Genomic DNA, 57,671 nt, shown 5'->3' with positions numbered 1-57,671 from the left:
CGAGCTGGGCGGCGGCCCCAACGGCGCCGCGCTCGGTCCCGACGGCCGGGTCTACGTCGCCAACAACGGCGGCCTGAACGGTTTCGACGTGGGCGGGTTCACCTTCGCCGGCGGCACCCCCGCCGGCTACGTCACCGGCAGCATCCAGGCGGTCGACCTCGCCGACGGGTCGGTGGAGACGCTCTGCACCGAGGCCGGCGGGCAGCCGTTGCGCGGTCCGGACGACCTGGTCTTCGACGCCCACGGCGGCTTCTACTTCACCGACTACGGCAAGACCGGCGCGACCGCCGTCGACCGGGGTCGGCTGTTCTACGCCACCGCCGACGGCACCTCGATCCGGAAGGTGGCCGACGGGATGGACGGCCCCAACGGCATCGGGCTCTCCCCGGACGGCAAGCGGCTGTACGTCAGCGAGACGTACACCGCGCGGGTCTGGTGGTGGGAGGTCACGGCCCCCGGAGTGATCAAGGGCGGTCTCTCCCTGGGCGGTTCGGGCGGCGGCAACTTCCTGTACACCGCGCCCGACTACACGAACTTCGACTCGCTCGCCGTCGAGGCCGGAGGGAACGTCTGCGTGGCGTCGATGATCCACGCGGGCATCTCGGTGGTGAGCCCGAAGGGCCACCTCGTGGAGTTCGTCGACATCGACGTCGGCGGAGACCCGGGCATATCCAACATCTGCTTTGGAGGAAAACACCTGACCACCGCGTACATCACCGCCTCCAGCACCGGAAAGCTGCTGAAGGTGGAGTGGCCGCGGCGGGGCCTGGCACTGAACTGAAGGCCCGTCGGAACAAACGTAAAAAAGTCAGCTGCAAAGAACATCCCGGGAAGGGAAAGCAAATGAATGTCACCACTCTTGCCACCGGACTGAAGTTCCCCGAGGGGCCGGTCGCGCTCCCGAACGGTGACGTGCTCGTCGTCGAGGTCCTGGGCGGGAAGCTGACCCGGGTCACCCCGGACGGCACCGTGTCGGTGGTGGCCGAGCTGGGCGGCGGCCCGAACGGCGCGGCCCTCGGTCCCGACGGCCGGGTCTACGTCACCAACAACGGCGGCATGATGGGCGTCGAGTTCGGCGGCTTCACCTGGGCCGTCGGCATCGCGCCCGACTACGTCACCGGCAGCGTCCAGGCGGTCGACCTCACGGACGGTTCCGTGGAGACGCTCTACACCGAGTGCGACGGACAGCCGCTGCGCAGCGCCAGCGACCTGGTCTTCGACGCCCACGGCGGGATGTACTTCACCGACTACGGCAAGAGCGACGGGGTCACCGGCGACAAGGGCCGGCTCTTCTACGCGACCGCCGACGGCACCTCGATCAAGCTGCTCACCGGCGGGATGGACGGCCCCAACGGCATCGGCCTCTCGCCCGACGGAACGCGGCTGTACGTCAACGAGACCTTCACCGCGCGCGTGTGGTGGTGGGAGATCACCGCGCCGGGCGAGATCAAGGGCGGGCTGTCCATGGGCGGCTCCGGCGGCGGCAACTTCCTGTACACGGCGCCCGACTACACCAACTTCGACGGGCTCGGCATCGAAGCCGACGGCAACCTCTGCGTGGCGTCGATGGTCCACACCGGCATCTCCGTGGTCAGCCCGGAGGGCGAACTGGTGGAGTTCGTCGACATCGACGTCGACAACGACCCGGGCCTGACCAACATCTGCTGGGGCGGCGAGGGCCTGCGGACCGCCTACATGACCATGGCCAGCACCGGACAGCTCATCAAGGTGGACTGGCCGCGCCCCGGTCTGGCCCTCAACTACGGCCCCACCGGCGCACCGGAGGGGGAGCAGGCATGAGCGCGGGCGTCTCCGCGCTCGCCGACCGGTTCTTCGCCGCGGTCTCCCGTGGGGACCTCGCGGAACTGGAGGCGCTGTACAGCCCGGACGTGACCGTCTGGCACAACTACGACGACGTCGACCAGACGCGCGCGGAAAGCCTGCGGCTGCTCTCCTGGCTCGCCGCGAAGGCCGGCCCGCTGCACTATGTGGACGTGCGGCGGACGGTCCTGGACGACGGCTTCGTACAGCAGCACGTCGTCGAGCTCGGTGGGCGCTGCGAAGGAATTCGCATGCCCGCCATGCTCCGGGTCTTCTGCGACGACCGGCACATCCGCCGGATCGAGGAATACGTCGACCCGAGCCCGCTGAACGTACGGCTGGCGGCGACGGCAGCACCTTGATGAGAACGCCGGCCGTGTGTGCCGTACAGCACGGTCGGCGGTGACAGCCCACGATTGACGGGAACACCTGGCCAGATTACTGTACCGATCAGTCGGTACGGAGATTCGGTGCCGGGGCGCCGGATGCCAGAACATCCGGCGCCCCGGACGAAGACGGGAGCGGTAAGTGGAGTCATTCACCCACCTGCGGAAAGGCACGACGCCCCGCAGGATCCACGCGGACCTCGAAGGTCTCAAGGACGACGAGCTCGGCCGTGGCGGGTTCGAGGGCCGCACGGCGCACCTCTACCGTCGTCACGACCCCACCCAGTACCGCAGCGAGGGTCCGCTGACCGGCGTCGACATCGCCGCGAGCGCGCTGACCCCCACGGACAAGGACGACCCGAGCGGCGCGCCGCTGCTGATGTTCAGCAACGCCGACTGCCGGATCTCGCTGAGCATGCGCAACGCCCCCGCGCCGTTCTACGTACGCAATGTCGACGGCGACGAGCTGCACTTCGTGCACCAGGGCACCGGAAGCTTCGTCACCGAGTTCGGCTCGCTGGCCTACCGACCCGGTGACTACGTCTACCTCCCCAAGGCGACGACCTACCGCCAGGTCCCCGACGAGGGCGGCAGCTGCGTCCTGGTCGTCGAGGCGGTGGACGAGTTCCGCGTCCCGCCGGCGGGCGTCCTCGGCCGGCACTTCCCGTTCGACAGCGCGCTCGTCGTGGTCCCCGAGGCCGCCGTGGTCGAGGACGACGGCCGCGACGAGTACGAGGTCCGGCTGTACCACTCCGGTCGGCAGACCTCGATCTTCTACCCGCACGACCCGTGCGACGCCGAAGGCTGGCGGGGCGACAACTTCCCCTTCACCTTCAACATCGACGACTACAACGTGATCACCTCCGAGAGCGTGCACCTGCCGCCCACCGTGCACCTGTTCATGCAGGCCACCGGCGTGTACGTGATGAACTTCCTGCCCAGGGTCGCCGAGGGCGTGCCGGGGACCGAGCGCTACCCGTGGTACCACCGCAACGTCGACTTCGACGAGATCGCCTTCTTCCACGGAGGCAACGTCTTCGGGATCGACCTGCCGCCCGGCCTCATCTCGCACGCCCCCCAGGGCACGCACCACGGAGCCCCGGAAAAGGCCCGCGAGCGCTCCCGGCGCCGCTTCGACCGGGACACCCGGGTCGAATGGAAGATCATCGCCGTCGACACCCGACGGCGGCTGGTGCCCAGCGAGGCGGTCCTCACCGCGGCGGCCGAAGCCGGTGCCGCAGACCCGGAGATCCAGATATGAGCACGGAAGCCAAGAAGCACGCCTACGACCGCATCCCCTACCTGGTGATGTTCGAGGACACCTCGGCCTACCGGGACACCTACGGCGGGCCGAGCGCGATGGTCGCGCTGGAGAGCTACCTCCTGAAGCCCAGGGAGGTGGAGTCCGACACCGTCATCGTGTTCATGCACCCGATCGGCGGAGGCGCCTACCTGCCGATGATGAACGCCCTGGCCAGGGCCGGCCACCACGTCATCTACTGCGGCAGCCGCTACCGGGGCGTCGACAACGCCCTGATCATGGAGAAGGTCGTCCAGGACCTCGGCGCCTGTGTGCGCGACGCCCGCGACCGGCTCGGCTACGCCAAGGTCGTGCTGGCCGGCTGGAGCGGTGGCGGCTCGCTGTCGCTGTACTACCAGCAGCAGGCGCAGAACCCGACGGTCACCGCCACCCCGGCCGGCGACGCCCCGGACCTCACCCGCTGCGACCTGCCCCCCGCCGACGGCATCATGCTGCTCGCCGCGCACGTCAGCCGGCACGGCACGATGACCGAGTGGCTGGACGCCTCGATCCTGGACGAGTCCGACCCCGACGTCCGCGACCGTGAACTCGACCTGTACGACCCGAAGAACCCGAACCAGCCGCCGTACACCGCGGAGTTCATCGAGCGCTACCGGGCCGCGCAGATCGCCCGCAACCGCAGGATCACCGCCTGGGTCAAGACGCAGCTCGCCGAACTGCGCGAGTCCGGACGCGAGTTGGAGGAGCGCGGCTTCGTGGTGCACGGCACGATGGCCGACCCGCGCTGGCTCGACCCCGCCGTCGACCCCAGCGACCGTGCGCCGGGCTGCTACCTGGGCGACCCCAAGGTCGTCAACAACGGCCCGGTCGGCCTGGCCCGGTTCAACACCCTGCGCGGCTGGCTCTCCCAGTGGAGCTACGACGACGCCAACGGCGACGGCGTGAAGTGCGCCGCCGACCTGCAGGTCCCCGCTCTCGTGATCGGCAACAGCGCCGACGACGCGTGCACCCCGAGCCACACCCAGCGTCTCTTCGACGCGGTCGGCCACCCGGACAAGACCCTGCACGTGGTCAAGGGCGCCACGCACTACTACGCGGGACCCGACCAGCGTCCCCAGCTGGCCGAGGCCATCGGCGTCATCACCGGCTGGATGGCCGAGCGCGGCTTCGCCCCGTCCGCCTGACGCCCGCAGCCTTCAGCCCCGTACACCACCGGCCGCACACCCCCCGTGTTCCGGTCGTCCCCGAAAAGGTTTCCCATGCCCGAAGCAGTAATCGTCGAAGCGGTCCGCACCGCCTCCGGCAAGCGTCACGGCTCCCTGTCCGGCTGGCACCCCGCGGAGCTCGCGGCCCAGACGCTGATCGCGCTCCAGGAGCGCTCCGGCATCGACCCCGCCATCATCGATGACGTGATCATGGGCTGCGTGACCCAGAACGGTCCCCAGAGCACCAACGTCGGCCGGACGGCCGTCCTGGCCGCGGGCTGGCCCGAGACCGTGCCCGCCACGACCATCGACCGGCAGTGCGGCTCCTCCCAGCAGGCCGTCCACTTCGCCGCACAGGCGATCATGGCCGGCACCTGCGACGTCGTCGTCGCGGCCGGCCTGGAGTGCATGTCCACCGTGCCGATGTTCTCCAACGCCCCCGGCGGCGACATCCGCGCCGTCTACGGCGAGGCGGCGCACCAGCGCTACGCCGACCGCGAGGCGTACGGAGCCAGCGGTCTCGTCCCGCAGGGCATCTCCGCGGAGCTCGTCGTCGACCGCTGGAAACTGACCCGCGAGGAGCTCGACGCCTACGGTCTGCAGAGCCACCGGCGCGCCGCCGCCGCCCGCGACGAGGGGCGCTTCGACCGCGAGATCGTCCCCGTGCCCCGCAAGGTGCGCGACCGCGAGACCGGCGAGGTCACCGAGCCCGGCGACACCCTGCTCGCCGACGAGTGCATCCGCGACACGTCCCCCGAGGCGCTGGCCGGGCTCAAGCCCTCCTTCATCCCCGAGGGGCGCGTGACCGCCGGCAACTCCTCGCAGATCGTCGACGGCGCCGCCGCCGTCCTGATCATGAGTGCGGAGAAAGCCCGCGAGCTGGGCCTGCGCCCGCGCGCGGTCATCCGCCACATGGCCGTCACCGGCTCGGACCCGGTCGAGATGCTGACCGGCCCGATCCCGGCGACCCAGCGGGTCCTCGCGCGGTCCGGCATGAGCCTCGACGACATCGACCTCTTCGAGGTCAACGAGGCGTTCGCCTCGGTCGTCCTCGCCTGGCAGCGCGAACTGGGCGCCGACCCGGCCAAGGTCAACGTCAACGGCGGCGGCATCTCGCTGGGACACCCGCTCGGTGCCTCCGGCGCCAAGCTGATGGTCACCATGCTGCACGAACTGGAGCGCACCGGCGGCCGGTTCGGCCTCCAGACCATGTGCGAGGGCGGCGGCATGGCCAACGCCACGGTCATCGAGAGGCTGTCGTGACCCAGGGGGCGCACGTCATCGACCTGAGCGGCAAGGTCGCGGTGGTGACCGGGGCCTCCAGCGGACTGGGGCGCAGGTTCGCCCTGACGCTGGCCGCGGCCGGTGCCACCGTGGTCGCGGCCGCCCGCCGCACCGACCTCCTGGAGTCACTGGCCGCGGAGCACGACGGCATCGTGGCCCACCGGTGCGACATCACCGACGAGGACGACTGCGCGGCCCTGATCGCCCGCGCCGAACAGCTCGGTGGCGTGAACATCCTGGTCAACAACGCCGGCTGGGCCGACGCGCTGCCGGCATTCGATCAGCCGCTCGCCTCGTTCCGCAAGACCCTCGACATCGACGTGACCGCGCTCTTCCAGCTCAGCGTGCTCGCCGCGAAGTCCATGACGGAGCGCGGCGGCGGGACGATCGTCAACATCGCCTCCGTCCTCGGGCTCGTCGCATCCGCCCCGATCCCCCAGTCGGCCTACGGCGCCGCGAAGGGCGCCGTCGTCAGTCTCACCCGGCATCTGGCCGCCGAATGGGCCCCCTCCGGGGTCCGGGTCAACGCCATCGCGCCGGGCTGGTTCCCCAGCGAACTGACCGCCGAGATGCTGGCCGACGAGTCCGCGAGCCGCTGGATCGCACGCAACACCCCCATGGGCCGGCCCGGCCGGCCCGAAGAACTCGACGGAGCCCTGCTGCTGCTGGCCGGACCGGGCGGCAGCTTCATCACCGGACAGACCCTCGCGGTCGACGGCGGATGGACCGCACGATGAGAGAGGAGGCACGCGATGGCTGTGCACCGTGATCTGTTCGACGAGACCCACGACGACTTCCGCAGCAGTTTCCGGGCCTTCGTCAAGGCCGAGATCGTCCCGAACCACGAGAAGTGGGAGGCGGCGGGTCGGGTCGACAAGTCCATGTTCCTGGCCGCCGGAGCCCAGGGCTTCCTGGGCATGGCCGTCCCGGAGGAGTACGGCGGCCTCGGCGTCGACGACTTCCGCTACAACGTGATCATCTCGGAGGAGCTGCAGCGGGCCAACGTCATCGGCTCGGGCATGTGCATCACGCTCCACAACGACATCGTGCTGCCGTACCTGCTCGGCGCGACCAACGAGGAGCAGCGGGCCCGCTGGCTGCCGGGCTTCGTCACCGGCGAGATCATGGGCGCGATCTCCATGACCGAGCCCGGCACCGGATCGGACCTGGCCTCCGTCCGTACGACCGCGATCCGCGACGGCGACCACTACGTCGTCAACGGCTCCAAGACGTTCGTCACCAACGGCCTCAACTGCGACCTGGTCATCGTGGCCGCCAAGACGAACCCCGAGGAACGCCACCGCGGCCTCAGCCTGATCGTCGTGGAGGACGGCACCCCCGGCTTCACCCGCGGACGCCACCTGCGCAAGATCGGACTGAAGAGCCAGGACACCGCGGAGCTGTTCTTCGACGACGCCCGGGTGCCGGCCGAGAACCTGCTCGGCGAGCCGGGTTCGGGCTTCCCCACCCTGATGGCGAACCTGGCCCAGGAGCGCATGGCGCTGTCGGTCTCGGCGATCACCGGCGCCCGTGCCGTCCTGGACTGGACGATGGACTACTGCCGGGAGCGCGAGGCCTTCGGACAGCGGCTGTCCTCCTTCCAGAACACCAAGTTCGAGCTGGCCGAGATGCTCACCGCCACCGAGGTCGCCCAGGTCTACGTGGACTACCTCGTCCGCCGTCACCTGGCCGGGGAACTGGACGCCGAGGACGCGGCCAAGGCCAAGTGGTGGACGACCGAACTCCAGCAGGACGTGGTCAACCGCTGCCTCCAACTGCACGGCGGCTACGGCTTCATGGAGGAGTACCCGGTCGCCAGGGCCTTCCTGGACGCACGGGTGCAGACCATCTACGCCGGGACCAACGAGATCATGAAGGAGATCATCGGCCGGTCCATCGACGCTCCCGACAAGCAGGCCCGCCGATGAGCGTCGACTGCGAGACGCGGGACGGCGTGGCCACGATCACCCTGAACCGGCCGGGCAAGCTCAACGCCATGACCGACACGATGTGGAGCGCGCTGGAGGCCCTGCTCGCCGAGCTGACGGCCGACCCCGGCACCCGCGCCGTGGTGGTCACCGGAGCCGACGGGGCGTTCTGCGGCGGCTCGGACGTCGAGGGACTGCTCGACGACCTCGACGCGCTGCCCGACCGGATCAGGGTCTCCAACCGCTGTGTCCTCGCCCTGCACGAGGCACCGTTCCCGACGATCGCGATGGTCGACGGGGTCGCCGCGGGCGCGGGCGTCAACCTCGCGCTGGCCTGCGACTTCGTGGTGGCCAGCGACCGGTCCTGCTTCCTTCAGCTCTTCATCCGGCGCGGACTGTCCCTGGACAGCGGCGGAAGCTGGCTGCTGCCCCGTCTGGTGGGGGAGCGCAGAGCACGCCAACTGGCGTTCCTCGGCGACTCCTTGGACGCCGCCACCGCGTTGGACTGGGGAATGATCACCTCTGTGGCGCCGCCGGAGGAACTGGCCGCGCAGGTCGACGCCCTCACCGACCGCCTTCGCAAGCTGTCGGCCGCCGCCCTGGCCGGCACGAAGTCACTGCTCAACGAAGCCTGGCGGACCACTCTCGCCGAGGCGCTCGAAGCCGAGATCGACAACCAGGTCGCGGTGATCGCCTCTCCCGAGGCACAGGCGGCCATCGCCGCGTTCGTCCGCAAACCCTGACCGGACACCGGCCGGGCACGAGCCCGCCCGCACCCCGCACCCCGCACCGCACACGAACCAAGGAGTCAACGATGGAACTGGCAGGCAGCTCGGCGATCGTCACCGGCGGAGGCTCCGGTCTCGGAGAGGCCGCCAGCCGCCTTCTCGCGGCCAAGGGCCTCAAGGTCACCGTCCTCGACCTCGACGAGGTCGGCGGCAAGCGGGTCGCCAAGGAGATCGGCGGCCGCTTCATCGCCGCGAACGTCACCGACCCCGACCAGGTCATCGCCGCCGTCGACGCCGCCGTGTCCGACGCCCCGCTGCGCGTCGTCGTCAACTGCGCGGGCATCCCGAGCCTCGCCCGCACCGTCGGCAAGGACGGCTCGTACGGCTCGGCCCACGACCTCGACGCGTTCCGCAAGGTCGTCGAGGTCAACCTGATCGGCACCTTCAACGTGGTCCGCCTCGCCGCGACCGCGATGTCCCACAACGAGCCCGACGCCGACGGCGCGCGCGGCGCGATCGTCAACACGACCTCGGTCGCCGCGTTCGACGGCCAGATCGGCCAGGTCGCCTACAGCGCCTCCAAGGGCGGCGTCGTCGGACTCACCCTGCCGCTGGCCCGTGACCTCGGTGTCGTCGGCGTCCGGGTGAACACCATCGCGCCCGGCCTGATCGAGACGCCGATCTACGAGACCGTCCCGAACCCGGCCGAGTTCAAGGCCAAGCTCGCCAAGGACGTCGTCTTCCCGCGCCGGCTCGGCCAGGCCGAGGAGTTCGCCAGCCTCGCGTGGGAGCTGCTGTCCAACAGCTATATGAACGGTGAGGTGATCCGGATCGACGGGGGCGTCCGCCTTCCCCCCAAGTAATCGACGCACCGCCCTGCCCGTCCGCTGCTGTCAGGAATGAAGCCCATGAGTATGTCAGGATCACAACTCCACGCCGCCATGCGGGAGTTCGTCGACGGTGAGGTCATCCCCGCCGAACGAGCCCTGGACGCCGGTGGCGACAGTGCCGCCGTCGCGCTGGGTCGCCTGCAGGCGAGCGCCAAGGAAAAGGGCCTGTGGGCGCTGGGCCACCCCGCCGAGATCGGCGGCGGCGGTCTGCCGTTCTACGAGTTCGCGCTGGTCAACGAGATCATCGGCCGCTCCAAGTACGGACAGCTCGCGGCGGGCACGCTGTCGATGCAGGACGCGATCATGCTCCACCGCTTCGCAAGTGAAGAGCAGAAGCAGCGCTGGCTGCTTCCGCTGGTGGCCGGTGACATCACGCCGAGCACCGGAATGACCGAGCCGGAGGTCGCCGGATCGGACCCGACGCTCATCCAGGCCACCGCCCGGCTCGACGGCGACGAATGGGTCATCGACGCCCACAAGTGGTTCACCACCGGCGGCTCCAACGCGGCGTTCACCACGGTCTACGCCCGCACCGAGCCCGACGACGTCAAGGCCCACCAGGCCCTGTCCGCGATCGTCGTGCCCGCCAGCACCCCCGGCTTCGAGGTCGTCCGCGTCCTCAAGACCATGGGCTCCACCGGCGGAGACCACTGCGAGATCCGCCTCACCGGAGTCCGCGTCCCCTACGAGAACCTCCTCGGTGAGCGGGGCGGCGGATTCGCCGTCGGCCAGATCCGCCTCGGCCCCGGCCGGATCTTCCACGCCATGCGCTGGCTCGGCCAGGCCCAGCGCGCTTTCGAGCTGATGGTCGACCGCGCCAACACGCGCTACGCCCATGGCTCGCTGCTCTCGCAGAAGGGCGAGATCCAGCGCTACGTGGCGGAGTCCGCGGCCGAGATCCACGCGGCGCGGCTGATGGTCCTGGACGCGGCGAAGCAGTTCGACCAGGACGGACAGGCCCGCATCCAGATCAGCATCGTCAAGTTCTGGGCCGCTCAGATGCTCCACAACGTCATCGACCGCGCGATCCAGGTCCACGGCGCCCTCGGCGTCACCGACGACACGCCCCTCGAAGGCATGTACCGCGAGGCGCGCTTCGCCCGCATCTACGACGGCCCGGACGAGGTCCACCGGATGGTCGTCGCGCGACGCCTGCTGGCCGACCCCTCCCGCGCCCCTTGGCTGCAGGACGGTCTCGATGACTGACCAGGAGGAGATCGAGACGCGCCTGACCGCCGCCTGGGGCGCCCCGGTGACGGCCACCGTCCCCAGCGCCCTGCCCGGCGGAGCCAGCCGGCAGACCATGCGCTTCACCGCCGAGGCCGAGGGCCGCTCCCGCGACCTGGTCCTCAGGCGCGACCTCTCGGGCCCGGCCGGTGCCGAGACCATGGACCTGGAGGCCAAGGTCATGGCCGCCGCCGCCGCGGCCGGAGTACCGGTCCCGGAGCTGGTCGACAGCGGGGCGTCCCTCGGCGGCAACCCCTACATCGTGATGAGCCATGTGGAGGGCGAGGTGATCCCCCGCCGCCTGCTGCGCGACGACGCCTACGCCACGGCACGGGAGACCCTCGCGGCGCAGTTCGGTGCCATCGCCGCGCGCATCCACACGATGTCCCCCGACACCCTCGACGGGCTCGGCCGGCAGGACCCGATCGCCGCGCTGCGCGCCCTCGCGGAACGCTGGGACTCGCCCCGGCCGTCGGTCGAACTCGGCATCCGCTGGCTGGAGGACCACCCCGTGCCCGCCGTCGCCGACACCGTCGTCCACGGAGACCTGCGCAACGGCAACGCCATCGTCGGCCCCGAGGGGATCCGGGCGGTCCTGGACTGGGAACTGGTCCACCGCGGAGACCCCGTCGAGGATCTCGGCTGGCTCTGCGTGAAGGCGTGGCGCTTCGGTTCGGCGCTGCCGGTCGGCGGGTTCGGCACCCGCGCACAACTCCTCGACGGATACGAGCAGGTGGCGGGCTGGCGCCCGACCGACGCGCAACTGCACTGGTGGGAGGTCTACAGCACGCTGCGCTGGGTGCTGATCTGCCGTCAGCAGGCCGCCGTGCACCTGGAGGGCGAAGAGGACTCGCTCGAACACGCGGTGATCGGCCGCCGGGTGTGCGAGGCGGAATTCGACCTGCTGCTCGCGCTCGGACTGACGCGGCCGGAGAAGATCGAGGACACGCTGGCCGTCGTAGACGCCGCGGAGTCCGAAACGGTCGGCACGGGCGCCGCACCCCACGACGCACCGGACGCCGACCATCTGCTCGCCGTGGTCGAGCGCACCCTCGCCCGCGGTGAGCTCGGTCCGCAGGGCGGCGGCGGCTACCTCGCCAGGGTCGCGGCCAATGCCCTGCGGATCGTACGACGCGAGCTCCTGCTGTCCGCCGAGGTCACGGAGCGGCACCGCGGACGGCTGGAGGGCCTCGGGTTCGCGACGGAGCGGGACCTCGCCGAAGCCCTGCGCTCCGGCGCCGTGACACCTGTGAACCCCCGCGTCGTGGAAGCCGTCGTCGGGACGGTCCGGGACAAGCTGCTCGTGGCCAACCCGGCGTATCTCGGCCGGCCCGACGCTCCGGAAGAAGGCTGACAGCGAGGGCACCGGCGCCCGCGAGCCGGGCGCCACGACCCTCGGTAGTCTCTACCTCCCCCGGCAATCTTCTCGAGAATGGCAGGTCAATGGCCCCCAAGTCACCTCAGAAAGCTCGGATTCTGCGTGCCGCGGCGGAGTTGTTCGCCGAGCACGGCTACCACGGCACCGGGATGGCCCAACTCGAGGCGGCTGTAGGGCTTCAGAGAGGCGCGCTGTACCACCACATCGGGAACAAGGAAGCCCTGCTCTTCGAGATCAGCGCCTCCCAGCTCCGCGTGATGGTCGAGGTCGCCCTCGATATCGAGAAGCGGGTGGAGGATCCCGAGGAACGGTTCAGGGAGCTGGCCCGGACCTTGATGGAGAACATCGCCGACCACGTTCTCGAATGGACCGTCCACTACCGGGACTTCACCGCGCTCACGGGTCCGCTCATGGAATCGGTGCTCGATCTGCGCAAGCAGTACGAGCAGGTGTGGCGGCGCACCCTCAACGCGGGAATCGACGCCGGGGACTTCAAACCACTGCCCGAGGCAGTGGCGTTGAAGGGAATCCTCGGAATGTTCAACTATTCGTACGTGTGGTTGAAGAAGGACGCCGGACTCCCGCCGCGCGAGATCGCGGACGTCTTCTGCGACACCTTCCTCGCCGGAATCCTGCGATCCGTGCCTTCGAACGGCTGAACGGCTGAACGGCTGAAGAACACGTCGTCCGAGCACCTGAGCCGGAACGACCGCACCACAAGGAGAACGACACATGTCGGACGAAGTCCTGGTCGAGCGCCGCGACGGCGTGCAGATCATCACCATCAACCGGCCGCAGGCGAAGAACGCCCTGAACCTGGCCGTCGCCCGCGGTATCGCGGAGGCCGTCGACGAGCTGGACGCGTCCGACGATCTGCGGGTCGGCGTGCTGACCGGCGCCGGTGGAACGTTCTCCGCCGGGATGGACCTCAAGGCGTTCCTCAGGGGCGAGAGCCCCGCTATCGAGGGCCGCGGCCTGGCGGGCATCACGATCACTCCGCCGAAGAAGCCGCTGATCGGCGCGGCCGAGGGCTGGGCGCTGGCCGGAGGGTTCGAGCTGCTGCTCGCCTGCGACCTGGTGGTCGCGGCCGACACGGCCAGGTTCGGCGTCCCGGAGGTGACCCGCTCCCTGGTGGCCGCCGCCGGTGGCGCGCTGCTGCTGCCGCGCCGTATCCCGTACGCGATCGCCATGGAGATGCTCCTCACCGGCGATCCGATCACCGCGCAGCGCGGCGCCGAGGTGGGCCTGGTCAACCGGCTGGTACCGGAGGGCAAGGCGCTGGAGGGCGCGCTGGAACTGGCCGCCCGCGTGGCGTCGGCCGGCCCGCTCGCGGTGGCCGCGACCAAGCGGATCGCACGCTCCAGCGCGGACTGGACGCTCGCCGAGGGCTGGGAGGAGCAGGAGCGGATCATCGCGCCGGTCTTCGTCTCCGAGGACGCGCGTGAGGGCGCGGCCGCCTTCGCGGAGAAGCGCAGCCCGGTGTGGAGCGGCCGGTAGGTCGGCCGGGAGGACGGGCGGTGACGGTCCGTCGGGTGTGCACCCCTGGACCGTCTCCCAGCCCGTGGATCCGCCCGTCAGGCGATACGTCCGACGTACGCCAGCGCCTGCCTCAGCAGAACCCCGTGACCGCCCGGCATGTCGTCCGTGACCACGGGGGACGAGGCCTCCTCCGGACTGAACCAGACCAGGTCGAGGGCGTCCTGCCGGGGGCGGCAGTCGCCGGTCACCGGCACGATGTACGCCAGGGACACGGCGTGCTGACGCGGGTCGTGGAACGGCGTCACGCCCAGCGTCGGGAAGTACTCGGCGACGGTGAAGGGGTGCAGGGAGGCCGGGATCCGGGGCAGTGCCACCGGGCCGAGGTCCTTCTCCAGATGGCGCAGCAGCGCGTCGCGGACCTTCTCGTGGTGCAGCACCCGGCCGGAGACGAGGGAACGGCTGACCGTCCCGTCCGGACCGATACGGAGCAGGAGCCCGATGTGGGTGACTTCGCCGTTGTCGTCGACGCGCACCGGTACGGCCTCGACGTACAGGATCGGCATACGGGCGCGGGCCGATTCCAGTTCGTCACGGGACAGCCAGCCGGGCGTGGTTTCGGTCAAGTCAGACATTGCTTGATCATACTTTCCGTGCGTCCGGTGCGGGCGTAATGCTCCAGGTCAACGATGCCTCACGGAAAGGGGCATCGCGCGTCCTTCGGCGTCGATCACACTGTTTCGGCCGAGCGGGCCGGACGCGGTGAAGAGGTTCGTGAGCGGTGAACGGCGCGCCCGGCGGCCTCGTAGCCTGGTGTCCGCCCGGCAGGACGACCGGCGGGACCACGGGAGCGGCATGGCCAAGGAACGCACCACGGACATCACCGAAGCTGTCGTCGACAGCTTCGCGGGCACGCCCGACCCGAGACTGCGCGAGCTGCTCGGCTCGCTCACCCGCCATCTGCACGCCTTCGTCCGCGAGGCAAGGCCGACGACGGGGGAGTGGGAGAGCGCCATAGGTTTCCTGACGGAGACCGGGCGGATGTGCACGGACACCCGCCAGGAGTTCATCCTCCTGTCCGACGTGCTCGGCGTGTCCATGCTGGTGGAGAACCTGAACGGCCACCGCGACCCGGGCGCGACGGAGTCGACGGTCCTCGGCCCGTTCCACATGACGGAGTCGCCCGTTCGGGACCTCGGCGCGACCATCGACCTGGTGGGCACCGGCGAGCCGTGCGTGGTCAGCGGCCGGGTGCTGTCCCGGGACGGCACTCCGCTGCCCGGCGCGGTCCTCGACGTGTGGCAGGCGGACGGCGAGGGCTTCTACGACGTCCAGCGGCCGGACGTCCAGCCGCCCGGCAACGGACGCGGACTCTTCACGGTGGACGCCGAGGGCCGCTTCCGGTTCCGCACCTGTGTGCCGAGCCCGTACCCGATCCCCACCGACGGCCCGGTCGGCGCCCTGCTCGGGGCCACCGGCCGCCACCCCTGGCGCCCCGCCCACATCCACTTCATCGCCTCGGCCGAGGGCCACGTCCCCGTCACCACGCACATCTTCGTGGCGGGCAGCCCCTATCTGGACTCCGACGCCGTCTTCGCGGTGAAGGAGAGCCTCGTCCAGGACTTCGCAGAGACCGACGATCCTTCGCTGGCACGGGAGTTCGGCGTCACGAACCCCTTCCGGCACGCCCGCTTCGAACTCGTCCTGGAGCACGAATGACCACCCCGCCGAGCACCCCGCTCGACTTCTCCTACGAGACCCGGCCCGCCCGGGTCGTCTTCCGGGCCGGCGCCTCGGTGTCCGCGACACCGGGGGAGGCCGCGCGTCTCGGGCTGCACCGGGTGCTCGTGGTGTGCGGCAGCCGGGGCGCGGAGGTCGCCCGGTCGGTGGCGGACGCGCTCGGCGACAACTGCGTGGGGGTGCACTCCGGAGCCCGGATGCACGTACCCGTGGAGGTCGCCGACGAGGCGGTCGAGGTGGCGCGCGCGGCGGGCGCCGACGGCTGCGTCGCCGTCGGGGGCGGCTCCGCGATCGGCCTCGGCAAGGCGATCGCGCTGCGCACCGGCCTGCCGCTGATCGCCGTGCCCTCCACGTACTCGGGCTCCGAGATGACGTCCGTGTGGGGTCTGACGGAACACGGGGTCAAACGCACCGGACGCGACTCCTCCGTACTGCCGCGCTGCGTCGTCTACGACCCCGAACTCACCCTCGGCCTCCCGGTCCCGCTCTCGGTGACCAGCGGCGTCAACGCCCTCGCGCACGCGGTCGAGGCGCTGTACGCCCCCGATGCCTCCCCGCTGGTCTCCCTCATGGCCGAGGAGGGAGTACGGGCGATGACGGGCGCCCTTCCGGACGTGGCGGCGGCCCCCGGCGATCCCGGGGCGCGCTCCCGGGCGCTGTACGGCGCCTGGCTCTGCGGCGCCTGCCTCGGCGCCACGACCATGGGTCTGCACCACAAGCTCTGCCATGTCCTCGGCGGCACCTTCGGCCTGCCGCACGCCGAGACCCACACCGTGGTCCTCCCGTACGCCCTCGCCTACAACGCGCCCGCCGCGCCGCAGGCGATCGCCGTCCTGGCGCGGGCCATGGACACCGACGACGTCCCCCGCGCCCTGCGGGAGCTCGCGGGCGGCCTCGGCGCTCCCCGCTCGCTCGCCGAACTCGGCCTGAAGGAGGCCGACTTGGCCCGGGCGGCGGCCCAAGTCGCGGCGGAGTCCTACCCCAACCCGCGTGAGGTCACCGCGCACGGCGTGCTGGGGCTGCTGACGGCCGCGTACGAGGGATGGGAGCCGCGGAGCGAGGACTCCTAGGGTCTCCCTGCCTGCCGGCAACCGGCCCGGAGGCAACTGGCCTGACAGCAACTCGGCTGTCAGGCAGTGGAGTTGTGCTCCGGACAGGTCCGGCGACTCCCAACAGGCCGCCCCACCCTCCCCATTGGCACATCTGTCATCGCTCTGACACCCGCGACCTCTGGTGTTTTTCGCGCCCGCCCGGAAGGCTGATCTGGGCATGCCAAGACGACCGCCTGGTCTGCCCTGCCCCCACGCCGCGGTCGATCCGGAGGAAGCAGTGACAAGAAGCTCGCGGGCCCGCAAGGTCTCGCTCATCCTGGGCAGCGCCGTCGCACTGGTCGTCGCCTTCCCGGGCAACGCCCTCGCCGACCCGCCCACGGCCTTGCCCGGGAACGCGGACGCACTGGAGTCGACGTTCCAGCCGGCCTTCGACTACGACACCGACGGCTGTTACCCGACGCCCGCCATCGGCCCCGACGGCACCATCAACCCCGGTCTCAATCCCTCCGGGGCCCTGAACGGCCACTGCCACGACTCCTGGGACCTCGACAACACCAACGGGTACTCCCGCGAGAAGTGCAACAACGGCTGGTGCGCCATCATCTACGGCCTCTACATGGAGAAGGACCAGGCCGTGGTCGGCAGTGGCCTGGGCGGGCACCGCAACGACTGGGAGCACGTCGTGGTGTGGGTCCAGGACAACGAGGCCAAGTACGTGTCCACGTCGGCCCACGGCAACTTCAACATCTACACCCGGGACCAGATCCGCTGGGACGGGACGCACCCCAAGGTCGTCTACCACAAGGACGGCATCCGCACGCACTGCTTCCGGCCCGCGAACACCAACGACGAGCCGCCGGAGAACAGCTACCACACCTGGCAGTTCCCGACGCTGGTCGGCTGGAACGGCTACCCCGCCGGACTCCGCGACAAGTTGAGCGCGTACGACTTCGGCAGCGCCGTGTTCGGCCTCAAGGACGGCAACTTCAACTCCCACCTGACGAAGGCCGAGCCCTCCGGCATCGCGTTCGACCCCAACGCCTGACCGGTCCCGCGGCGGCGGGTGACGCGCCCCGCGTCACCGGCTGACGAACCGGCCTGACGACCACTGCCGCGCCCGGCCGGCGACCCCCCCGCTGCGCTGCGACGATGACCCTGTGTGTGCGGCCGTCCACCGACGTGCGGTAGGGTTCGAGTGCGCGAACACGCGGGTCACCGCGCGTGAGACGCATCGGGACGTGGCGCAGCTTGGTAGCGCACTTGACTGGGGGTCAAGGGGTCGCAGGTTCAAATCCTGTCGTCCCGACTGGAGACAGTCGCAGGTCAGGGCCGGTTTCGGAGGCATCCGAAACCGGCCCTTGACCATTTTTGGGGACCAGTCGGGGACCGGCGTACTTGACCGAGGTCAGCGGGTCACGACGATCGGGTAGCGCTGGGTGGTGGTCAGTGACCCGTGGCCGGCGATCCTGCGTAGGACGTGTACTTGGACACCCGGCGTCGGCGAACCAGGTCAGTCCGGTGTGCCGGAGGTCATGGCGGCGCAGGTGCTCGTAGCCGAGCTTCGCCCCGATCCGTGAGGAGTTCCTGGGGCTGCTGCCTGCCCGAGGGGAACACGCGCCCCGGAGAGCACGGACGTAATGCCTGCGGCCCCGGCACACCGCCCCACCCCGCACCGGCAGTCGAATCTGCTCACGACGCTGCGTCTTCTTCCCTGGGGACCGTGCCCGGCCGGCGGCAGGCTGCTGGGAAACACGGCTGGGAGGCTCACAGTGACAACAGGACCGGCCCCCGAGAGGGCACCGCACGACGTGGACACCCGCACGGCATCCTTCGCGCAGCGTCGGCTGTGGTTTCTGGACCAGCTGGCGGGCTCCTCCACCGGATCGATGCTCCCGCTGGTCCTGCGGTTGCGGGGGGTCCTGGACGCCCGACGGCTGGAGCGGGCGCTGGGCGGGATCGTGGTCAGGCACGAGGTTCTGCGCACCCGGTTCACCGCCGTCGACGGGGAGCCGGTGCCCGTGGTCGACGCCCCCGGGGGCTTCACGCTGCGGCGGATCACGGCCGACGGGCCGGCTGATCTGTTCGCCCGGTGCCTGGGGCGTCCCGTCGACCTGTCCGCCGGGCATCCGGTCCGTGCCACTCTCGCCCGCGTCACCGAGGACGAGCACCTGCTGCTGATCGAGGTCCATCACATCGCGGTGGACGGGTGGTCCTGGGGCGTGCTGCTGGAGGAACTGGCCGCGGGCTACCGTTGCGAGCCCGTCGACCCGCTCGCCGTGCGGTACGCCGACCTCGCCCGCGCGCAGGCGGAACGCCTCCGCGGGGAGCGGCTGGAGCGGCTGCTCGGGCACTGGCGGGACCGGCTGGCCGGGCTCACCCCGCTCGACCTGCCCACCGACCGGCCGCGGCCCCGCGTCTGGGACGGCTCCGGTGATGTCGTCCGCTTCGGCCTGCCCGCCGAACTGGTCGCCGCCGTGGACGCCCTGGCCCGCTCCCGACGTGCCACCCGCTACATGGTCCTGCTCACCGCCTACCAGGCGCTCCTGGGTCACTGGTCGGGCCGCACGGACGTCGCCGTGTGCAGCACGCTCGCCGACCGTGCCCAGCGCGGCGCCGCCGCGCTGATCGGCCCACTGGTGAACACCGTCGTGCTGCGCACCGACCTGTCCGGCCGACCCGGCTTCCACACGCTGCTGGACCGGGTGCGAAGCCGCGTACCCGGTGACCTCTCGCACGCCGAGGCCCCCTTCGACCTGGTGGTCGGCGCGCTGGGCGGCTCCCGCGACCTGTCCCGGCATCCGCTCGCCCAGGCGTCGTTCACCCTGCTCAACACCCCCATCCGGCCAGTGCGGATGCCGGGCCTGGACGTGTCCCTCGTCGAGCCGCCGCTGACCGAGACGCCGCTGGACGTCTTCCTGGACCTGACCCTGCGCGCGGACGGCAGCATCGCCGCGATCCTCCAGTACGCCACCGCGCTCTTCGACGCCGCCACGATGAGTGCGTTCGCCCGGGCCTACGTGGCACTGCTGCAGGCAGTCGTCGCCGACCCCGCAACGCCCGTCCAGGACCTGGCCCGTGCACTGCCCGCCGGGCCCGGCGCGCCCGCCCGCCCCCGCCCCGAGTGGCACCACGCCCCCGACCGTCCCGCGGGCCCGCCGGAGGCGATCGCGTTCTCCGGCCGGGCCGACGCGGCCGCGCTGCTGTGCGGCGACGACAGCGCCACCTACGGCGAACTCGACAGCATGTCCGGCGGACTCGCCGCCGCACTCCAGGCAGTCGGCGTCACCCCGGGCGACCCCGTGGGCGTCCTGCTGCGCCGCGGTTTGTGGTCGGTCGCCGCCATCGAGGGGATCTGGCGGGCCGGCGGCGCGTACGTGCCCCTCGATCCCGAACTGCCCACCGAGCGGCTGACGTTCATGGCCGAGGAGGTCGGTCTGGCCTGCGTTGTCACCGATCCGGTGACGGCCGCCACCGCCGGCCCGCTCGCGCCCGCCACGGTCGATGTCACGGCCGTCCCCCCGGACCCCGACGGCCCCCGCCACCGGCCTCATCCCCGGCAACTCGCCCATGTCGTCTTCACGTCCGGGTCCACCGGCCGGCCCAAGGCGGTGGGCGTCGAACACGCCGCGCTCGCCTCGCACGTGGCCGCCGCCCGCCGGCGCTTCGGCATCACCGCCGCCGACCGGGTGCTCGCCTTCGCCTCCTTCTCCTTCGACGCCTCCCTGGACCAGGTGCTGCCCGCTCTCACCTCGGGCGCCACCGTCGTCATGCGCCCCGAGGAGCCCTGGCTGCCGAGTCAGGTACCGGAGATCGTCCAGCGGCACGCCCTGACCGTCGTCAACGTGCCGCCCACCTACTGGGCGGAGCTGACGCTCTGCCTCGACCGGCGGCTGGCCGCGGCCCTCGCACCGCTGCGCCTGCTGGTCCTCGGCGGGGAAGCCGTCCCGGCCGACACCCTGGCCGCCTGGCGGTCCGCCGTTCCGTGGGTGCGGGTGTGCAACGCCTACGGGCCCACCGAGACCACGGTCACCGCCACCACCCACGACGCCGAGGACCCGCCCCCCGACAGCGTGCCCATCGGCCGGCCGCTCGGCGACCGGCGCGTCTACGTGGTGGACGCCGACGACGCGCAGGTGCCGGTCGGCGTCTCGGGCGAACTCCTCATCGGCGGCACCGAGGTGGCCCGCGGCTACCTCAACCGCCCTGCCCCGACCGCGCGGAGCTTCGTACCCGATCCGTACGGTCCGCCCGGCAGCCGCCTGTACCGCACCGGCGACATCGTCCGCTGGACGCCCGCGGGAGAGCTGGAGTTCGTCGGCCGCCGCGACGACCAGGTCAAGATCCGGGGCTTCCGCGTCGAACTCGGCGAGGTGGAGACCGTGCTGCGCGCGTCCCCGTCGGTCGCCGCGGCCGCCGTCCGCCCCGACCGCGCCACCGGACGCACACTGACCGGCTACGTCGTCCCCGCCCCGGACGCGACCTCGGCGCCCGACCGGGCGGAACTGCGCGCCTGGTGCGCACGCTATCTGCCGCACTACGCCGTCCCCTCCGACTTCGTCGTCCTGGAGACCCTCCCGGTCGGCGTCTCCGGCAAGCTCGACCGCTCCGCACTGCCCGATCCGTCCCGGACCCGGGCGGGCGACGACCGCGCGCACACTCCGCCGCGCGACGAGACCGAACGCGTCGTCGCCGAGGTGTGGGCCGACGTGCTGGGCCTGGACGAAATCGGCATCGACGACAGCTTCTTCGACCTCGGCGGACACTCCCTGCTCGCCACCATGGCGGTCTCCAGGATCGCCCAACGGCTCGGGCGGGACATCGAGTTGCGCACCGTCTTCGAGCACCCGACGGTGCGTGGCTTCGCCCCGTGCGTGGCCGGCGCCCGCACCTCCGGCACGGCCGAGGTGGTCCCCGTCGACCGCACCCGGCCGCTCCCGCTGTCCTTCGCGCAGGAACGGCTGTGGTTCCTGGACCGCACCTCGGACCGCGGCGACTCCTACCTGCTGTGGTACTCCTGGCGGGTGCGCGGCGGACTGGACCGCACCGCCTGGCAGCAGGCCCTGGACGATCTGGTGGCACGGCACGAGGTGCTTCGCACGGCGCTGATCGAGAGCGACGGCCGCCCCGTGCAGCAGGTGTGCGACCCGGTGAGCGTCCCGCTCCAGTGGGAGGCCGCGCCCGAGGCACCAGACCTGGACGCACGCCTGGAGGCCGTACGACGGCAGGCCGAGGCGCTCGCCACGCGCCGCTTCGACCTCGCGCGGCCGCCCCTGCTGCGGGCCGGGGTGTGGGAGCTGGCCGGTGACGACCACGTGGTCCTGCTGGCCCTGCACCACGCCGTCACCGACGGGTGGTCCAAGGGCGTCCTGCTCGACGAACTCGCCCAGCACTACGCGGCCCGCCTGGCGGGCCGGGAGGCGGCGCCGGCACCGCTGCCCGTCCAGTACGGCGACTTCGCCGTGTGGCAGCGCGAGCGCACCGACAGCGGTGCCCTGGAGCCGCAACTCGCCTACTGGCAGCGGACGCTGGAGGCCGCGCCCGCCCTCGAAGTGCCCACCGACCGGCCCCGGCCGACCGCGTTCACCGGCCGCGGCGGCGCCGTCGAGGTCGACCTGCCCGCCCCGCTCGTGGAGCGCGTGGACGCCTTCGCCCGCGAGCGCGGCGCGAGCCGGTTCATGGTGCTGCTGGCCGCCGCCCAGGCCGTCCTCGCCCGCTGGTCCGGTCAGACCGACGTATCGGTGGGCACCCCCGTCGCCGGCCGCGGCCGGGTCGAACTGGAGCCGCTGGTGGGCTTCTTCGTCAACACCGTCGTCCTGCGCACGGACCTGTCAGGGCGCCCCGACTTCGCCGGACTCGTGGACCGGGTACGGGACGTCGTCCTGGGCGCCTTCGACCACCAGGAGGTTCCCTTCGAACGGGTCGTGGAGCGGCTACGCCCCGAGCGCGACTTGTCCCGCAACCCCCTGTTCCAGGTCATGGTGGACGTCCAGGACGCCTCCACGGGCGGCTCCGGACTTCCGGGCCTGGACACCACCGACTTCCCGCTGCCGTGGAGTTCGGCCAAGTTCGACCTCACGGCCACCTTCGTGGTCCGCCCCGGACGGTTCGCCCTCAACGTCGAGTACGCCGCCGACCTGTTCGAACCGGCCACCGTCACCCGTTTCGCCCGCCATGTCGGCAGGCTGCTGGAAGCCGTCGTCGCCGACCCCGGCACCCGGGCCGACGAGGCACCACTGCTCACCACGGGAGAACGGGACCGCCTGGTGGCGTCGGCGGGGCGGGACGCCGCGCCCGCGCCGAGGTTCCGGGTGGCCGGCCGGCCGGACGACCCGGCCGTCGTGTGCGAGGGGACGACCCTCGAACACGCCCGACTGGACGCCCTGACCGGCGGGTTGGCCGCCGCCCTGACCGACGGGGGAGTGGCCCCCGGCGACGCCGTCGGCGTGTGCGTCGGCCGGGGTGTGTGGTCCGTGGCCGCGATGCTCGCCGTCTGGCGGGCGGGTGGTGTCTACGTCCCGCTCGACACCCTGCTGCCCGAGGAGCGGCTGCGGTACATGCTCCAGGAGGCCGGGGTCCGGCATGTCGTCTCCGACGCGCGCAACCGCGAGAAGGTCACCGCGCTCGGCATGGCGGTGGTCGACGCCGACGAGGTCCGGCCGCAGCCCGACGGCCCCTGGCACACCCCCGACCCCGGCGACCTGGCGTATGTCATCTTCACCTCCGGCTCCACCGGCCGCCCCAAGGCGGTCGGGGTCGAGCACCACGCCCTGGACGCCCATGTGGCCGCCGCACGCGAGAAGTTCGCGCTGACGGCGCACGACCGGGTGCTCACCTTCGCCTCGACCTCCTTCGACGCCTCGCTGGAGCAGATCCTGCCCGCGCTGACCGTCGGCGCCGCGGTGATCGTGCGCCCGGACGAGATCTGGGCCGTGGAGGAACTCGCCGACCGGGTCGCGGCCGAGCGGGTGACCGTCATGGAACTCACCCCCTCCTACTGGGCGGAGCTGGTGTCCCGGCTCGACCTGCTGGCCCCGCGCCTGGCGTCCCTGCGACTGCTGGTGACCGGGGGAGAGGCGCTGCCCGCCGATCCGCTGGAGCGGTGGTTCGCGTACCTTCCCGGGGTGCCTGTGCTCAACACCTACGGGCCCACGGAAGCGGTGATCTCCGCCACCGCGCACAGCGTCGCCGCCGTCCCACCCGGCGGGGTGCCCATCGGCCGGCCCCTGGGCGGTCGCCGCGCCTACGTGGTCGACCCCTTGGGCGAACTCGTCCCCGAGGGCGTACCCGGGGAACTCCTGCTCGGAGGGGCCGAGTTGGCCCGGGGCTACCTGGCGCGGCCGGCCCTGACCGCCGAGCGGTTCGTGCCCGACCCCTTCGGCACGCCCGGCGGCCGGCTCTACCGCACCGGTGACGTCGTACGCCGACTGCCCGAAGGCGAGCTGGAGTTCCTCGGCCGCAACGACGACCAGGTCAAGATCCGCGGGTTCCGTGTCGAGCCGAAGGAGGCCGAGGCGGTGCTGCGCCGGCACCCCGGAGTGCGGGGCGCGGCGGTCGTCGTCCGCACCCTGCACGGCGAGAAGGCGCTGGTGGGCTACGCGGTCGGCAGCGGCCTGTCGGAGGAGTCCCTGGAGACGCAACTCCGGTCCCAACTGCCGCACTACCTGGTGCCCTCGGCGATCGTCCTGCTCGACGCGCTGCCCCTGACGGTCCAGGGGAAGCTGGACACCGCCGCCCTGCCGGAGCCCGCGGCACGCGAGCGGCACGCTTTCACGGCGCCGCGCACCCCGGCCGAGACGGTCGTCGCGCAGGTCTGGTGCGAGGTGCTGGACCTGCCCCGGGTCGGCGTCCACGACGACTTCTTCGTCCTGGGTGGCCACTCGCTGCGCGCGGTGGCGGTCGCCTCCCGGCTGCGCACCGCGTTCGACTGCCCGTTGCAGGTCCGGGACCTGTTCGAACACCCCACGGTGGCGGGGCTCGCCGCCGAGGTGGAGCGCCGGCTGCTGGAGCTGATCTCGCAGATGAGCGACGACGAGATCGACCTCTCGCTCACCGACTTCTGAGCGCCCGCCGCGCCCGCCCTGCCCCAGGACTTCTTCCCGAGTTCGAGATCGGAGTTACCCGATGACCACATCCGATATGCGCCCCGGCCCCCTCGCCCCGGCCGATGGGCCGTCCCCGGCCGACAAGCTGTCCCCGCCCGGCGGCCTGTCCCCGGCCGCCCGGCGACTGCTGGAGCAGCGGCTGCGCGGCCGGACCGCCGTACGGGACGACGGTCTCGTACGGACCCGTCCCCGCCCCGACCGGACCCCACTGTCCCCCGCCCAGCAGCGCCTGTACTTCCTGGACCGCCTCGACCCCGGCGCCGCCACCTATCTGATGCCCGCCGCCTGGCGGTTCACCGGCCCGCTGGACCCGGCCGCCCTGGGCGCGGCCGTCGCGGACCTGACGGTCCGGCACGAGCAGCTGCGGACGGTCTTCCCCGAGCACGAGGGCATTCCGTACCAGCGGCTCCTGCCCGCCGACCCCGACTGCCTGGAGGTCGTGGAGACGGGCGGCCCGTCCGGCGCGGACCGCGAGCGGCGGGTTGCCGCCGCCGTGCACGCGGCCGCGGTGCGCCCCTTCGACCTCGCCCGGGAACCCGCCTTCCGGGCCACCCTCGTCCGCGCCGACGACGACGACCACGTGCTGGTCCTGGGCATGCACCACATCGTCGCCGACGGCTGGTCGCTCGGCCTGATCGTCCGCGACCTCACCGAGCTGTACCTGGCCAGGACGCGCCAACGCCCCGCCCTGCTCCCCGAACTCCCCCTGGAATACGCCGACTACGCGATATGGCAGCGGCAGGGCGACCCGTCCGCCGCCCTCGACCACTGGCGCTCCCGGCTGGCCGGCCTCACCCCGCTGGACCTGCCCACCGACCACCCGCACCCCGACGCCCCCGGCAGCGGCGGCGCCGTCCACACCGTCACCCTGCCCGCCGCGCAGGCCGACGCCCTCACCGAGCTGAGCCGGCGCGCGGGCACCACGCCGTACATGACGGTGCTGGCCGCCTTCCAGGCCGCGCTGGCCTTCCACAGCGGGCAGCAGGACATCGCCGTCGGCACCGTCGTCGCCAACCGTGAGCGGGCCGAGACCGAACAGCTCGTCGGGTTCTTCGTCAACACCCTTGTCATGCGCGGCGACCTCTCCGACGACCCGACCCCGGCCGCGCTGCTCGCCCGAACCCGGGGACGCGTCCTGGAGGCGTTCTCGCACCAGTCGGTGCCGTTCGAACAGGTCGTCGACGCGCTCAGCCCGGAGCGCGACCTCGCCCGCAACCCCCTCGTCCAGGTCCTCTACACGCACACGGACACCACGACCTCCCGGTTCGACCTCGCTGCGGCCACCGGGGCGCCGTACCGGATCGACCTCACCACCGCCAAGTTCGACCTCACACTCGACCTGCGCGACGGCGACGGCCGCACCGACCTGGCGTTCGTCTACCGGACCGACCTGTTCGAGGAGGCGTCCGTCGCCGCGCTCGCCCGGCACACCGTGAACCTGCTTCAGGCGTTCCACGCCACCCCCGACACCCCGCTCAGCGCCATCGACCCGCTGACCCCCGCCGAACGCGCCCACCTGCTCGGCCCGGACGGACCCGCCAACGCCGGCCACGAGCCCCTGACCGTCCCGCGCACCGCCGCCGACCGCGTCGCCGGGTGCATCGCCCGTACCCCGCACGCGGTCGCCGTCAGCGGAGCGCACTCCCTGACCTACGCCCGGCTCGACGCCCGCGCGTCCCGCCTCGCGCAGCGGCTGCGCGCGGCCGGGGTCACCCGCGGCTCGCTGGTCGGCGTCTGCCTCGACCGAACCCCCGACCTGGCCGTCGCCCTCCTCGCCGTCTGGCGCGCCGGTGCCGCCTACCTGCCGCTCGACCCCTCCCACCCCAAGGCCCGCCGCGAGTTCACCGTCCAGGACTCGGGCATCGACTGGATCGTCACCGACACCGGCACCCGCGCCGCCGTCGACGCACTGCCCGTCCGGGTGATCGCGCTGGACGAGGACGGCGCGCCGCAGTCCCTGAGGAGCGAGGACGGTGCGCCGGAGCCGGTGCGGACCGAGGGCGGTGTGCCGGAGCCCGCGTGGACCGACGACGTCCGCCCGGCACCCGACGACCTCGCCTACGTCATCTACACCTCCGGCTCCACCGGCCGCCCCAAGGGCGTCGAGGTCACCCACGGCAACCTGGCCTGGCTGCTGGACGCCGCCGACCGGCACTTCGACTTCGGCCCGGACGACGTGTGGACGCTGATGCACTCGCCCGCGTTCGACTTCTCCGTGTGGGAGCTGTGGGCGCCGCTGGCGAGCGGCGGACGCGTCGTCGTCCTGACGGCGGACGAGGTGCGCGATCCGGTGGCCGTGCACCGGGTGCTGCGCGAGGAGGGCGTCACCGTCCTCAACCAGACCCCGGCCGCCTTCAAGGGCCTGCGCGCCCACCTGGAGGACGCTGGTGGCGGCTTCTCCGAACTCGCCCTGCGCACTGTGGTCTTCGGCGGTGATGCCTTCGACGTCCGCGACTACCGCGGCTGGTTCACCGCCCCGGGACACCGGCCCGCCCTGGTGAACATGTACGGGATCACCGAGACCACGGTGCACGTCACGATCCGCACCATCACCGAGCAGGACGTCGTCGCCGGCGTCCGCTCTCCCATCGGCCGCCCGCTGTCCGGACAGCACGGCTACGTCCTCGACGCCCGGGGCCGGCTCGTGCCGCCCGGCAGCACCGGCGAGCTGTACGTCTCCGGCGGCGGCGTGGCCCGCGGCTACCGCAACCGGCCCGAGCTGACCGCCGAACGCTTCCTCGACGACCCCTTCGCCGCGCCCGGCGCCCGCATGTACCGCACCGGCGACCTGGTCCGGGTGCTGCCCGACGGCCAGCTGGCGTACGTCGGCCGCGCGGACCACCAGGTGAAGATCCGCGGCTACCGCATCGAGCCCGGCGAGATCGAGACCGCCCTGCGCGCCCTGCCCGGCGTCGCCGACGTGGCCGTGGTGGCCCGCCGCGACGGCGGCACGGCCCGCCTGGCCGCCCATGTCGTCACTCCGGAGGCCCGCCCGCTCGACACCGACGCCCTGCGCGAGGGGCTGCGGCTGACCCTGCCCGACTACATGGTCCCCGCGCTGTTTGTCCGCCACGAACGCCTCCCGCTGACCGCCAACGGCAAGGTGGACCGGGCCGCGCTGACCGCCGCCGTCCCCGCCGCGACCGCGCAGCACACGCAGGTGCCGCCCGAGGGGCAGGTGGAACAGGCCCTGGCCGGAGTGTGGAGCCAGGTGCTCGGCGCCGGACACGTCGGCCGCGGCGACAACTTCTTCGACCTGGGCGGTGACTCCATCCTCGCGCTGCGACTGGTCGGCCTCGGACGCACGGCCGGGCTCGCCTTCACCGTCGCCGACGTCTTCCGCGCCCGCACCCTGGCCGACCTCGCCGCCCTCGTCACCGAAGCCGTCGAAGCCCCGGCCCCCGTCGCCCCGTTCTCCCAGCTCGACCCCGCCGACGCCGGCCGCCTGCCCGACGGGCTCGACGACGCCTATCCGCTCACCATGCTCCAGGCCGGCATGCTGCACGAGATGCTCGCCGACCCCCGGCGCGGCGCCTACCACAACGTCACCGACCTGAAGATCACCGTGCCGGAGGGCTTCGACCTGGGCGCGTTCCAAGCGGCCGTGGACGCGGTGGTCGCCGGGCACCCGATCCTGCGCAGCTCCGTCGACCTCGTCTCGTACCGCGAACCCCTCCAGCTCGTCCACCGCGCCGCCCGTCTCCGGGTCGGCTACACGGACCTGCGTGGCCTGCCGCGCGAGGAACAGAGGGCGCGGCTGCGCCAGTTCGTCAACGAGGAGTTCGAGTACCGCTTCGGCCTCGCCACCGCGCCCCTGGTCCGCATCCACCTTCACCACATCACCGACCACGACCTGCGGCTCGTCCTCACCGACTGCCATGTCGTGCTGGACGGCTGGAGCCTGACCTCGCTCGTCGCCGACCTGCTCGCCCTGCACCGGGACGCCGTCGCCCACGGCACCGCCCCACGGCCGCCGCAGGCCCCGCCCTTCGCCGAGTACGTGGCGCTGGAACGTGCCGCCCTGGACAGTGAGGAGTCACTGACGTACTGGCGTGAACGCCTCGCCGACCTGCGGCCGGTGACCCTCCGGCGGCGTGCGGCGGGCGCAGGTGCGGACCGGCAGCCGGTGCACGAGGTACGGCGCTCCTACGCCCACCTCGCCGAACGCATCGGCCGGCTGGCCAAGGATGCCGGGGTACCCCGCCGTACCGTGCTGCTCACCGCCTTCCACCACACCATGAGCCTGTTCGCCGACCGCGACGAGAGCGTGCTCGGCCACAGCATCGGCCTGGTCACCAACGGACGGCCCGAGCTGCCCGGCGCGGACCGGATGCGCGGACTGTTCCTGAACACCGTGCCGTTCGGCGTCGCCCGCCCGCGCGCCGACTGGCGTTCCTACCTGCGGGACGTCTTCGCGGCCGAGCAGGACATGCTGCCGCACCGCAGGGTGCCCCTCGTACGCATCGCCCGGCTGCGTCCCACCGAGCCGAACCTGACCGACACGGTCTTCAACTACGTCAACTTCCACCGGCTCTCGCACGACTCCTGGGACGAGTCCCTGGAGATCGCCCGGACCATGTTCCCGCTGCTGGTGAACGCCAGCGTGAACGCCTTCACCCTCGACGTGGACCCCGAGTTCGTCGACCCCGTCACGGCCGAGCAACTGGCCGACGTGTACTGCGCCCAGCTGGAGGCCATGGTCGAGGGTCCGGACGCCCGCGTCACGCGCCCCGCGCTCACCGGCGCGGCCCGCGCCACCGCCCTGGACGTCTGGGCCCGCGGCCCCGAGATCCCCTCCTCCCCGCTGCTGTTCCACGAGCACATCGCAGCCCACGCCGCCCGCACCCCGCGCGCGGTCGCCGTCGAGTACCGCGGACAGCGGCTGACGTACGGCGAACTCGACGGGCAGGCGGAGCAGTTGGCCCGACGGTTGCGCCGGCTGGGGGTCGGCCCGGAGACCGTGGTCGGCATCTGCGTCGAACGCGGCCCCGACCTGGTGCGCGCCGCCGTCGGCGTGCTGCGCTCGGGCGGCGCCTTCCTGCCGCTGGATCCGCAACACCCCACCGAGCGGCTGGCGTTCATGGCCGAGGACAGCGGCATGCGGGTGCTGCTGACCCAGCGGGCGCTCGACGGGACGGTGCCGTTCCAGGGGCCCGTGATCCAACTGGACGCCCCCGCCGGATACATGGACCCCGTTCCGGGCCGCCGGCCCGACGCCGACACGCTCGCCTACATCATCTACACCTCCGGCTCCACCGGCACCCCCAAGGGGGTCGCCATCCCGCACCGCGGCCTGTCCAACATGATCGAAGGCCAGCGCGACCTGGTGCGCCCCCGCTCCAGGGACCGGGTCCTGCAGTTCGCGTCCTTCGGATTCGACGCCTCGATCCTGGAACTCACCTGGTCCCTCGCCAACGGCGGCCGCCTGATCACCGCGCCCAAGGAGGACCTGCGCCCCGGCCCCGACCTCGCCCGCACCCTGCGCAGGGCACGGGTCACCGGCGCCATGCTGCCGCCCAGCGCCCTGGCCGTGCTCGGCGAGGACGACTTCCCCCGGCTGCGGGTGCTCCAGGTCGCCGGCGAGGCGTGCCCGGCCGAACTCGCCGACGCCTGGTCACGCGGCCGCCGCTTCCAGAACGTCTACGGCCTCACCGAGACCTCCGTGTGGACCCTCTCCGCCGAACTGAGCCCCGGCCAGGGCCACCCGCCCATCGGCACCCCGGCCCGCAACACCCGCGTCCACGTCCTGGACGACGACCTCCAGCCGGTCCCGGTCGGCGTGCCCGGCGAGATCTACCTCGGCGGACAGGGCGTGGGCCGCGGCTATCTCGGCCGTCCCTCGCTCACCGCCTCCACCTACGTCCCCGACCCCTACGGCGCGCCCGGCGAACGGCTGTGCCGCACCGGCGACCTGGGCACCCACCGACCCGACGGCTCCGTGGAGTGGCTCGGCCGCCGCGACGCGCAGGTGAAGCTGCGCGGCTTCCGCATCGAACTCGGCGAGATCGAGCACGCGCTGCGGCGGCTGCCCGAGGTCGGCCAAGCCGTGGTCCTGCACCGCACCGATCTGCCCGGCGAACCGGCCCTCGTCGCCTACCTCGTCCTCCGCGGCCCCGGGCGCCCCGGCCCCGGTGAACTGCGCCGCGCCCTGCGCGCCTCACTGCCCGCGTACATGGTGCCCGCCAGGTTCGTCCTCCTCGACGAGCTGCCGGTCAACCGCAGCGGCAAGATCGACAAGCGCGCGCTGCCGCTGCCGCCGGCCGAACTGGCCCAGCGCGACACCGAGTACGTGGCCCCCGCCACCCCGGCCGAGAAGATCCTCGCCGAGATCTGGCGCGAGGTGCTGGGCCTTGCCCGCGTCGGCGTCCACGACGACTTCTTCCGCCTCGGCGGCAGCTCCCTGTCCACCGTCCGCGTCTCCCTGACGGCCGCCGGACGCGGACTGCCGGTCTCCGTCGGCGACCTGATCGAGCACCCGACGATCGCCCAGCTCGCCGAGCACGCCACCCGGGCCGCGGGCGACGGCCTGCCCACCGCCGTCACCTCCGAGGTACGGCTGCGCGAGGGCGCGGGGGAGCCGCTGTGGTGCGTGCACCCCACGGGCGGCAGCGCCGCCTGGTTCGTCCCGCTCGCCCGGGCCCTGCCGCCCGGCCGGCCTGTGCACGCCTTCCAGGCCCGGGGACTGCTCGGCGGGGTCGACCCGAGCACCGTGACCGGGATCGCCGCCAACTACGTCGCCGAGATCACCGACCGGGGCGACAAGGGCCCGCACGCCCTGCTCGGCTGGTCCATGGGCGCCAACATCGCCCTGGAGATGGCCACTCAGCTGGACAGCGCCGGTCACCCGGTGGCGCCGCTGGTCCTGATCGAGCCGTATCTGCCCAACCTTGCCGCGCGCGACCGGTTGAACGGCGTCACCGAGGACCTCCGTACGGCACTGCGCCAGCGGAACGGGCTGCGCGGCATGCCGCCCTCCGCGGAGCGCGACCGGGCCACGGCCGAACTCACCGCCACCCTGCTGGGCGCGGGTATGAGCCCGGCCGAGGCGGCACTCGTCGAGGACGCGCCCATCGAGGTGTGGCACTCGCTGCTCGCCGCCCTCGCCGGTTACGAGGTCCGCCCGTACCCCGGACATGTGCACCTCGTGGTCGGCAGCGAGGCCGCCGGCCTGCCCCGGGGGCGCACCATGCCGGGCCTGGACGTCGACTACGACACCTACGTCGCACGCTGGCGCGAACTGGCCGGCGGCGGACTCACCCTGCACGTCAGCGAGGGCGACCACATGTCGATGATGGCCGAGCCGAGGGTCGACGGCATCGCCGACATCCTCGTCGCGACCGAGGCGGGAGAGGCCCGATGACCACCGCTGCTCCGATGACCACCGCTGCGTCGATGACCGTCGCGGCCGCCGGGACAACGGCGGCCGTCGAGATCTCCGTCTCCCCGGTGGCCGTCGCAACCGCCGCCGCACCCGCGGCCGTTGCGACCACGGCCTGCCCGGCGGCCACCGTCCTTGCCGGTGCTCCGGGCGCCGCCGCACCCGCCTTCACCGAGCGGTACCTGCTCTCTCCGGAGATGGTCGCCGATCCCTACGGCCGGCTCGACGCCCTGCGGGAGCATGCTCCCGTCTACTACAGCCCGTTGCACCACGCCTGGTTCGTCACCGGGTACGACCCGCTGATGCGCTGCCTGCGCGACCCCGCCGTCTCCGCCGACCGGGTACGGCCCTTGATGGACGCCGTGCCGCAGGGCGCCCGCGAGGATGCCGAGCGGGCCTTCGGGATCCTGTCCCGCTGGATGGTCTTCAACGACCCGCCGCAGCACCGCAGGCTGCGCCAGGTCTTCCAGGAGGCGTTCGCCGCCCGGGCGGTGGCCCGCTACCAGGCATTCACGGAGAAGGCGACCCGCGCCGTCCTCGCCCGCAAGGCCGTGCCGGGCCGCACCGGCGACCTCATGGCCGACGTCGCCAAGCCGCTGCCGGCGCTGGTGTTCGCCCGCTGGCTCGGCATCCCCCGCACCGACGCACCCGCCTTCTGGTACTGGAACGCCCGCGTCGCCGACCTCGTCCTCGGCACCGCCCAGGAGGAGAGCGAGTACCGGGCGTCCCTGCAGGCGCTGGTGAGCCTGGAGGACTATCTCGCCGACCTCGTCGCCCGCCGCCGCGCCGAACCCGCCGACGACCTGATCAGCCAGGTGCTGCGGGAAGGCCGGGTGGGCGAGTCGGTCACCGAGGAGGAGTTCGTCGGGATGCTCACCCAGATGGCGTTCGCCGGCGGGGAGACCACCAGCAACCTCATCGCGAACGCCGTCCTCGCCCTGCACACCCGGCCCGACCAACTGGCCGCCGTCCGCCAGGACCCCGGCCTGGTGCGGGGAGCCGTGGAGGAGACCCTGCGCCTGGACGGACCCTCCAAGATGTCGATCCGCACCGCCGTCCGCGACCTGGAGCTGGACGGCCGCACCCTGCGGGCGGGCGACCGGATCTTCCTGGTGACCGCCGCCGCCAACCGCGACCCGGCCCGCTTCCCCGACCCCGGCCGGTTCGAGGTCCGCCGCACCGGCGCCACCCACCTCGGCTTCGGCTTCGGCGCCCACTTCTGCATCGGCGCCGCACTGGCCCGGCTGGTGGCCGTGGCCGCCGTGGGCACCCTGGTCCGCGACCACCCGGGCCTGACCCTGGGCGACCCCGGCGCGCTGAACTGGCAGCCCTCCCTGCTCAACCGCAGCCTCACCGCCCTGCCCGTCAGCTACTGACCGGACCTCCGCAAACGTCCGCACGACGAAAGGCCCAGCATGACCACCACCCTCGCCGGCGCCGGTCCGCGGCTGTGGGCACCCGCCCGGCACCGGCCGTTCCGGCTCCTGTGGCTGGGACAGTCGCTGTCCCTGCTCGGCGACGGCTTCAGCGTCGTCGCCTTCTCCTGGATCACCCTCGGACTGACCGGCTCCACCCTCACCCTCGGCTACGTCCTCGCCTTCCAGGCCGTACCCCGCGCCCTGCTGACCCTGGTCGGCGGCACCCTCGGCGACTCCTGGTCCACGCGCACCCTGATGATCGCCTCCAGCTGGGCCCGCGCCGCATTGATGACGGTCGTCGGACTTACCGGTCTCACCGGGCATCTGACGGTGTGGATGCTGTGCGTGGCGGCCGCGCTCTTCGGCGCCGTCGACGCCTTCTTCCAGCCGGCGCGGGTGTCGATCCTGCCCTCCGTGGTGGACGAGAGCCTGCTCACTCCGGCCAACGCGCTGCTGGGCGCCGGCTCGCGGACCGCCGCCGTCGTCGGCCCGGCCGTCGGGGGCCTGGTCATCGCCCTGACCCGCGCACCGGTCGCGTTCCTGGTCGACGCCGTCTGCTTCGTGCTGTGCGGCTGGTGCGTGTCGCGCATAGGCCCCCGGGCGCGAACGCAGGGCCCGGTGGCGAGGAAGACGGAGGCGGCGGCCGGGAAGGCCGAGCCTGCGGCCGATACCGTGGCCGAACGGCCGCCATCGCTGGGCGCCCGTATCCGCGAGGGCGTCGTCTTCACCCTGCGCGACCCCCGGCTGCGTACGATCGTCGCCCTCGATACGGCCGTCAACTTCTGCTACGCCGGGCCCTTCACGGTCGGTTTCGCCACGCTCGCCGACCAGGTGCTGCGGGGCGGCTCGGCCACGCTGGGCGTGCTCAACGGGTCCCTGGCCGCAGGCGCGATGCTCGGCACGCTGGTGGGCGGCGCGGTCGGCGGCACCCCCCGGGTCGGACTGCTGGTGGCGGCCCTGGCCGGCTGGCTGGGCGCGGGGATGGCCGTCCTGGGGCTGGTGCACAGCACCGCGGGGGTCGTCGCGACCGTGCTCGCCATGGGATTCGCCATCGGCTTCCAGGGGGTGTTCGGGCTGAGCTGGATCCAGCGGAACATCCCCAAGGACGTGCTCGGCCGCGTCATCGCGGTCGACATGGTCCTCGGGTACGCGGCCGCCCCGCTGTCGCTGATCGCGTGCGGCGCGCTGGCCCGTGTCGACACGCTCGCCCTGTTCGGGGCGGTCGCCGCGGTGCTCGCCCTCACGGGTCTCGCGGTACTCGGGTCCCGGGAGGTGCGCCGGATGCGATAGGCGCGTCCTGCGAAGCTCCCGCCCGACCCACAGGACGCCCGCAGGGCGGGCCCTAGCCGGAGCGCAGGGCGGCCGACCGCGCGCACAGGTCTGAGCGGTTGGTCGCCCCGGTCTTGGTGACCAGGCTCGCGATGTGCTTCTCCGCAGTACGGGGCGATATGAACAGCCGGTCGGCGATGTCCTTGTTGGACAGCCGCTCCGCGAGCAGCCGGAACACCTCGAACTCGCGCACGGTGACGCCCTGCGCGCGCAGTCGGTCGGGGATGCCGCTGGTGCCGGTGCGGTGCTGGTGCACGGGGGCGCCGAGCCGGCGCAGCCCCGCCCGGCAGGCGCCGGTGACGGCCGGGACGTCCCGCTCGTGGAAGTAGTGCTCGGCCCGGCGTAGCCAGCCCACCGGGTCGCCCCAGCCGTCCTGGTGTGCCGCGTCCGCGATCAGCCGCAGTCCGAGATGCTGCGCCAGCGGATAGGGCTCGGCCACCGTCAGTGCCGACTCGACTGTCTGCGCAGCCCGAGCCGCCTCGCCCTCGCGGCCCAGCAGCACGGCCTCCGCGAGCAGCACGAACTGCCGGTTCCAGCGCATGCGCGCCATGGCGGTGGCGCTGATCTCCTCGTGCCGGGCCCGGTCCGCCCGTCCGGCCAGCATGTCCAGCAGCAGCACCAGGCCGTGGGTGCCGCTGAGATGGTAGGTGGAGGGGTTGTCCGCCTCCAGCGCCAACACCGTACCCAGCTCGGCCCGGGCCTGCTCGCGGTCCTCCTCCAGCAGCGCGCAGAAAGCACGGGCCAGGCCACGGCTGAGCGGCTCCTCCTGGGAACCAGCGCCGTCCCACTCGGCGAACGCGGCCAGCACCGCCTCCATCCCCGCACGGTTCCCGTGATGCGCCTCCAGGACGGCCTGCGCCATCAGGACGTACCGCGTGGCGGGCGCGAGCCGCAGCCGGCGTACGACGGCCAGGCACTCGGCGGCGGAGGACCGGGCACTGTCGTAGTGGCCGCGCAGCACCGCGTCGAGGACGAGGATGCCGTCGACCGTGTGCACGATGTTGACCGAGCCGAGCCGCAGCGCCTCCTCGCGGGCCGCCAGCAGGCCGGAGGCGTCCCCCTTGGCGAGCCAGGCGTTGCCGCCCAGCCGGGTGGCCGCGTACATGCGCTGGAGCGGCAGGCGATGGCGTTCCGCCGTGGCGAGGGCCTGCCCCAGCATCGCCTCGGACTCCTGCGGGTCCCGTTCGCGGGCCACGGTCGCGAGCAACTCCTGGGCCTGGCAGGCGACGACCGGCAGTCCGTGGCGTTCGGCGGTGTCGGCGGCCGAACGAGCCAGCTTCTCCGCGTGCTGGGTGCGGTCCGGACCCGGCGTGTCCAGGGCCAGATAGGCGGCCGTGACGTCGACAACGGCGGCGGTCACCTCGTCCGGCGCCGCCGCCAGCACCTCGCGGGCCCGGTCGATCTGCCGGTTGCCGTCGCTCCACCGCCCCGCGGTGTGGGCGACCTTGGCCAGCCGGGCGTGCAGCGTGGCCAGCCGGGCCGGACCCAGCCCGGAGCCGCCCAGCGCATGCAGGTCCTTGGTCAGATCGAAGGCGCGGGCGAAGTCACCGGCCTCGGCGAGCGCCGGCAGCAGGTTCTCCAGCACCGCGGCGCGCGCCTGGGGATCGTCGGCGTCGGCGAGCAGGCTCTCGGCACGCCCCAGCAGGGTCACCGTGGAACCGAGCGCGCCGGCCGCCAGGGCACGGCCGCCCGCGTCCGCGAAGAGCAGGCCGGCCTCGACCCGGTCCCCGGCCTCGCAGCGCAGCCCGGCCGCCAGCGCGCACCAGTCGCCGTGCAGATCGGGGTGCAGTTCCTCCACCGCCTGCGCGGCCCGCCGCGCCAGGTCCGCTCGCTGACCCGGCGTCATCTGCGTGAACAGGGCCTCCACGGTGAGGGAGTGCCGGAAGGAGTACCAGTCGGGGGCCGGTTCGTCGGGGATCACCAGCCGCGCCGCCAGGCCGGCGTGTAGATGGCTGAGCAGCGAGCGGTCGTCGACGCCGGTCATGCGCTGGAGAACGGTCAGGGAGAAACGCCGGCCCAGCACGGCCGCGGCCGACAGCAGGGTCAGGCCCTGAGCGCCCAGCAGGTCGATGCGGCGCAGTATGCCGCGCGCCAGCGTCGACGAAACGTCACTGCGCAGATCCCCGACGGGCCGCCAGCCGTCCGGCCCCTGCACCAGCGTGCCGGCTCCGATCATGGACTGCAGGAGTTCCTCGACCAGGTACGGGCTGCCCGCGCTGGCCTCCCACAGCCGCCGCAGGACCGCCTCGGGCACGTCCTGCGGTTCGTCGACGCCCAACTGGGCCGCGATCATCGCGTGCGCCTGCGGCCGGGTCAGCGGCGGCAGTTCGAGCAGGGTGGCGGCGCCCCGGCGGCGCGCGGACTGCGCGAGGTCCAGGGCGTCGCTCAAGTCCGTGCGCACGGTGGCCAGCAGCAGTACGGGCGTGTACTCGAGGTTGTCCACCAGGTACTCGAGGACGCCCAGCGTCTCGGGGTCGGCGTCGTGCAGGTCCTCCAGCAGGAGGAGCTGGCCCTGCCCGCGCCCGGCGGCGATGAGCAGGCGCAGCACCGCCTCGCCCAGGATGACCATGGAACTGCTGTCCCGCTCGCCGGTGTCCCAGTCGGGAATCAGCCGTCCGAGCACCGGCTGGTAGGGGCCGAGGGCCAGGTCGTCCATGGGGACGCCGCCACGGAACAGCGACATCAGGGCCTCGGTCAGTGGCCGGAACGGCACGGCAGGGCCCGTGGTGCTGCTACGGCCCCGCAGCACCCGCATACCGGTGTCCAGCGCGTCGCCCACGGCCTCCGCGGCGAGCCGCGACTTGCCGACCCCCGCCTCCCCGACCAGGAACACCACACCGCCGCGTCCCTGTCGAGCGTCGGTCAGGGCGCTTTCGAGCACGGCGAGTTGGGAGTCCCGCCCGACCAGGGAAGGCGTATGGGAACGCATGAACGATGATGATAATCGGAATGTCGGGACCTGGGGCAGGTCGCACGGAACCGGCGCGGGCCGCGTACGGCCCCCCTGCGCACGCGGCGGCGCGGGCCCGCCCGGCGGACCCGCGCCATCACGTGGTGTCAGGACCGGCGCCCGGTCACTTCGGTGCGGAGACCGAGGTGTCGAGCGTGCTCAGCGTGATGACGATGCCGCTGGTCAGGACCATTCCGGCCAGCACGCGGGCGCGGGCGCAGGCGCGGTTGCGGCCCTTGAGCGTGATCCCGCCCGCCGCGTCCTGCTCGGCGCCGGTCTCGGTGACGTCGGCGGTGGCGGTGGCGGCGAGATGCTTGTCCATGACGGTGATCCCCTTCTGATGTCCCGTGCGCGGCGCACGGGGTGGAGGTGGAGAAGTGCTGTGGTGCTGACGGGCAGAGGAGCGTGGTGGGGTCAGTGGCCGGGGTGCCCGAGGAGCAGGGCGGACGGCACGGTGTCGGGGTGAGCGAGGCGGAGCAGTCCGTAGCCGATGCCGGACAGGCCGGTCAGCAGTCCGGGGGAGGGAACGTGGTCGGGGGTGGCGCACCGGTGGCCCTGGGCTTCGACGAGCGCCAGCACCTGGCCGGTGCGCCGGGTCAGTGTCTCGGCGGCCGGGGCGTCACCCTGGCCGGCGAGCACGGCCAGGGCCTCCAGCGTTCCGAGCGAGCCCTGACCGAGGCTGAGGTCGGGACGCACCTCGGCATTCCGCAGCCGGGCCGAGAGCGTGGCGGCCGACGGCAGTGAGGCGGCAGCAGCCACGCCGGCCAGCCCGCGGGCCCAGGACGGGTCCGTACCGATGGCCCCCGCGTGCCGGACCGCGGCGTCGAGCAGTTCCCGGGCGGTGGCCGCGTGTGCTGCGGAGCGCTCCGGTCGCCGGGCGGCGTAACGCAACAGCGCCCAGCCGATCCCGGCGGTGCCGTCCGCGAACCCGGGGTCCGTGCCGAGGGCCGGCGACGCCGCCAGCAACCGGTCCGCGAGCGCGTCCGCCAGCCTCAGCGCCTCCGGCTCGCCGGTCGTCTCGTGTACGGCGACGGCGGCGGCCAGTGCCCCGGCCGTGCCGCCGGCCAGCCCCGGGTCCGGGCAGGCCGCCGCGGCGTTGCCGAGCGCGGTGAGCGCGTCGGGCAGACAGTCGAACGGTTTCCCGCCGAGCAGTGCCGGCAGCCGGACCAGGGCGTAGAGGACGCCGCCGAGACCGTCGTAGGCGCCTGGACCGGCCGCCGCGCTCAGTTCGGGGTCGGCGGCCAGGGCCTTCAGCAGGGCGGGCAGCGGCCGGACCGCCTCGCGGGCCAGCGCGGCGTACCGTTGGGCCCCGGTCAGCGCGCTCGTGTGGGCCAGGAAGAGTGCGACCCCGCAGTAGCCCTGCGCGAGTCCGGCGCCCATGGGCAGCACCGCCCAGTGCGGACCGGAAACGCGCTCCAGCCCGAGCCAGTTGGAGCGGCCGCCGTCCCGTACCGCGCGGGCGGCGATCTCGTCGGCGATCCCGCACGCGGCGGCCAGCAACCGTGACGCGTCGGGCACGACAGCGGGCACGGGTGCCACGGCGAGCGCGGACCGCGGCCGGTTCGGCGCGGCACAGACACCCCGCGCAGCCAGGGAGGCCGAGACGATCCACTCCTGGTCGTGGCAGTCGACCTCGTCCATCCTCGCGATCTTCTTCTGTACGGCGGTCAGGCTCGCCTCCGGCAGTACGTCCGGCAGCCAGGTCCCACCGGCCGTCCGGACCCCCGTGCCGGACGGCCGGTGGACGAACAGGGGGACGTCGCCGCGCCACAGGTCCGCCGTCTCGTGCTCGACGAGCCTCCCGCGCGCCTCGTCGAGCGCCGACTCGGTCCACAGCACGGCGAACACACCTTCCCGGGCGAGCGCGTCACCGAGCAGCAGCGGATGGGTGGACTCCTCCAGCAGTGTCGCGTACAGGCGGGTGGAGCGGGCTATGAGCCGCGCCGGGCTGTCGGCATGGACCGTCAACAAGCCTCCCTCGCAGGTCAGTTCCTTGCCGTGGGCGACGATGGCCGCGTAGGCCGTGCGGAACCCGTCGAGCAGGGCCGCCCGGTGGTCCGCACCGTCCAGGGGGTGTCCGTGGGGCAGCGGCTGGTTCTGCCCGGCCGGGCTGAGCAGAGGTGCCCGCACGGCCCGCATCGTCTCCAGGCCGCTGTCCTCCCAGTGCAGCCCGTCGCTGGGGTAGGTGCCGTCGGTGGAGCGGCCGAGCGCGGAGATGTCGAGCGACCCGCGCTCGCCGATCAGCAGGTGGGGCAGCAGACAGGTGCGGTGCACCGAGGAGTGCAGGGCGTCAGCGGCGGGGTCGTCGCCGGCCGTCATGGGCTGCGGGAACCCGGTGTGCAAGAGCGTCTCGGCGTCCACCAGGACCGGCTGGTCGCCGCAGGCGATGACGTTCTCGTAGTGCATGTCGGCTCCGTCCACCGCGTAGAGCAGTGCCAGCAGCGAGCCCTGTCGGCGGTAGAAGGCGTCGGCCTCGGTGACCGTCCGGCACCAGCGGTGTGCCACGAACTCCAGCCAGCCGTGGCGTTCCCGGCGCACAGTGCGCGGGGTGCGCAGCGCCAGCCCGGGCACCTTGGTCTGGAGCCAGGCCGTCAGTTCGTCCAGCAGGGCGTGCTGGCCGAGCGGGCGCGGCTTGTACACCACCCGGTCACCGTCCGCGAAGTGCAGGATCGCGACCGCCCGGTTGCCTTGGTGAGCATCGCCGAGCCCCAGCTCGACCCGGGCGAGCGCACCGGGGTCGCGTCCGTCCAGGAGACCGGTCACCAGGTCGTCCCGGTCGGCCCGGAAACGCGCCACCAGCTCGGCCGTCGCGTCCACGGCGTCCAGCGCGCTCTGCCCGAGCATCCGGGCCAGCACCGGGTAGGTGGCGAACAGGCCGCAGAGGCCGTCCCGGGTGCCGGTGTCCGCGACGAAGGAGGCGAACCGCTCGCGCGGACCCGCTCCGCGCAGCCGTCCGGCGCGCCGGGCCCCGTCGAGCTCCCGCACCAGGGTGCGGGCGGCCGGCCGGACCAGTTCACGGGTCAGCCATCGCTCGAACTCGCCGCACCACAGGCCCCGTTCGGTGGCGGTGACCTCCGGCAGCAGGGCGGCGAGCCGGGAGGCGGACGCTGCGACGAGCGGTCGTACGACGTGTGCGAAGACCTCGGGCCCGGTGCCGTCAGTGGCCGGCTGCTCCGGCTCCTGCGGGTTCTCGGGGGCGGCCTCCAGAGCCGCTTCGACGTACTGCGCCCAGCCGGGCTTCTCGGCCCGGGCGCAGAGCCGCTCGGCAGACTCCTCGGCGAGGGCCGTCGCCGAGGCACCGCCCACGCCGAGATGCGCCAGCCGCAGCGCGAAGCCCTCCGCGTCGCCGACGGCCCAGGGGGCGTAGCCGGTGGCGGCGGAATCGGTGGGCGCGGCCGGGAGTCCGGGGGCGGCGAGCCGCTCCGCGAGGGACAGCGCCGGGGCCCACCAGGCGAGCGGCAGGCCGGCGCTCAGGGGAGCCGGGAGGCTGGCGGTTTCAGTCACGTCAACGAAGGTCGCAGACGCCGCCGACCCCCACATGGGGAAGTGACCCCCATATTCTGCGCGGCCCCTCCCCACAGGCGGGGAAAGGTGGGGGAGGCAGCGCCCGGACACGGTGAAACCGCAGGTCGGAACGGGACTACCCAGGTTCCCCAGGAGGGCGGCCGAACGACCGTCCTCGACCCTTCCCCACGGCCCTCGCACCGTGCCGTCGCCGGGAACACCCCCCTTCCCGCGCTGTCCGACCCCCATGCGCCCCCTCCGCCGTGCCCGCGGGGTAGACCTCGCACCGTGCGAGGCCCGGCAGCGGGCGTCGACGTGCCGGACACCCCGGACGCACCGGGCGTTCCCCCGTACCGGGCCCACCCGCGCGGCTGGGCCGCACGGAAAGGTGGGGACCGACTACGGATGCCCGCGACCGGCCGGTGGCGGCACTTTGGAGCGCAGTACCCCTCAGACCGCCCGCAGTCTTCCGACCGGGCGGACGACCTTCCAAGGAGCAGCAGATGGGAGTTCCCGTCCCTGTCGGTGTGGTCGCCCTCGACCCGGTCCTGGAGTCCGGCACGCGCAGTGTCCTGCAGGCCTGCCCGGAGCTGGACCTGTGCGAGCCCGGTGACGCCCGCGTCGCCGTCCTCACCATGGACCGGCTGGGCCCGGCCGAATTCGACATGGTGCGCAGCACCCGCGCCGGGCGGCAACGCCCAGCCGTCGTCCTGGTGAGCGGAGTCCTCGCCTCCGGCGATGCTCTGCACGCCCTGGCCGCCGGCGCCCGGGGCCTGTTGCTGCGCCGCGAGGCCGACGCGTCCCGGCTGTCCCACGCGGTGCTGGCCGCCGCCCGGGACGACTGCACCGTACCGATGGATCTGCTGGAACAGGTCCTGGACCATCCTGCCGAGACCCGACATGGCGACGGCTGGGCCGGCGGCGCGCTGTCCGACCGCGAACGATCGGTGCTGCGACTGCTCGCCGACGGGCACGAGACGGCCGAGATCGCCCAGCGCCTCGCCTACTCGCCGCGCACCGTGACCACCGTGGTGCACGACATCACCCAGCGGTTCCGGCTGCGCAACCGCGCACACGCCGTCGCCTACGCACTCCGGGCGGGCCTGCTGTGACGGCCACGCTGACCGCCGCCCCCGGCGCGCCCACGGCGGTGCGCATCCTGCCGTCGCGGCACGCGGACCGGGTCGGCGCCCTCGCCCGCCGCGCCGGACTGGACTGCGCGCCCGGCCGCGCGGAGCCCGGAACGGTCACCGTCGTCGTCGCCGACGACGCCGAACGGGCTCTGAGCGGACCGCGGGAGCCCGGCCCCCTGCTGCTCGTGTGCGACACGGTCGGCCGGTCCGGGCTGCTGCTGGCCCTGCGCGTCGGGGCGGTCGTACTCAGGACCGCGGATCTCACCGAGGAGAGCCTGGCGGCGGCTGTCCGCCGTGCCGGACAGCCGCACCCGAGCATCCCGTACCCGGAGCTGTCCCACCTGTTGACGGCCGATTCGCAGCCCGGTCGGCCGGGGACGGACGAGGCCGGGCCGACGTCCCTGACGGTCCGTCAGTCATCCGTGCTGCGCCTCATGGCCGAGGGGCACCAGAACGCGGACATCGCCCGGTCGCTGGACTGCTCCGAGCACACCGTGAAGAACGTCATCTACGAGATCATGGCGCGACTGCAGGCCCGCAACCGCGCCCACGCGGTCGCGCGGGCCGTGCGCCACGGCCTGATCTGACATGCGGCCGTCATCGCGCGGCGGGACGGGAGACGGGTACGGCGGGCATCGCCCGCCCGTCACCCCGCCCGGCCGTGACCGGCGCCCGGCCTCAGAAGCCGGGTGTCGGCAGCAACCGGGGCGTCAGGCGCTCCTCCACCGCCCGCTCGCCGTCCCGGCGCACCACGTACGCGCCCCGGCCCGGCAGTTCCGCCACGGCCTCCACCAGCTCCGTCCCCCGGTAGACCAGGCCCACGCCGTCGTCGGTGGCCTCGACGTCCTCGACGTTCGGCATGGGGAACAGGTACCGGGGCGTCAGGTCGAAGCCCGCCACCCGGGCCGCCTCCGCCACCCGCGCCGTGACGAGCTCGGCGCCCCCGGTCGCCGTGCCGACGTAGAGGATGCGCGGTCGCCTGCCGTGCACACCGGAGAGGTCGACCGCGTGGTGAACGAGGGCAGCGAAGAACACCCGGTGCGTGTGCCGACGCGGTGCCCTGCGGAGGTGGCGAGGATGGTGGGTTCCGGAGCGGTCACGCGGCGATCGCAGCGCGGGGGTCCTGCTCTGGACGCGGGGGAGTCGTGAGGGTGGAGCGCGGCCGACGGGGGCCGACAACGCGGCGGGGACCGGTCGTCGGACCGGTCCCCGCCGCTGACGCCTTTGCCTCTCTCGCTTGTGCCTCTCTCGTGGGTTTCGCTCTCGTGCGTGCGGTGTTTCCGTGAGGCGTGCCGCTGTGTGGCGTGCTCGCGTGCGCGGTGTTCTGAGCGTGGTGCGGGCGTGCCGCGTCACTCCCTCCGCAGCGCCACCGCCGCCGCGTACCCCGTCGGGACGAGGACGTCCCCCAGGGTCCATTCCGGTGCCGGCGCGGCCGGCCGCGACCCGGTGCCGACGTAGTCGAGGGCCGGATCGCGCACCAGCCCCGTACCGATTCCCTTCAGATACGCCTCCTTTCGCACCCAGGTCCGGGTGAAAGCCGCCTGCCGCTCGTGCACCGGCAGCCGTGCGAGTTCCTCCGCCTCCGCCGCGTGCAGCGCGCGGTGCGCGCTGCGCACCGCCTCCGCGGTGGCCAGCTCCTCCACATCGACACCGACCGGCGCGCCGGCGAGCGCCACCAGCACCAGGTCCCCGCTGTGCGACAGGGAGAAGTGCACCCCCGGCGTGCGCAGCGCGGGCCGGCCGTGCGGACCTCCGCAGCCCGCGCACGGCTCGCGCATCAGCGGCAGCGCCTCGGCCCGGATGCCCAGCAGCCGGCTGAGCACCGTCCGCAGGGCCGCGTGCGCGACCACGTAGGCGTCGCGGTCCCGTGTGCGGCGGAACGCGCCGGCCCGCGCCCGCTCCTCGGCGTCCAGCAACTCCTGGGCCCGTAGCAGCGCGCGGTCGTCCTGCGCCCCCACCTCGGCCAGGTACAGCTCCAACAGCGCCGGCGCCGGCGGCGTGCGCGGGCCCGCCGCGCACGTCCGGTGATGCGGTGCGGACAGATCCAGTACGGCGGGGCACAGCGGTCCGGCGAGCGGAGCCGCCGGCGGGGGGTGGGACGGCCCGACCGCCAGCAGAGCCGGCCCGGCCTCAGGCATCGACCCCGGCCAGTCGGCGGCGCAGGCTGAGCGGGCGCATGTCGGTCCAGATCACGCCGATGTGGTCCAGGCACTCCTGGCGGGTGCCGCTCAGGCCCTCCCGGTACCAGCCGGCGGGCAGCTTGCGGTCCGCCCGCCAGATCGAGTACTGCTCCTCGTCGTTGCGCACGACGAGATACACGTCGTCGGTGCCGGGGCGGGCTTCTGCGCCGCCCGCGCCGGTCGCGGAGTTGGCTTGCGTCACGGTGAACCTCCCGCAGGTGATGGGGCCGGCCACGGTTCGGAGCCGACCCGCCAAGCGTGTCCGCAACCGCCCGGCCGGGTCAGGGAGGAACGCGCCGAACCGACGGCGCGCGTTGCTGCCGGATCTTCTCTGGTGACGCACGGCCGTGACGCGGGACCGTGCTCTCCGGTCGCGAACCGCCCGGCCGGGCCGAGCGATCACCGAACACCCCCCTTCCGGAAGGAGCACGCGATGTCGGACGAGCACGCGACCGTCCTGCTGCCGGGCGGAGGCTGGCGGCTGTGGGAGCAGTTCGCGCTCCGTGGCCCGGGCTTCCCCGCCGACGGCGTGCTGAGGCTCGCCCCGCCCGGACTCGCCCAGGCCGCCGACAAGTTCGGTCCCGGCACCGAGCTGTCCGGACCGCAGTGGCAGGCGTTCGCCGAGGACCTCGCCACGGCCGCCGTGGACACCGCCCGGTACCTCCAGGGCATCGCCGCCCAGCCCCGCTTCCAGGCGGCCCTCGCCTGGCAGAACCCCGCCGTCCTGCGCACCGGCATCGCCCCGTTCCTGCGCTGGACCCCGAGTGCCGACAGCCGCAGCAGCATGCCCCGTCAGCGCGAGGAGCTGGTCGCCCACTACTGGCAGCGGTTCTGCGTGAAGAACGACACGATCGGCTTCTTCGGCCCGGTCGGCTGGGGCCGCTGGGACCCCTCCGAGCCCGGCGGCGTCCTGGTGGACCCCGGCACCGGCCTCCTCGCCGCGCAGGAGGTGTACTTCTCCGGCTGGGCGATCGACGCGCTCGCGAAGGTCCTGGCCGCGGACAGCGCGCTGATGCGCTGGATCCCGCCGCGCCGAGTGTCGTTCGTGCGCTGCGCGGACGGCACGGCACGGGTCCCGGGACGCCCGGCCCAGCAGGTCGCAGCACGGGACCTGGCTGTTCTGGAACGTTGCGACGGCACCAGGCACTTGAACGCCATCGCCGCTGAACTGGCCCTGAGCGAGGACGAAGCGGCCGACATCGTCAGGGGCCTGGTCACGCACCGCTGGGTCCAGTGGCGGCTGGAGGTCCCCGCCGACACCCACCCCGACCGCGCCCTGCGCCGCATACTGGAGCGCGTCCCGGATGAGGCCGTGCGCGAACGTGCGCTGGAACGCCTCGCCGTACTGGAACGCGGCCGGGACGCCGTACGCGCCGCCGGCACCGACGCCACCGCGCTGACCGCCGCGATCGGCGCGCTGGAGGCAGACTTCGCCGCGCTGACCGACAGCGAGGCCCAGCGTGCCAAGGGTGAACGCACCGCGCCCTGCCGGGGGTTGGTGTACTCCGACGCCCGACGTGCCGCCACCGCCACCCTCGGCGCCGGACTGCTGGCCCACCTCGAACCGCTCCAGCTGTGCCTGACGGCCGCCCGCTGGATGACGAACCGCTTCGCCGAGGCCGTCCGCGCCCGCCTGCACACCGTGTACGAACGGCTGCGCGCCACCGGCGAGCCGGTCGACCTGGCCACCCTGTGGCTGCACACGCTGCCCTCCCCGCATCCCGACGCCGGCGACCTCGTCGACGCCGTACAGGCCGAACTCCGCGCCAAGTGGGCTCGGATCCTCGACGTTCCGCCGGGGGTGCGCAGGGTCCGGCTGACCACGGCCGAACTGGCCGAAGGGGTGCGCCGGGAGTTCGACGAGCCCGGCGACGGCTGGTCGCTGGCCCGGTACATCAGCCCCGACGTGCTGGTCGTCGCCGACGACGAGGACGCCCTCGCCCGCGGCGACGTGCGACTCGTCCTCGGCGAGATGCACTGCGCGCTCAACACGATGGGCGCCTCACTGTTCGTGCACCAGCACCCCGACCGGGACGAACTGCTCGCCGAGACCACCCGCGACTTCCCCGGACCGCGCTTGCTTCCCATGCTGCCCAAGGAACTGCCGCTGAAGTGGTCCACCCGCAGCCGGCCCTCGCTGGACCGGCCCCAGGACCACTACGTGGCCCTGGTCGACCAGACGGGCGACCCGCACCGCCCGCGCACGGCGGCGAGCGCCGACGTCCGCGTCGAGGACCGGGCCGGCCGGCTCACGGCCGTCCTGCCCGACGGCACCGCGTACGACGTGCTCGACGCCTACGCCAACACCCTCACCCAGCGTGTCATGGACCGCTTCACCCTGCGCCCCGAGGGCGAGCACACCCCGCGCATCACCGTGGACCGCATGACCCTCGCCCGCGAGACTTGGCAACTGCCCGTCTCGGACGTGGACTTCGCCGACGAGAAGACGGAGGCCGCCCGCTTCGTGCGGGCCCGGCACTGGCAGCTTCGGCACGAGCTCCCCCGGTTCGTGTTCGTGGTCTCCCCGACCGAACCCCGGCCGTTCTACGTCGACTTCGACAGCCCGGTGTACGTCACCATCCTCGCCAAGGCGGCGCGCAGGCTCGCCCGCAAGGACCCCGGGGCCCGGCTGAAGGTCAGCGAGATGCTGCCTACCCCCGAACAGGCATGGCTCACCGACGACGAGGGGCGCCGCCACACCTCGGAACTCCGGTTCGTGGCCGTCGACCTGACCGTCACCGAGGCGGGGGAGAAGTGATGCGCACGGTCGCCGACGACATCGCCGCACACGCCGCCCGCCACCCGGAACGCGTCGCGCTCAGCACGCCCTGCGGTGACGTGACGTACGCCCGGCTCGCCACCCGGATCGAGGAGATCGCCCGCCTGCTGCGCGCCCACGCCGTCCGCCCCGAGACCGTCTGCGCCGTGGCCGTCGAACACGGCACCGACGCGGTCGCGGCCATGGCCGCCGTGCTGCACTGCGGTGCCGCCTTCCTCACCCTGGACGTCGGCTTGCCCCATGACCGGCTCAGGGCCTTCGTCCGCAGCGCCGGCGCCCGCCTGCTGCTGACCCACTCGGCCCTCGCACCGGCCCTGGACCTGAGCCTGCCCACGGTCGCCCTCGACCGGCCCGACCGGCCCGGCGCCACGGACGGCCCGCCGCCCGCCGGCCCGGTCGACCCCCAGGCTCTCGCCTACGTCAGCCACACCTCCGGCAGCACGGGGGAACCCAGCGCAGTCCTCGTAGAACACGGTTCCCTCGACGCCTATCTCCGCGACACCGCAAGCGAGTTCGGCCTCGGCCCGGACACCGTGGCCCTGCAGACGGCACCCCTCGGATACGACGCCTCGATCCGGGACACCTTCGTACCGCTGCTGGCGGGAGCACGCCTGGTGATCGTGGACCGGGCCCGGCTGCTGCGCCCCGCGGAGTTCGCCCGCACCGTGCGCGAGCACCGGGTGACCGCCCTGCTCAGCGTCACCCCGTCCTTCCTGTCCCACCTGGCCGGCCCGGCCGACGTGCCCGGTCTGTCCGACCCGCTGGCCGGTGTCGCCCTGGTCGCCTCCAGCGGGGAATCGCTGAGGCCCTTCCTCGCCGCGGGCGGTCGCGACCTCGTACCCGGGCGGCTCGTCAACCAGTACGGTCCGACCGAGTGCACCATGACCACCACCCGGCACAGCGTGCCCGCCCCGCCCGACCCCTCCACCGACCTCGTGGGCCTGCCCCGCGCCGGTACCGTCGTCCGGGTGCTGGACGCGGACCTGACCCCGGTCGCCGACGGCACGGTGGGCGAGGTGTACATCGGGGGAGCCGGCGTGGCCCGCGGCTACGGCGGGCTCCCCGCTCGCACGGCCGCCTGCTTCGTCCCGGACCCCCTCGGTCCGCCGGGCGCCCGCCTCTACCGCACCGGCGACCTCGGCTGGTGGGGACCCGGAGGGCTGCGGTACGCCGGCCGCACCGACCGCCAGGTCAAGATCCGCGGCTACCGCGTCGACCCGGCCGAGGTCGAGGGGGCGCTGCTGGCGTATCCGGGCGTCACGGGGGCGGTGGTGACACCGCACACCGACGAGCAGGGCCGTGCGTACCTGCTCGCCCATATCACCGGCGACCTGGCCGGCACCAAGGACGCGCGGCTGCGCGCCCACCTCGCCGACTCGCTGCCGCCGCACCTGATGCCACGCCGCTTCCTGCGCCTGGACACCCTGCCCACCACGCGCGGCGGCAAGGCCGACCGCCGGATGCTGGCCGCTGGGATGACGTCATGACCGCCACCGGTGTGCGGAGGGGAACCGCGGCTGCCCCGGTCGGGGCCGGTGACACGGGAGCGGCGGCCGGTCACGTGCGATCCGTAGATGGTGCCGCCCGAGCCGGAGGCGCTGATGTGCGATCCGGAAGTGGTGCCGTGCGAGGAGCCGTTGACGTGGGGACCGTCGGGGGCGATCCCGGGACGGGCCTGCACGAGGCCGGGTTGGACGTGCCCTGCAAGGGGCTCGGTGCCGCGGTCGTCAGGGGGCTCGGCACCGCCGGAAGTGGGCTCGGCGTCGCCGGGAGTGGGGCGGCCGCGGCCGAGCCGGGACTCGGCGAGGCCGACCTCCGGGCCGCCGCCACCCGTATCGCACCGTACGTCATCCGCACCCCGCTGATCCCCGGCCCGGGGACCGCGACACACGGCACGGGGCTGCTGCTGAAGGCCGAACACCTCCAGCTCGGCGGCTCGTTCAAGATGCGCGGGGCCGCCAACGCCGTCCTCGCCCTGGGCGCCGACCGGGTTGTCACGGGTTCCTCCGGGAACCACGGGATCGCCCTGGCCCGGATCGCTCGCTCGCTCGGCATCCGGCTGACCGTCGTTCTGGCAGCGGGCGCGACGCCGGCGAAGGCCGCCGCCATCCGCGCGCTCGGCGCCGAGACCGTCCAGGTCGGCGGCGGAGTGGCGGAACGGGAGGAGCGCGCCCGGATTCTGGCTGCCGAGCGGGGCGCGGTCCTCGTCCCGTCCTCGGACCATCCCCTGGTCGTCGCCGGACAGGGCACGGTGGGACTCGAACTGCTGGCCGACGCCCCCGACATCGAGACGGTCTACGTCCCCACCGGCGGCGGCGGACTCCTCGCGGGCCTCTGCCTCGCCGCCGGTTCCCGCCCGGTCCGGGTGGTCGGCGTCGAACCCTCCCTCACCCCGCGCTACGCGCGCTCCCTGGCCGCCGGTCGTCCGGTCCGACTGCCCGCCCGCACCACCGTCGCGGACGGGCTGCGCGGCCAGTACCCCGGGCGCGTCCCCTACCCCATCATCCGGGACCGCGTCGACGAACTGATCGCCGTCGGCGACGCCGAGATCCTGGCCGCCACGGCCTTGCTGCACCGCCTCGGCGTCGAAGCCGAACCGAGCGGAGCCGTCGCCCTCGCCGGAGCGCTGCGCGCCGGCCGCCGCGAACGGGCCGTGGCCATCGTCTCGGGCGGCAACACACCCGCCCGTCTGCACGCCTCGCACCTCACCCACACCCGAACGAACGAGAAGGAACACGCGTCATGACCTCGAACACCGCCACTCCTGCCGGTCCGGCCACCGCCGTCGACACCGTCGACCTGCTGGTCGGCATCTTCCGGGAGGTGCTCCGCCTGCCCGACCTCACCGCGGAGACCGACTTCTACGAGGCGGGCGGCGACTCGCTCACCGCCTTCCAGATCACCGGCCGCCTCCAAGAGGAACTGGGCGCAGACGTCCCGGTCTCCCTGGTCTTCGCGTACCCGACGCCGCTGGAACTGGCCGAGGTCGTCGAGGCCGACTACGGCGCCGCCTGACCGGCTCTCCCGGCAAGGACCGTCCACCCGTGCTCGCCAAGGAGAGCCGTGCCATGACCGAAGATCTCGTGCCGTCCCTCGGCCGCTGGCGTCTGTGGGAGCAGTTCGCCCTGCGCGGACCGGGCTTCCCCGCCGACGGTGTCCTGCGGCTCGCCCCCGCCGGACTGGCCGAAGCGGCCGACAAGTTCGAGGCCGACGAGCCGCTCGACGGTCCCGCATGGGCAGGCTTCGCCCACCTCTTCGCGGAGTCCGCCGTGGAGACCGCGCACAACCTGCAGGACATCGCCCGCATGCCGGCCTTCCGGGAGGCGGTGGCCTGGCAGAACCGGCCGGTGCTCACCTCCGGCATCGCCCCGTTCCTGCGCTGGACCCCGAGTGCCGACAGCCGCAGCAGCATGCCCCGTCAGCGCGAGGAGCTGGTCGCCCACTACTGGCAGCGGTTCTGCGTGAAGAACGACACGATCGGCTTCTTCGGCCCGGTCGGCTGGGGCCGCTGGGACCCCTCCGCGCAGGGCGTCGCCGTCGACCCTGGAGCGGGCATGATCGCCAAATCCAGCGTCTACTGGGCGAGTTGGGGCATCGACGCGCTCGCGAAGACCCTGGACGCCGACCCCGACCTGCGGGAGTGGACCGCACCCCGCCGCATGCCGTTCCTGGTGCTGGACGGCGACCGTGTCCGGGTGCCCGGCCGGCGCGCCGTCACCGTGTCCGCGGAGGAAGAGGCCGTCCTCGCCCGCTGCGACGGCGTCCGGCCGGCCCGGCGGATCGCCGCCGAACTGCCGGGCACCGACGTCCCCGCCGTCCTGGCCGACCTTGTCGCCCGCCGCTGGGTGCAGTGGCGGCTGGAGGTTCCCGCCGGCACCCACCCCGACCGGGACCTGCGCGCCTTCCTCGAAACCGTCGGCGCGGCCGGACCACGCCGACGGGGTCTGGAGGCTCTGGACCGGCTGGAGCGAGGGCGCGGCGCGGTAGCGGCGGCCCGTGACGTCGACGCCCTGGTCGAGGCGCTGACGGCACTCGAACGCGACTTCACCGAACTCACCGCCACGGCCGCGGTACGGGAGAAGTCCGCGTCGACCGCGCCCTGCCGGTCGCTGGTGTACTCCGACGCGCGCCGGTCCGCCACCGCCCGCCTCGGCCCCGCGGTGCTCGACGCACTTCGCCCGCTGCGGCTGCTGATGGACAGCGCCGCCTGGCTGACCTCTGGGCTGGCGGCGGTGGTGAAGGAGGAGACACGCCGTGTCCACGACCGCCTCGCCGCCGAGGGCCCGGTCGACCTGGCGTCCTTCTGGTTCGCCTCCCTGCCGGTGCTGCACGGCGCCGCCCGCAGCGCCGCCTGCGACGCGCAGCGGGAGTTCGCCGCACGCTGGCAGCGCATCCTGAAGGTTCCCGCGGGCGCTCGGCGCGTGGCCGTGGCGTCGGCCGACGTCGAGGCGGCGGTACGAGAGCGGTTCGCGGCCACCGGCGACGGGTGGACGGCTGCCCGCTATCTGAGCCCGGACGTGCTGATCGCCGCCGACGGCGCCGAGGCCGTCGCGCGCGGCGACTTCACCCTCGTCCTCGGCGAACTCCATCTCGCCGCCAACACCTTGGGAGCCTCCCTCTTCACCCACCAGCACCCGGACGTCACCGAACTGCTCGACCTCACCGACCGCGATCACCCCGGTCCGCGTCTCATGCCCCTGATCCCGAAGGAGCATCGCGCACGCCTGTCAGCCCGGGTCCGCCACACCCTCGTACGCCCCCAGGACCACCTGGTGGCCCTGGCGGACTTCACCGCCGACCCCGCCCGTCCCCGCACGGTCCGCAGCGCCGACGCCACGGTCGAGGACCGCGACGGCGACCTCGTGGTCAGGCTCGCTGACGGCACGGCCTTCCCGGCGGTGGACGTCTTCTCCCACGTTCTGACCACCTTGTCGATGGACCTCTTCCGACTGCTGCCGGAGGCGGACCACACCCCCCGCGTCACCCTCGACCGCCTGGTGGTCGCCCGCGAGACCTGGCGTCTGCCGGCGGCGCACGCCGGGTTCGCCGACGAGAAGGACGAAGCCCGGCGCTTCGTCCGGGCCCGCCGCTGGCGCGCCGAACTGGGCCTGCCTCGCTATGTGTTCGCCGTCCTGCCGACCGAGTCGCGCCCCTTCTACGTCGACTTCGACAGCCCCGTCTACGTCACCATTCTCGCCAAGGCCCTGCGCCGCCTGGCCCGCAAGGAACCGGAGGGCACGGTCGTGTTCACCGAGATGCTGCCCACCCCGGAGCAGACCTGGCTCACCGACGACGAAGGCCGTCGTTACACCTCGGAGTTGAGGTTCGTGGCCTTCGACACGGAACCGGACCGGTGATCCCGGCTCGGCAGTGCAGTACGCGTATGGGCAATCGGGGACCACGCTGTGTGCGCGGCAGGCAACGGCCTGGGTGTCGCAGATCAGGGGCACTTCGTCATCACACCGGAAAGGCCGGCCGAAGCAGCCGAGCACTACGGACTGGTCATCCTCGGCCCACCGCGTCGACACACCGCCGCACCGCACCGCATCGCCCCGGCCACGCGCCACGGCCGACTGCCACCGGCTGGGCGGAGGCACCGAGACCATCCAAATCCTGTCGTCCCGACTGTTGACGTCGTGGCCGGAGGCCGTATTGGAATTCCGATACGGCCTCCGGCTGTTTTCCGCGCGCCGCGGGGGACGGCCGTCGGCCGCCCGAGCGGGCGATGTCCTCGGATCGCCCGGAAAGGGCAGGTCAGGCCTGGTCCAGTAGTGCGACCAGGGCCTTCCGCAGAGTGGTCCGGGGATCCTTGGCCGGTCCCTCGGACCGCCAGGCGACGAAGCCGTCGGGGCGGACCAGCACCGCACCGTCCGCGGAGACACCGTGGACCTCCGCCCAGTCCGTGTCGCCCGCGGGGACCAGGTCCGCATCGGGGCCGCCGCCGATCCGGTACGAGTCGAGCGGGACCGAGAGCTGCCGGGCGGTGTCCTCCGCCGCCGCGTGCCACGCACCGGCGCCGTCCGCCGAGCTCAGCAGCACCATGGAACGCTCGTACAGATCGAGGGTGGAGATCCGGGCGCCGGCCCGGGTCAGCCACAGGTGCGGCGCGCGGCTTCCCGGCTCACCCGTCAGCCGTACGCCCTCGGGCACGACCGGCGCGGCCGGATCGGCGCCCAGGACCGCCCCCCGCGGGTAGCGATAGGCGAGCGCCACATTGAGGATCCCGCCCTTCCTGCCGCCGGGGCCGCCCTGACCGCCCTGCCCGGCGGCCCCGGGCTCCGGGGTGTACCCGGGGTGGCTGTGCTCGACCGAACGCGACGAGGCGCGGGCGCTCGTCGCCTCCGCCACCGGCCGGCGCTCGGCGTCGTACGACTTCAGCAGTCCCGGGCCGGCCCAGCCGCCCAGCACCGCGGACAGCTTCCAGGCGAGGTTGTGCGCGTCCTGGATACCGGTGTTGGAGCCGAACGCCCCGGTGGGGGACATCTCGTGCGCCGAGTCGCCGGCCAGGAACACCCGTCCCCGCGCGTACCGTTCGGCGACTCGCTCGGCCGCGTGCCATGCCGCCCGGCCGGTGATCTCCACATCGAGATCCGGCACACCGACGGCCCGGCGGATGTGCTCGACACAGCGCTCGTCGGTGAACTCCTCCAGGGTTTCCCCGTGTTCGGGGTGCCAGGGGGCGTGGAAGACCCAGTGCTCCTTGTTGTCGACGGGCAGCAGAGCCCCGTCGGCCGCCGGGTCGGTCAGATAGCAGACGATGAACCGACGGTCGCCGACGATCTCCGCGAGGCCGCGGGAGGTGAACGTGAGGCTCACGTTGTGGAACAGGTCCCCGGGCCCGGTCTGCCCGATGCGGAGGGTGTCGCGGACGGGGCTGCGCGGACCGTCCGCCGCGACGACGTAGTCCGCGCGGATCGTGGTGTGCTCGCCGGTCTCCCTGCTCTTGACCTTCGCCGTCACTCCTTCGGAGTCCTGCTCGAGCGACATCAGCTCCGTGGAGAACCGCAGGTCGGCGCCCAGCTCCCGGGCGCTCTTCAGCAGCACCGGTTCGAGGTCGTTCTGGCTGCACAGGCACCAGGCGCCCGGGCTGAATCGGGCCAGCCCGCCGCCCGGGTCGATCTCCTTGAACAGCCACTCGCCGGCGTCGCCCACCAGGGTCGGTGTCTGCAGGATGCCGTGGTTGTCCGCGAGGACCGACGCGGCCTCCTCGATGCGCCGCTGCACCCCGGCCACCCGGAAGATCTCCATGGTGCGCACGTTGTTGCCGCGGCCGCGCGGGTGGATCGAGGTACCCGCGTGACGCTCGACCAGGATGTGCGGCACCCCGAGGCGCCCCAGGAACAGCGAGGTGGACAGGCCCACCAGAGAGCCGCCGACGATCAGGACGGGCGTGTGGTGACCGAGGTCTCCGGCGTCTTCGGATCGGTTCATTGACTGCCTCCAGCGTCGCCTGCGACGTGAGTGAGGAATGGGTACGCAAATTCCATGCCCTGTACGGACCGTTTCGCTCGTCAGGGGCACCCGGATGGCACGCGGTTCACTCGCCTGACCCGCGGGGCTCGCGGAGTCCCGCGCACGCGTCAACGATCAGTTCATGGCGGCCCCGGCGTTTCGGCTACCGCGGTCGTTCCTGACTTCCGTGACGAAGAGGAGAGGCGTGCCGCAATGACAGTCTCAGGACGAATCTCGCAGTCGGCGTTCGACGGATCGAGGCTTCGGGTGATCCTGCTGCTCGACCTGTACGAAGGCGCTCAGCAGCAGTTCCTCGACGCGTACGAACTCATGCGCAACCAGGTCGCCTCGATCCCCGGTCACCTGAGCGACCAGCTCTGCCAGTCGATCGAGAACCCCTCGCAATGGCTCATCACCAGCGAGTGGGAGAGCGCCCCGCCCTTCCTCGCCTGGGTGAACAGCGAGGAGCACGTCGAAACCGTCAGGCCGATGCACAGCTGCGTCCGGGACACCCGGTCGATGCGCTACAGCATCCTCCGCGAGACCACCCCCGCCGAGCCGCTCACCCCAGGGTCGGCCAGGACGCCCCGGCAGGTCGAGGCCCGCGTCGGCGACGGAGTGGCGCGCCACGCCCTCACCTTCACCGTCAAGCCCGGATCCGAGTCGAAGGTCGCGGAGATCCTGGCCGGGTACCAGTCGCCCCAGGCCCAGGTGGACGACAAGACCCGGCTGCGCCGCACCTCGCTGTTCATGCACGGCAACCGCGTCGTGCGGGCCGTCGAGGTGGAGGGCGACCTCCTCGCGGCGCTGCGCCACGTATCGCGCCAGCCCGAGGTGCGCGCGGTCGAGGAGGCCATCAACCCCTACCTGGAGCAGGACCGGGACCTCAGCGACGCCGACTCGGCGCGGGTCTTCTTCACCCGTGCGGCGCTCCCCGCCGTGCACCACGTGGTCTCCGGCCGCAAGGAACCCGCGAAGCTGCGCCGGCACGCGCTGTACTACCCGGCCCGGCCCGGCTGCGGAATGGAACTGGCCCGGCTGCTCGCCCACCAGGACGAGGCCGCGGCCGACGACAAGGACAGCCCGGTGTACAGCAGCACCGTCTTCCAGCGCGACGACATCGTGGTGCGGCTCATCGACCTCGTCGGCGAACTCGACCTCGACCCCGTCGCCTCCCTCGGCCTCAAGGGCACCAAGAAGGCCGCCGAGCTGGAGCGCCTCCTCGACGGTGCGGCGATCGGCGTCGAGGGCTCCCTGGGGACGGAACGCAACATCAACCGCCTCCTGTCGCACGCCGACATGCTGCCGATCACCGACCGAAGCTCGGCGGGCTCCTGACGGACCGCCGCAGCCCGCGTCCCCGGACGTCCCACCCGGCGTCCTCGCCACACCCGGAGGTATCAAGCATGATCAAGCACCATCCACGCATCGTGGACCTGAGCGAGACGGAACCCAACCGCAGGCGCGGAGGAGACATCCGGGCCCTGCTCACGCCCGCCACGGCGGGGTCCACCAGCGGCTTCATGGGCCTGGCCATCATCCAGCCCGGCGAGCGCATCGGCGAGCACTACCACCCGTACTCCGAGGAGTTCGTGTACGTGGTGAGCGGCGCCCTCGAAGTGGACCTGGACGGTGAGGCGTTCGCGCTCCGGCCCGACCAGGGCCTGTTGATCCCGATCGACATGCGGCACCGCTTCCGCAACGTCGGCGACGAGGAGGCCCGCATGGTCTTCCACCTGGGCCCGCTCGCCCCGCGTCCGAGCCTCGGTCACGTCGACACGGAGGAGACCGGCGCCGCGCCCGGCCACGAGGTCGTCATCGGCGGGCCCGACCTGACCGCGCCGGACCACGGACAGGCGTCCGAGCGAAGTGGGGCCATACAGTGACCCGGCGGGTGGCCGTCACCGGTATCGGTGTGGTCGCTCCGGGAGGCACCGGGGCGAAGGCGTTCTGGGACCTCCTCGCGGCCGGCCGCACCGCGACCCGCGGCATCACGCTGTTCGATCCGGAGGGCCTGCGCTCGCGCATAGCCGCCGAATGCGACTTCGACCCGCTCGAGCACGGACTCGACCCGGACCTGACCCGCCACGCCGACCGCTACATACAGTTCGCGGTGGTCGCCGCCGGGGAAGCCGTCCGTGACTCAGGACTCGACGCAGGCCGGGAGAACCCCTGGCGCGTCGGAGTCTGCCTGGGCAGCGCCGTCGGCGGAACCACCCGCCTGGAGCACGACTACGTCCTGGTCAGCGAAGGGGGCCGCCGGTGGGACGTGGACCACCGCACCGCCGACCCGCAGCTCCACCTGGCGTTCTCGCCCAGCACGCTCGCCTCGGTCGTCGCCTCGCGATACGGGGCGCAGGGACCGGTGCAGACCGTCTCCACCGGCTGCACCTCCGGACTCGACGCGGTCGGATACGCCTTCCACACCATCGAGGAGGGCCGGGCCGACGTCTGCATAGCCGGGGCGTCCGACTCGCCGATATCCCCGATCACGATGGCCTGCTTCGACGCCATCAAGGCCACGTCGCCCGACAACGACGACCCCGAGCACGCCTCCCGGCCCTTCGACGCCCACCGCAACGGCTTCGTCATGGGCGAGGGCGCGGCCGTACTGGTCCTCGAGGAGTACGAGCACGCCCGAGCCCGCGGCGCGCACGTCTACTGCGAGATGGGCGGCTACGCCACCTACGGCAACGCCTATCACATGACCGGTCTGACCAGCGAAGGTCTGGAGATGTCCCGGGCGATCGACAGCACGCTCGACCAGGCGCGCATCGACCCCACGCTGATCGACTACGTCAACGCGCACGGCTCGGGCACCCGGCAGAACGACCGGCACGAGACCGCCGCGGTCAAGCAGTCCCTGGGCGAGCACGCCTACAACACGCCCATGAGCTCCATCAAGTCCATGGTGGGCCACTCACTGGGCGCGATCGGCGCGATCGAGGTCGTCGCCTGCGTCCTCGCCCTGAAGCACCAGGTGGTGCCGCCCACGGCGAACTACGAGACCCCCGACCCCGAGTGCGACCTGGACTACGTGCCGCGCACCGCACGCCCCCGGAAGCTCAGG

At 72.9% G+C, this 57,671-nt stretch carries 38 protein-coding genes, 1 tRNA gene and 2 pseudogenes (2 of these 41 cut by a window edge); 32 read left to right on the top strand and 9 right to left on the bottom strand.

The window, feature by feature from the left end; all coding sequences use genetic code 11:
• The 14 genes from ACIQRL_RS27750 to ACIQRL_RS27685 form a co-directional block, all read left to right on the top strand.
• A protein-coding gene (locus ACIQRL_RS27750; protein WP_401336661.1) for an SMP-30/gluconolactonase/LRE family protein crosses the window boundary here: on the top strand, positions 1–781 show its 3' portion. 311 nt of this gene lie to the left of the window's left edge; 781 of the gene's 1,092 nt are visible here — the last part of the coding sequence; its start codon lies off the left edge, out of view; the stop codon is at positions 779–781.
• Between the two features lie 62 nt (positions 782–843).
• Entirely contained in the window at positions 844–1,800 is a 957-nt protein-coding gene (locus ACIQRL_RS27745; RefSeq protein ID WP_401336659.1) for an SMP-30/gluconolactonase/LRE family protein, read from the top strand.
• Positions 1,797–2,183 carry a nuclear transport factor 2 family protein gene (locus ACIQRL_RS27740; protein ID WP_401336656.1) on the top strand — a complete coding sequence of 129 codons (387 nt, stop codon included), beginning with the start codon at positions 1,797–1,799 and terminating at the stop codon, positions 2,181–2,183. The genes ACIQRL_RS27745 and ACIQRL_RS27740 overlap by 4 nt, the downstream gene beginning before the upstream one ends.
• Positions 2,184–2,349: 166 nt before the next feature.
• The gene (locus ACIQRL_RS27735; protein ID WP_401336653.1) at positions 2,350–3,468 is read left to right on the top strand and encodes a homogentisate 1,2-dioxygenase; all 1,119 of its coding nucleotides are present in this window, start codon (positions 2,350–2,352) and stop codon (positions 3,466–3,468) included.
• Positions 3,465–4,652: a hypothetical protein gene (locus ACIQRL_RS27730; protein ID WP_401336650.1), complete on the top strand. Its 1,188-nt coding sequence runs from the start codon at positions 3,465–3,467 to the stop codon at positions 4,650–4,652. Before ACIQRL_RS27735 ends, ACIQRL_RS27730 begins: the two co-directional genes overlap by 4 nt.
• 75 nt (positions 4,653–4,727) lie before the next feature.
• Positions 4,728–5,936, top strand: coding sequence for a thiolase family protein (locus ACIQRL_RS27725; RefSeq protein ID WP_401336647.1), 1,209 nt, complete (start codon positions 4,728–4,730; stop codon positions 5,934–5,936).
• Positions 5,933–6,694 (top strand): SDR family NAD(P)-dependent oxidoreductase, encoded by a 762-nt coding sequence (locus tag ACIQRL_RS27720; protein ID WP_401336644.1) that lies wholly within the window; start codon positions 5,933–5,935, stop codon positions 6,692–6,694. Before ACIQRL_RS27725 ends, ACIQRL_RS27720 begins: the two co-directional genes overlap by 4 nt.
• A gap of 21 nt (positions 6,695–6,715) precedes the next feature.
• Positions 6,716–7,885, top strand: coding sequence for an acyl-CoA dehydrogenase family protein (locus tag ACIQRL_RS27715; RefSeq protein ID WP_401337029.1), 1,170 nt, complete (start codon positions 6,716–6,718; stop codon positions 7,883–7,885).
• Positions 7,882–8,628, top strand: a complete 747-nt coding sequence (locus ACIQRL_RS27710) for an enoyl-CoA hydratase/isomerase family protein (protein ID WP_401336642.1) — start codon at positions 7,882–7,884, stop codon at positions 8,626–8,628. The genes ACIQRL_RS27715 and ACIQRL_RS27710 overlap by 4 nt, the downstream gene beginning before the upstream one ends.
• A 71-nt stretch (positions 8,629–8,699) precedes the next feature.
• Positions 8,700–9,476: an SDR family NAD(P)-dependent oxidoreductase gene (locus ACIQRL_RS27705; RefSeq protein WP_401336639.1), complete on the top strand. Its 777-nt coding sequence runs from the start codon at positions 8,700–8,702 to the stop codon at positions 9,474–9,476.
• 45 nt (positions 9,477–9,521) lie between these two features.
• Complete coding sequence (locus tag ACIQRL_RS27700; RefSeq protein ID WP_401336636.1) at positions 9,522–10,709, top strand: acyl-CoA dehydrogenase family protein; 1,188 nt, start codon at positions 9,522–9,524, stop codon at positions 10,707–10,709.
• Positions 10,702–12,084, top strand: coding sequence for a phosphotransferase family protein (locus ACIQRL_RS27695; protein ID WP_401336634.1), 1,383 nt, complete (start codon positions 10,702–10,704; stop codon positions 12,082–12,084). Before ACIQRL_RS27700 ends, ACIQRL_RS27695 begins: the two co-directional genes overlap by 8 nt.
• Positions 12,085–12,173: 89 nt before the next feature.
• On the top strand, positions 12,174–12,767 hold the full coding sequence (locus ACIQRL_RS27690; protein ID WP_401336631.1) for a TetR/AcrR family transcriptional regulator: 594 nt from the start codon (positions 12,174–12,176) through the stop codon (positions 12,765–12,767).
• Positions 12,768–12,840: 73 nt separating this feature from the next.
• Positions 12,841–13,605: a crotonase/enoyl-CoA hydratase family protein gene (locus ACIQRL_RS27685; protein WP_401336628.1), complete on the top strand. Its 765-nt coding sequence runs from the start codon at positions 12,841–12,843 to the stop codon at positions 13,603–13,605.
• Positions 13,606–13,682: 77 nt separating this feature from the next.
• Here the strand turns inward: ACIQRL_RS27685 and ACIQRL_RS27680 are convergent, their stop codons facing one another.
• Positions 13,683–14,219, bottom strand: coding sequence for an NUDIX hydrolase family protein (locus tag ACIQRL_RS27680; RefSeq protein ID WP_401336625.1), 537 nt, complete (start codon positions 14,217–14,219; stop codon positions 13,683–13,685).
• A gap of 220 nt (positions 14,220–14,439) precedes the next feature.
• Here ACIQRL_RS27680 and ACIQRL_RS27675 point away from each other — a divergent pair, with 220 nt between their 5' ends.
• The 4 genes from ACIQRL_RS27675 (at position 14,440) to ACIQRL_RS27660 (ending at position 17,682) form a co-directional block, all read left to right on the top strand.
• The gene (locus ACIQRL_RS27675) at positions 14,440–15,303 is read left to right on the top strand and encodes an intradiol ring-cleavage dioxygenase (protein WP_401336622.1); all 864 of its coding nucleotides are present in this window, start codon (positions 14,440–14,442) and stop codon (positions 15,301–15,303) included.
• Positions 15,300–16,394 carry a maleylacetate reductase gene (locus ACIQRL_RS27670; RefSeq protein WP_401336619.1) on the top strand — a complete coding sequence of 365 codons (1,095 nt, stop codon included), beginning with the start codon at positions 15,300–15,302 and terminating at the stop codon, positions 16,392–16,394. The genes ACIQRL_RS27675 and ACIQRL_RS27670 overlap by 4 nt, the downstream gene beginning before the upstream one ends.
• Positions 16,395–16,653: 259 nt before the next feature.
• Positions 16,654–17,421 carry an NPP1 family protein gene (locus ACIQRL_RS27665; RefSeq protein ID WP_401336616.1) on the top strand — a complete coding sequence of 256 codons (768 nt, stop codon included), beginning with the start codon at positions 16,654–16,656 and terminating at the stop codon, positions 17,419–17,421.
• A gap of 187 nt (positions 17,422–17,608) precedes the next feature.
• Positions 17,609–17,682, top strand: a tRNA-Pro gene (locus tag ACIQRL_RS27660).
• Positions 17,683–17,802: 120 nt separating this feature from the next.
• Here ACIQRL_RS27660 and ACIQRL_RS27655 read toward each other — a convergent pair.
• Positions 17,803–17,941: pseudogene (locus ACIQRL_RS27655) on the bottom strand (tyrosine-type recombinase/integrase); the annotation flags it as partial.
• Between the two features lie 204 nt (positions 17,942–18,145).
• On the opposite strand from ACIQRL_RS27655, the gene ACIQRL_RS27650 reads away from it, so the two are divergent.
• The 4 genes from ACIQRL_RS27650 to ACIQRL_RS27635 all read left to right on the top strand — a co-directional run bounded on the left by ACIQRL_RS27650 (position 18,146) and on the right by ACIQRL_RS27635 (position 34,564).
• Positions 18,146–24,436, top strand: a complete 6,291-nt coding sequence (locus tag ACIQRL_RS27650) for an amino acid adenylation domain-containing protein (RefSeq protein WP_401336613.1) — start codon at positions 18,146–18,148, stop codon at positions 24,434–24,436.
• A gap of 61 nt (positions 24,437–24,497) precedes the next feature.
• A complete protein-coding gene (locus ACIQRL_RS27645) occupies positions 24,498–31,838 on the top strand; it encodes an amino acid adenylation domain-containing protein (protein WP_401336611.1) in 7,341 nt (2,446 codons plus the stop codon).
• Complete coding sequence (locus tag ACIQRL_RS27640) at positions 31,835–33,232, top strand: cytochrome P450 (RefSeq protein ID WP_401336608.1); 1,398 nt, start codon at positions 31,835–31,837, stop codon at positions 33,230–33,232. The genes ACIQRL_RS27645 and ACIQRL_RS27640 overlap by 4 nt, the downstream gene beginning before the upstream one ends.
• 39 nt (positions 33,233–33,271) lie before the next feature.
• Positions 33,272–34,564 carry an MFS transporter gene (locus ACIQRL_RS27635; RefSeq protein WP_401336606.1) on the top strand — a complete coding sequence of 431 codons (1,293 nt, stop codon included), beginning with the start codon at positions 33,272–33,274 and terminating at the stop codon, positions 34,562–34,564.
• A 52-nt stretch (positions 34,565–34,616) separates the two neighbouring features.
• Here ACIQRL_RS27635 and ACIQRL_RS27630 read toward each other — a convergent pair whose 3' ends face one another.
• The 3 genes from ACIQRL_RS27630 to ACIQRL_RS27620 all read right to left on the bottom strand — a co-directional run bounded on the left by ACIQRL_RS27630 (position 34,617) and on the right by ACIQRL_RS27620 (position 41,057).
• Complete coding sequence (locus tag ACIQRL_RS27630; protein WP_401336604.1) at positions 34,617–37,532, bottom strand: AAA family ATPase; 2,916 nt, start codon at positions 37,530–37,532, stop codon at positions 34,617–34,619.
• 145 nt (positions 37,533–37,677) lie between these two features.
• Positions 37,678–37,875, bottom strand: a complete 198-nt coding sequence (locus ACIQRL_RS27625) for a hypothetical protein (RefSeq protein WP_401336601.1) — start codon at positions 37,873–37,875, stop codon at positions 37,678–37,680.
• A 92-nt stretch (positions 37,876–37,967) separates the two neighbouring features.
• Positions 37,968–41,057 carry a type 2 lanthipeptide synthetase LanM family protein gene (locus ACIQRL_RS27620; protein WP_401336599.1) on the bottom strand — a complete coding sequence of 1,030 codons (3,090 nt, stop codon included), beginning with the start codon at positions 41,055–41,057 and terminating at the stop codon, positions 37,968–37,970.
• Between the two features lie 503 nt (positions 41,058–41,560).
• Between ACIQRL_RS27620 and ACIQRL_RS27615 the strand changes: the two genes are divergently transcribed.
• Positions 41,561–42,169 carry a LuxR C-terminal-related transcriptional regulator gene (locus tag ACIQRL_RS27615; protein WP_401336596.1) on the top strand — a complete coding sequence of 203 codons (609 nt, stop codon included), beginning with the start codon at positions 41,561–41,563 and terminating at the stop codon, positions 42,167–42,169.
• On the top strand, positions 42,166–42,777 hold the full coding sequence (locus ACIQRL_RS27610; RefSeq protein WP_401336593.1) for a response regulator transcription factor: 612 nt from the start codon (positions 42,166–42,168) through the stop codon (positions 42,775–42,777). Before ACIQRL_RS27615 ends, ACIQRL_RS27610 begins: the two co-directional genes overlap by 4 nt.
• Before the next feature lie 91 nt (positions 42,778–42,868).
• Here ACIQRL_RS27610 and ACIQRL_RS27605 read toward each other — a convergent pair.
• The 3 genes and pseudogenes from ACIQRL_RS27605 to ACIQRL_RS27595 all read right to left on the bottom strand — a co-directional run bounded on the left by ACIQRL_RS27605 (position 42,869) and on the right by ACIQRL_RS27595 (position 44,509).
• Positions 42,869–43,290 (bottom strand): annotated as a pseudogene (locus ACIQRL_RS27605) (hypothetical protein).
• 249 nt (positions 43,291–43,539) lie between these two features.
• On the bottom strand, positions 43,540–44,328 hold the full coding sequence (locus ACIQRL_RS27600; RefSeq protein ID WP_401336591.1) for a 4'-phosphopantetheinyl transferase family protein: 789 nt from the start codon (positions 44,326–44,328) through the stop codon (positions 43,540–43,542).
• Positions 44,321–44,509, bottom strand: coding sequence for an MbtH family protein (locus ACIQRL_RS27595; protein ID WP_401337027.1), 189 nt, complete (start codon positions 44,507–44,509; stop codon positions 44,321–44,323). Before ACIQRL_RS27595 ends, ACIQRL_RS27600 begins: the two co-directional genes overlap by 8 nt.
• A 294-nt stretch (positions 44,510–44,803) precedes the next feature.
• On the opposite strand from ACIQRL_RS27595, the gene ACIQRL_RS27590 reads away from it, so the two are divergent.
• The 5 genes from ACIQRL_RS27590 to ACIQRL_RS27570 all read left to right on the top strand — a co-directional run bounded on the left by ACIQRL_RS27590 (position 44,804) and on the right by ACIQRL_RS27570 (position 52,506).
• Entirely contained in the window at positions 44,804–47,128 is a 2,325-nt protein-coding gene (locus ACIQRL_RS27590; protein WP_401336588.1) for a lantibiotic dehydratase, read from the top strand.
• A complete protein-coding gene (locus tag ACIQRL_RS27585; protein WP_401336585.1) occupies positions 47,128–48,636 on the top strand; it encodes an amino acid adenylation domain-containing protein in 1,509 nt (502 codons plus the stop codon). Before ACIQRL_RS27590 ends, ACIQRL_RS27585 begins: the two co-directional genes overlap by 1 nt.
• A 155-nt stretch (positions 48,637–48,791) precedes the next feature.
• Positions 48,792–49,895 (top strand): threonine/serine dehydratase, encoded by a 1,104-nt coding sequence (locus tag ACIQRL_RS27580; RefSeq protein ID WP_401336582.1) that lies wholly within the window; start codon positions 48,792–48,794, stop codon positions 49,893–49,895.
• Positions 49,892–50,164, top strand: coding sequence for an acyl carrier protein (locus ACIQRL_RS27575; protein WP_401336579.1), 273 nt, complete (start codon positions 49,892–49,894; stop codon positions 50,162–50,164). Before ACIQRL_RS27580 ends, ACIQRL_RS27575 begins: the two co-directional genes overlap by 4 nt.
• A 53-nt stretch (positions 50,165–50,217) precedes the next feature.
• Positions 50,218–52,506 (top strand): lantibiotic dehydratase, encoded by a 2,289-nt coding sequence (locus ACIQRL_RS27570; RefSeq protein ID WP_401336577.1) that lies wholly within the window; start codon positions 50,218–50,220, stop codon positions 52,504–52,506.
• A 397-nt stretch (positions 52,507–52,903) separates the two neighbouring features.
• Here ACIQRL_RS27570 and ACIQRL_RS27565 read toward each other — a convergent pair whose 3' ends face one another.
• Positions 52,904–54,580, bottom strand: a complete 1,677-nt coding sequence (locus ACIQRL_RS27565) for an FAD-dependent oxidoreductase (RefSeq protein WP_401336574.1) — start codon at positions 54,578–54,580, stop codon at positions 52,904–52,906.
• Positions 54,581–54,814: 234 nt separating this feature from the next.
• Between ACIQRL_RS27565 and ACIQRL_RS27560 the strand changes: the two genes are divergently transcribed.
• The 3 genes from ACIQRL_RS27560 to ACIQRL_RS27550 form a co-directional block, all read left to right on the top strand.
• Positions 54,815–55,939 carry a SchA/CurD-like domain-containing protein gene (locus ACIQRL_RS27560; RefSeq protein WP_401336572.1) on the top strand — a complete coding sequence of 375 codons (1,125 nt, stop codon included), beginning with the start codon at positions 54,815–54,817 and terminating at the stop codon, positions 55,937–55,939.
• A gap of 68 nt (positions 55,940–56,007) precedes the next feature.
• Positions 56,008–56,487: a cupin domain-containing protein gene (locus tag ACIQRL_RS27555; protein ID WP_401336569.1), complete on the top strand. Its 480-nt coding sequence runs from the start codon at positions 56,008–56,010 to the stop codon at positions 56,485–56,487.
• Positions 56,484–57,671 carry the 5' portion of a beta-ketoacyl-[acyl-carrier-protein] synthase family protein gene (locus tag ACIQRL_RS27550; RefSeq protein ID WP_401336566.1) on the top strand. 81 nt of this gene lie beyond the right edge of the window, so 1,188 of the gene's 1,269 nt are visible here — the first part of the coding sequence; its start codon is at positions 56,484–56,486; its stop codon lies off the right edge, out of view. The genes ACIQRL_RS27555 and ACIQRL_RS27550 overlap by 4 nt, the downstream gene beginning before the upstream one ends.

It is taken from the genome of Streptomyces sp. NPDC091209, from assembly GCF_044757755.1.
GTDB lineage: Bacteria > Actinomycetota > Actinomycetes > Streptomycetales > Streptomycetaceae > Streptomyces.
Note: the sequence above shows the minus strand (reverse complement) of the source record. Positions and strands in the feature narration are given on the sequence as shown.

Bases quoted from the DNA above. Each gene is read 5' to 3' on its own strand.
- ACIQRL_RS27745 (WP_401336659.1), top strand. From the start codon at position 844: ATGAATGTCACCACTCTTGCCACCGGACTGAAGTTCCCCGAGGGGCCG.
- ACIQRL_RS27740 (WP_401336656.1), top strand. From the start codon at position 1,797: ATGAGCGCGGGCGTCTCCGCGCTCGCCGACCGGTTCTTCGCCGCGGTC.
- ACIQRL_RS27730 (WP_401336650.1), top strand. From the start codon at position 3,465: ATGAGCACGGAAGCCAAGAAGCACGCCTACGACCGCATCCCCTACCTG.
- ACIQRL_RS27725 (WP_401336647.1), top strand. From the start codon at position 4,728: ATGCCCGAAGCAGTAATCGTCGAAGCGGTCCGCACCGCCTCCGGCAAG.
- ACIQRL_RS27710 (WP_401336642.1), top strand. From the start codon at position 7,882: ATGAGCGTCGACTGCGAGACGCGGGACGGCGTGGCCACGATCACCCTG.
- ACIQRL_RS27705 (WP_401336639.1), top strand. From the start codon at position 8,700: ATGGAACTGGCAGGCAGCTCGGCGATCGTCACCGGCGGAGGCTCCGGT.
- ACIQRL_RS27700 (WP_401336636.1), top strand. From the start codon at position 9,522: ATGAGTATGTCAGGATCACAACTCCACGCCGCCATGCGGGAGTTCGTC.
- ACIQRL_RS27695 (WP_401336634.1), top strand. From the start codon at position 10,702: ATGACTGACCAGGAGGAGATCGAGACGCGCCTGACCGCCGCCTGGGGC.
- ACIQRL_RS27690 (WP_401336631.1), top strand. From the start codon at position 12,174: ATGGCCCCCAAGTCACCTCAGAAAGCTCGGATTCTGCGTGCCGCGGCG.
- ACIQRL_RS27685 (WP_401336628.1), top strand. From the start codon at position 12,841: ATGTCGGACGAAGTCCTGGTCGAGCGCCGCGACGGCGTGCAGATCATC.
- ACIQRL_RS27680 (WP_401336625.1), bottom strand. From the start codon at position 14,219: ATGTCTGACTTGACCGAAACCACGCCCGGCTGGCTGTCCCGTGACGAA.
- ACIQRL_RS27675 (WP_401336622.1), top strand. From the start codon at position 14,440: ATGGCCAAGGAACGCACCACGGACATCACCGAAGCTGTCGTCGACAGC.
- ACIQRL_RS27670 (WP_401336619.1), top strand. From the start codon at position 15,300: ATGACCACCCCGCCGAGCACCCCGCTCGACTTCTCCTACGAGACCCGG.
- ACIQRL_RS27645 (WP_401336611.1), top strand. From the start codon at position 24,498: ATGACCACATCCGATATGCGCCCCGGCCCCCTCGCCCCGGCCGATGGG.
- ACIQRL_RS27640 (WP_401336608.1), top strand. From the start codon at position 31,835: ATGACCACCGCTGCTCCGATGACCACCGCTGCGTCGATGACCGTCGCG.
- ACIQRL_RS27635 (WP_401336606.1), top strand. From the start codon at position 33,272: ATGACCACCACCCTCGCCGGCGCCGGTCCGCGGCTGTGGGCACCCGCC.
- ACIQRL_RS27630 (WP_401336604.1), bottom strand. From the start codon at position 37,532: ATGCGTTCCCATACGCCTTCCCTGGTCGGGCGGGACTCCCAACTCGCC.
- ACIQRL_RS27625 (WP_401336601.1), bottom strand. From the start codon at position 37,875: ATGGACAAGCATCTCGCCGCCACCGCCACCGCCGACGTCACCGAGACC.
- ACIQRL_RS27615 (WP_401336596.1), top strand. From the start codon at position 41,561: ATGGGAGTTCCCGTCCCTGTCGGTGTGGTCGCCCTCGACCCGGTCCTG.
- ACIQRL_RS27600 (WP_401336591.1), bottom strand. From the start codon at position 44,328: ATGCCTGAGGCCGGGCCGGCTCTGCTGGCGGTCGGGCCGTCCCACCCC.
- ACIQRL_RS27590 (WP_401336588.1), top strand. From the start codon at position 44,804: ATGTCGGACGAGCACGCGACCGTCCTGCTGCCGGGCGGAGGCTGGCGG.
- ACIQRL_RS27585 (WP_401336585.1), top strand. From the start codon at position 47,128: ATGCGCACGGTCGCCGACGACATCGCCGCACACGCCGCCCGCCACCCG.
- ACIQRL_RS27575 (WP_401336579.1), top strand. From the start codon at position 49,892: ATGACCTCGAACACCGCCACTCCTGCCGGTCCGGCCACCGCCGTCGAC.
- ACIQRL_RS27570 (WP_401336577.1), top strand. From the start codon at position 50,218: ATGACCGAAGATCTCGTGCCGTCCCTCGGCCGCTGGCGTCTGTGGGAG.
- ACIQRL_RS27565 (WP_401336574.1), bottom strand. From the start codon at position 54,580: ATGAACCGATCCGAAGACGCCGGAGACCTCGGTCACCACACGCCCGTC.
- ACIQRL_RS27560 (WP_401336572.1), top strand. From the start codon at position 54,815: ATGACAGTCTCAGGACGAATCTCGCAGTCGGCGTTCGACGGATCGAGG.
- ACIQRL_RS27555 (WP_401336569.1), top strand. From the start codon at position 56,008: ATGATCAAGCACCATCCACGCATCGTGGACCTGAGCGAGACGGAACCC.